Source organism: Bacillus sp. AFS029533, from assembly GCF_002585125.1.
GTDB classification, from domain to species: domain Bacteria; phylum Bacillota; class Bacilli; order Bacillales; family Bacillaceae_G; genus Gottfriedia; species Gottfriedia luciferensis_B.
Genome location: NZ_NUQC01000041.1, coordinates 1 through 57,671, shown reverse-complemented (window position 1 = coordinate 57,671; position 57,671 = coordinate 1). Strand labels below are relative to the sequence as shown.

The following is a 57,671-nucleotide window of genomic DNA, read 5'->3' as shown; positions in this document are numbered from 1 at the left end:
TAATTTCTATAAACAGTTTGGTGAAATGAGGGAATTATTTTCATCTACAAATGTTGATGCAATTTATAAGGCGATTGGTGATAACTTAGGTGTCTCATTTGCTCCTTATTTATCTGAAAATTACATCATTAGTGAAGATGTCAAGATTTTAGATATTGTAGGATACGAAGATCTACAAATTCAATATGTATGGTTTATGTCTAGTAAGAAAAGATATTCAAAATTGATAGATGACTATATAACGAAATTAAAAGATGAGTTAAATGTAAATGATTGATATAAAAAGTGGATGATCATTCATCTACTTTTTTATTTTAGTCGATATATTATAGACACCCAGCCTTTTAAAACCATTAATTAATGCTTACTTTATAAGATTGAAAAATTTAATAAAAATTAAGTAGAACATCTTGGAGGCAAAAGTAAAAAAATATTGACTTAGTGGGTTAAGACCATGGAAACTAGTTTGTCAAAGAGTTCCTAAAATCCTTTCTAATGTTAAATAATACACTGGAAATTACAGAAAACCACTGAAATACTTCAGTGGTTTTCTTGTTTATTTACCAATGTAAACGAAATTTCTGAAAGAGCTTATAGTTCCTCTTTTACAAGAAACTTTTCTCTCGCATGTTCTGCAGCTTCAACCATCACTTTTAGTGCTCCGACTGTTTCAGCAATACCCCGTGTTTTCAAACCGCAATCAGGATTAATCCAGAAGAGTTTTGGATTAATTATTTGAAGTGCACGATCAATATTTCTTGCGAGCTCTTTAACCTTTGGTACGCGTGGACTATGAATATCATAAACGCCAAGACCAATCCCTTTATCGTACGTATTTTCTTCAAAGGCATAAATTAACTCACCATGGCTTCTTGATGTTTCAATTGAAATAACATCAGCATCGAGAGCATTAATTGCATCAATGATATCTTCAAAATTCGAATAGCACATATGAGTATGAATTTGTGTATCATTTTGTACAGAAGCCGTCGCAAGTTTAAATGCATTAACAGCAACGTTCAGATAGCTTTCCCAGTTTTCGCGCTTTAATGGAAGTCCTTCACGAATTGCTGGCTCATCGACTTGAATCATTCGAATTCCGTTTTTCTCAAGCTCTTCAACTTCTGTTCTAATCGCAAGTGCAATTTGATTTGCAACATCGTAACGTGAAATATCATCCCGTACAAACGACCAGTTTAAAATTGTAATTGGACCTGTCAACATGCCTTTTACCGGTTTAGTTGTTAAAGATTGGGCGTATACAGATTCTTTAACAGTCATTGGTTCTTGAAACGACACATCTCCATAAATAAGTGGTGGTTTTACGCAACGAGATCCATATGACTGCACCCAACCAAATTTTGTGAATTGAAACCCAGCTAATTTTTCTCCAAAATACTCAACCATATCTGTTCGTTCAAATTCACCATGTACAAACACATCTAAGCCAAGTTCTTCTTGAATATCAATCCATTTTTTTATTTCTGCATAAATATACTCTTCATATTGAGTAGTAGTTATTTCGCCTTTACGCCATTTTAAACGCTGTCCTCTAACTTCCTGTGTTTGTGGAAAGCTACCAATTGTAGTAGTAGGAAGAAGTGGTAATTTGAAAAACTCTTCCTGAATAGATTGGCGAACTTTATAATCTGCCTCACGATTAACACTATATATGTGTAAATTTTGAATTGCTTGCTGAACTTGTTTGTTGTTTCGAACTGACGATTCATTTAAAGCTTGGATAGCTTTTGTGCTTTCATCGATTTCTGCTTGAATTGAAGTTTTTCCATCTTGCAAGCCTTTTGCAAGTATAACAATTTCTCGTAACTTTTCATCAGCAAATGATAGCGCACCTTTTAGAACTTCATCAAGCGTTTCTTCATTTTTCACTGTAACAGGTGTATGTAATAAGCTTGAGGAAGGTTGTACGATAACTTGCTCTTTTGAAACAAATTCCGTAATTTGTGTAAGAATAGAATGTTTATCATTAAGATTTGCACGCCATATATTACGACCGTCAATAACTCCAGCAGCAAGTATCTTATCCTTTGGGAAACCATACTTTTTGATTGAAGCTAGATTCTGACCGTTATCATGTACAAAATCAAGTCCAATACCATCAACTGGAAGTGAAATTACATCTTGGTAGTTGTCAATGCTCTCAAAGTAAGTTTGCAAAATCAGCTTTATGTTAGGTGCTGCTTCACGTAATGTTTGGTAAACATCGTTAAATAATGCAACTTCTTCTTTTGAAATAGACGTTGATAAGATAGGCTCATCTATTTGTACCCACTCTACTCCTTCTTTTTGTAGATCGTGTAAAATCTTAGCATAAAGAGGTACAAATTGATTAACGACCGATTTAAAATCATTTTCATTATAGCCTTTTGACAGTTTTACAAATGTTACCGGGCCTAAGATTACAGGCTTTCCTTCAATATTAAGTTTTTGTTTAGCCTCTTTATAAAATTCAAGAGGACGGTTTTCGACAAGAGTAGGTACTACTTCGCCCAACTCTGGAACAATATAGTGATAGTTTGTGTTAAACCATTTTGTCATTTCAGATGCAACGGCACCTTTCGTACCACGTGCGATCTCAAAATATGTTTCTAGCGATACTTTACCTCCACCATATTCAAAGCGCTTTGGCACTAGACCGAACATAACAGCCGTATCAAGAACATGGTCATACAAGCTAAAGTCTCCTACTGGAATCAAGTCAATTCCTTGATTCTTTTGCTTTTGAAGATGGTGTATACGAATTTCCTCTATTTGTTTTAAAAAATCTTCTTTTTCTAGTTTACCTGCCCAAAACTGTTCAAGTGCTCTTTTCCATTCACGCTTTTCACCAATTCTTGGATAACCTAAATTAGAACTTTTTACTTTTTTCATCATTTATACACTCCTTGTTTTTTGATGTCTGATTTTTACGTCTCAATAAAAAATCTCTCTTTTCAAAATAGAAAAGAGAGACTCATACGCATCGTTAACTTGAGTTGAGACCTTTTGGTTCCCAAAACACGTAATCCTCACTCCCCCCTATTCATCCGTAGGTATAAGCGCATACAACAGGCAGGTCTCCTGACTTAGATTCAACACTTCTTATCCCTTCCCATTTCAATTTTGAAACAGTGGTAAATTGATAAGTCGCTCCTCAATACAGTGGCGGGACCGTGTCGGATTTTAACCGAACTTCCCTTTTAAGCTGTGAAAAAGACTTTCACAACACCTGATGCATTTTTTATTCAATTTTATTAACAAAACTTCAAAACACTCATAATGACAAAAAGCCCTCTCTAATTGAAATAGAGAGGGCTACAAAATTTATGGAATCCTCTCTTATTTTCCAAAGCAAAATATGCTTTGCAGGAATTAGCACCTTTTCAACAATACTGCTGAATGGTTGCCGGGCTTCATCGGGCCAGTCCCTCCGCCTCTCTCAATAAGAGTTAAATAATTTATAATGTTTTGAATTTAATAGTCATATTATCACGATAAACACAGGCTGTCAAAATAAACTTTCATAAATTTAATAAAAAGTCGTAAGTAGGATTGATTGTTCACATTTTGGTAGTTTAATTAGGTATGGGAACAAAATTGGAGTTTAATTAAAAAGCTTCTGCTAAAAGGCCGGTTAAATTAAAACTAAAAAAGTAGGTGATACTTGGAAAGTAAACTTAGCTGATGAGTTTATTGATGGATTAAGGAATATATATGTTCGAAGTAACGATAAAGATTTGAAATTAAGAAGAATCGACTCTACCAATTAAAAAAAATGTAAAATATATAGATATTTTAATATAACTAATACGTTAGTTAGCTGTTTAAGAATAGAGATCAAAATTCGTTATAATAGAATTAAGTAGCGGGTTAGAAAATTAGTAGACATTACATTCATATTAGGAAAATTATGGATATTTTTTATGCTTTAATTAAATTCAATAATACTTTTCTCATAATCGGTTTTTATTTATATTTAAATAATTATTATTGAATTGTTAAGTAAAAACATTAAATTATAACAATTGTGAATTATCTAAACGTTTGTTATAATTTGTTTTACAATTTGATACGTGTAGAATCAGGTGTAGATTATGAGATTTGTAATCTACTTAAAAGGGAAGTTCGGTTAGAATCCGACGCTGTCCCGCAACTGTATTTAGGAGCGATTCGAAATATCCACTGTCTTTTCGTAAAATGAAGATGGGAAGGTTCGAAAAGTGATGATCATAAGCCAGGAGACCTGCCTGTTTCAGCACACATCATATACCTACGCGGATAGGGGGTGTTAAGTGCGAGCGAATGTGGCATGTTTTTTTAATTGATTAAAAACATGTTTATTAAACCATGAGTTCTGACTTAACAACTTCTTCTTAAAAGAAGTTGTTTTTTTATTGTCAATTTTCTATTTCAAATTATGAGGAGGATTTAGTTGTTTGGTACGGTTGAGTATTTTATCAATGATTTTAAAACATGCATCATGAATGGTTTTTGTATTGAACCGTCAATTAATTTGAGCTCCTATTATGAACAACAAACAGAAGGAATAAAAAAACGTTCAGGAAAAAGTGATGAAAAGGAGGTTCATTTAAACAATCTTGAAAAGGCTTACAAAATAATATGTGAAGAGCTATTTGGAGATGGGAGGAAGATATAAATGGAAGCTAAAGAAAAATTTTATCCGGGATTAGATGGTGTTGTTGTAGCAGAAACGAAGATTTCTTTTTTAGATACAGTGCAAAGCGAAATTGTAATTAAGGGTTATGACCTTATAAAACTAGCTGAATCAAAAGAGTATTTGGATATTGTCCATTTATTACTAGAAGAAAAATTACCTAATTCTATTGAAATAGCAGAAATGAAAAAGAATCTGAAGGGGGAATATGTAATACCTGAAGAACTTTTGGATATGTTCAAACATCTTCCTGAGAATACACACCCGATGGATGGTCTTCGTACGGGTATTTCGGCGCTTGCAGGATATGACAATAACCTTGATGAACGTTCATTGACTGCAAATAAAAAACGAGCATATCAATTGATTGGTAGAGTACCAAATATTGTAGCAAATAGTTATCGAATCATTCAAAAACTTGAGCCTATTCTTCCAGATGAAAATCTATCATATAGCGCAAATTTCTTTTATATGCTGACTGGTAGAATCCCGACTTCATTAGAGGAAAAAATATTTGACCAATCCTTAGTGTTATACAGTGAGCATGAAATGCCAAACTCTACGTTTACAGCAAGGGTAATTGCTTCAACTCAGTCTGATCTATATGGTGCATTAACTGGCGCGGTGGCATCTTTAAAAGGTAACTTGCATGGAGGAGCTAATGAGGCTGTTATGTATATGCTTAATGAAGCGGGGAGTGTGGAAAAATTTGAAGAATTACTAGAAACAAAACTGTTCAAAAAAGAAAAGATAATGGGATTCGGTCATCGAGTTTATATGAAAAAGATGGATCCTAGAGCTTTATTGATGAAGGAAGCATTAAAAGAGCTATGTGATATAAAAGGCGACGATACACTATATAAAATGTGTGAAGCTGGAGAAAGAATCATGGAGAGGGAGAAAGGTATTTATCCAAACCTGGATTATTATGCTGCTCCTGTCTATTGGATGCTAGGAATTCCAATTCCTTTATATACACCTATCTTTTTTAGTGCAAGGACAGTGGGGCTTTGTGCACATGTAATTGAACAGCATGCTAATAATCGATTATTCCGTCCACGAGTAAGTTATATAGGTGAGCGACATGTCTTTAATAAAACAACTGGGCAGTTGTAAGAATCGCTCACCAATTAAAAATGGATATTTTGGCGAATACCCATTTACATCATAATAGACTTTTAACGAAAAAGGAAGGTACGTATGTTAAAAACAAATGATAATACGAAAACAGATATTTTATTGGAAGAAATCGCAGATTACGTTTTAAATAAAGAGATTAAGAGTCCAGAAGCATTTAGCACGGCTCATTATATATTACTAGATACATTGGGGTGTGGAATTCTCGCTTTAAACTATCCGGAATGTACAAAATTGCTAGGGCCTGTAGTAGCAGGAACAGTTGTACCAAATGGAACTCGAGTACCTGGAACATCATACGTTCTTGATCCTGTAAAAGGGGCATTTAATATCGGATGTATGATTCGTTGGCTGGATTATAATGACACTTGGCTAGCTGCGGAATGGGGTCACCCTTCTGATAATCTGGGCGGTATTCTTGCAGTAGCTGATTATTTGAGCCAGGTTCGTATTTCTGAAGGGAAAGAGCCATTAAAAGTAAGAGAAGTACTAGAAGCAATGATTAAAGCACACGAAATTCAAGGAATTCTAGCATTAGAAAACAGCTTAAATCGTGTTGGGCTTGATCATGTTCATTTTGTAAAAATTGCTACAACAGCCGTAGTGACGAAAATGCTGGGAGGAACACGTCAGGAAATCATAAACGCACTTTCGAATGCATGGATTGATGGCGCTAGCTTAAGAACTTACAGACACGCACCTAATACAGGTTCACGTAAATCTTGGGCTGCAGGTGATGCGACAAGTAGAGGTGTGCATTTGGCAATGATGGCTTTAAAAGGCGAGATGGGCTATCCGACTGCACTTTCAGCTCCAGGATGGGGTTTTCAGGACGTCTTATTTAATAAAAAAGAGGTAGTACTTAGTCGACCACTTGATTCTTATGTAATGGAGAATATCCTATTTAAAGTATCGTATCCTGCAGAATTCCATGCTCAAACTGCAGCAGAATGCGCAGTTAAGCTTCATCCTCAAATTATAGACCGTTTAGAAGAAATTGATGAAATTAAAATCATGACGCATGAATCTGCGATACGAATAATTGATAAAACTGGACCGCTTAATAATCCAGCAGATCGCGACCATTGCTTACAATACATTACAGCTGTCGGATTACTTAAAGGTGATATTACAGCTGAAGATTACGAAAATGAAGCAGCTAAGGATTCAAGAATTGATACTTTACGAGAAAAAATGAATGTGGTAGAAAATAAAATCTACAGTGAAGATTACCTAGATGCTAGCAAGCGCTCAATCGCTAATAGTGTACAGATCTTTTTCAAAGACGGAACAGCTACTGAAAGCGTGGAAGTAGAGTATCCATTAGGTCATCGTTTCCGACGAGAGGAAGCAATTCCAAAAGTAAAAGAAAAATTTACTAACAATATCAATACACACTATTCAAGTAAACAACAGCATTTAATTGAAGAAGCCTGCTATGACCAAGAGAAATTGGCAAGCATGAATGTAAATGATTTTGTTAATTTGTTTATTTAAAAAGGAGGTGCACTAATATGGCATGGATTGTAGACAAACAATTAGCACAAACTGAACTAGCTTCTAGGTTTCAAGTGCTTATGTCTGAAGATAGCATTTTACAAATTCCAGGTGCACATGATGCAATGGCGGCACTTGTTGCTAAAGAAGCAGGTTTTTCAGCTCTTTATTTATCTGGTGCAGCTTATACAGCAAGCAGGGGACTTCCAGATCTTGGGATTATTACTTCGACTGAAGTTGCAGAGCGTGCAAGAGATTTAGTGCGTGCTACTAACTTGCCGGTGTTAGTAGATATTGATACTGGCTTTGGGGGGTACTTGAACGTAGCCCGAGCAGCGCGAGAAATGGTGGAAGCAAATGTAGCGGCTATTCAGTTAGAAGATCAGCAGTTGCCTAAAAAGTGTGGTCACCTTAATGGAAAACAGCTTGTAACAACTGAAGAAATGGTTCAAAAAATTAGGGTAATTAAAGAGGTTGCTCCTTCATTAATCATCATTGCTCGGACGGATGCTCGTAACAGTGAAGGATTAGATGGAGCGATCCAAAGAGCGACAGCCTATGTAGAAGCTGGAGCTGATGCAATTTTTCCAGAGGCACTTGAATCTGAAGAGGAATTTCGCATTTTTCGTAAAATGATTCGTGTACCTCTTCTTGCTAATATGACTGAGTTCGGAAAGACACCGTACTATACGGCAGAAGAATTTAGTGACATGGGATTTCAGATGGTTATTTATCCAGTGACATCTTTACGAGTGGCAGCAAAAGCGTATGAAAGAACGTTTCAATTGATAAAAAATGAAGGTACACAAAAAGAAGCAATTAAAGATATGCAAACAAGAAGTGAGCTATATGATGCGATTTCATACTATGACTTTGAAAATCTAGACAAAGAAATGGCAAAAACAGTCCTTACTGAAGAACATAAATCATAAAAACACACCATGAAAAGGCGATGATTCAAATCAAGAGAGGAAGATAGAATCATCGTCTTGTTTTTACGGTACATATTTTAAAACCGTAGAGGAGGATAAAGTTGATGGATGAATTAGATTCTCGTTGGAATGATCTTTTCGTATCGCGTTTTGGAACAGCTGATGTGTTTACACCAGAAGATTTTAGTGAGGAAGAGCAACTCATTTCAAAAACTACAGAATTATTTGTAAAAAACGAAGTAATGCCTCTAATCGAATTAATTGATCAGCAAGATCATGAAAAGGTAAAAAGGTTGTTTCAGGAAGCGGGAAGTTTAGGTTTATTAAGTATAGAAGTTCCAGAAGAGTACGGTGGATTATCACTTAACAAAAAGCTTTCAGGACTTGTAGCTGAAAAGATGGGGGCTGGAGGGTCATTTAGCGTTTCCTTTAATATTCACGCCGGTGTTGGAACATTACCATACGTATATTACGGTACAGAATTTCAAAAACAAAAATACCTGCCTAAGCTCGTATCAGGAGAATGGATTGGTGCATATGCACTTACGGAACCAAACGCAGGATCTGACGCATTAAATGCAAAAACGACTGCCTCTTTGAATGAGAGCGGTACTGCATGGATTTTAAATGGTGAAAAACAATGGATTACAAACGCACAAGTAGCTGATGTGTATGTAGTTTTTGCGAAAACAAATGAAGGAATGACTGCATTTATCGTAGAGCGATCATTCAAAGGTGTTTCGATAGGACCTGAAGAAAAGAAAATGGGGATAAAAGGCTCGTCAACAGCAACTGTAAACTTAGAAGATGTTAGCGTACCAATTGAGAATGTACTAGGCGATGTTGGCAAAGGTCACAATGTGGCGTTAAACATATTAAACATGGCTCGATTAAAACTAGCATTCTCAAATATTGGTACTTCGAAACAAGCATTGAAGATTGCTCTAACCTATGCTAAGCAGCGAAAACAGTTTGAAACGGCGATTATAACCTTTTCGATGATTCAAGAAAAGATTGCAGATATGGCGATTTCAATATATGGGGCAGAAAGCTCTGCTTATAGGACGGCTGATGATTTGGATCATGTCTTTGATTCATCAAATCCGTTAGGTACTAAGTTAAATGAGTTAAAAAACTATTCAACAGAGTGTGCAATTAATAAAGTAAACTGCTCCGAAGTCCTAGACCGAATTGTAGACGAGGCTGTACAGATTCATGGAGGCTATGGCTATATGCAGGAGTATGAAGTTGAGCGATTGTACAGGGATGCGAGAATTAGTAGGATTTTCGAAGGGACAAATGAAATAAACCGCTTAACAATTGCAAAAAATTTAATTAAAAATGCACAAAATAACAAAAAATATCCCGACGATCTGATCAATAATCAAGAAACTAGATACCGACAATTTATTAAACTATCTAAACATCTTCTTAATAGAACGTTGGAAGCGCTAACGAATTCAACTATTAACATAAATCAAGAGCAAGAATACTCACGCCTTCTTGCTGATATGAAGAAAGAAATTTATGTAATGGAATCTGCAGTCATTCGGACTGAAAAAGCATTACAAAAGAGCAAGCCAAATAAAGAGCAAATAAAAGAATTAATGACGAACGTGATTTGTGAAGAAGGATACCGAAAAATTGAAGGGTTAGTGGTGTCTGTTTTATCAGGAATCGAAGTAAATGAAGCAAAAAGAAAACAAATATTAGATGAGATTCGAAGTCTTCCAGCGCCACTTTTCAGTAATCTATTTACTCAAAAACGTGAAATTGCAGAAAGAATGGGCGTTTATGAAAAATATATTGTGTGAATGGAGTGATTTCTAATGAAAAATATCGGTTTTATAGGTCTGGGGAATATGGGTCTTCCAATGTCCAAAAACTTAGTTTTGTCAAACTTTACTGTATATGGTACGGATTTAAATAAAAAAGCCGAAATGTCATTTCATCAAGCTGGAGGTATAATTGGAGTTTCAATCCAAAAAATGGTTGAACTTTGTGATGTAATTCTTACAAGTCTACCTTCATCAAATGCAGTAGAAGAAGTTTTTCTAGGAGAAAAAGGACTTATTAACCTGGCTAAGTCTGGCATTGTATTAATTGATACTAGTACGGTTGCACCTGAACTAAATTTCCAAATTGAAGCGGCAGCAAGAAAAAAAGGCATTGAATTTTTAGCAGCACCTGTAAGTGGTGGCGTAATTGGAGCGATCAATAGGACTCTTACATTTATGGTAGGGGGTTCAAAGTCTACCTTCGATAAGGTGCTACCTGTTTTGAGCACGATGGGAGGGAATATTTTTCATGTGAACGAAAGGGTTGATAGCGGTACGAACACGAAATTGATAAATAACCTCTTAATTGGATTTTATACTGCTGGTGTGAGTGAAGCCCTACATCTTGCAAAGAATAGTAATTTAGATCTGGATAAATTGTTTGAAATGCTGAATGTAAGTTATGGTCAAAGCCGAATTTATGAACGCAATTATAAAAGTTTCATAGCCGATGAAAACTACGAACCAGGTTTTTCATTGAAGCTATTGAGAAAAGATCTGGGCTTTGCATTGGATTTAGCTGAAAAGAACAATGTCGAACTACCGATGAGCAAAATTCTCTTTAATCTATATGTAGAAGCTGATGAGAGTGGATTAGGTGAAAAAGATATGGCGGTTTTATACAAAAAAATTAGTGAACAGAAGTCTACTATTTTATAAGAGAGAGGGGATCAATTAAATGATTACGACTAATATAAAAAAACTAAGAAATAACATTAATGGGGAATGGGTTGATTCAACAGGTGTTGAAGTAGAGGAAGTAATAAATCCTGCAAACGGAAATTTAATTGCCTATGTACCTCTTTCAACAAAAGCAGATGTAGATTCTGCTGTTTTGGCAGCTCAAAATGCCTATCAGAGTTGGTCATTAGTACCTGTACCAAATCGAACAAGACTTTTATACAAATACTTACAGTTACTTCAAGAGAATAAAGAACAATTGGCTGATATTATTACGACAGAAAATGGAAAAACGTTAAAGGACGCTCAGGGCGAAGTTCAACGAGGAATTGAGGTAGTTGAACTAGCTACTGCGACACCTACTTTAATGATGGGAGAAGCATTACCGGGAATAGCAGATGGAATCGATGGTACAATTTGGCGCTATCCATTAGGTGTCGTTGCAGGAATTACACCATTCAATTTTCCGATGATGGTACCTTTATGGATGTTTCCTCTTGCAATCGCATGCGGAAACACATTTGTCTTAAAAGCTTCAGAACGTACACCTATTCTTGCAGAGAAGCTAGTAGCGTTATTCTATGAATCTGGTTTTCCTAAAGGTGTTTTAAATCTTGTACATGGTTCAAAGAATGTTGTTAATGGATTACTAGAGAATAATGACATTAAAGCGATTTCGTTCGTAGGGTCAGAACCAGTGGCAAAGTATGTGTATGAAAAGGGAACTGCAAATGGAAAACGTGTCCAAGCACTTGCTGGTGCAAAAAACCACGCCGTTGTCTTAGCAGATTGTAATCTTGAAAAATCGATTCAAGGGATCATTGGAGCAGCATTTGGAAGTAGCGGTGAACGATGTATGGCATGTTCTGTTGTAGCAGTGGTAGATGAAATTGCTGATGAATTCATGGAATTGCTTATTTATGAAACACGCAAGCTAAAAACTGGAGAAGGCAGATCAGAAGAAAACTTCGTCGGCCCATTGATTCGGGAAGTTCATAAAAAGCGTGTTCTTGATTATATTGATAGTGGTGTAAAACAAGGGGCTGTTCTATCTGTCGATGGAAGGGAACCAGGAATTAAAGAGGGGTATTATGTAGGAGCGACCATTTTTGACCAAGTAACACCTGACATGAAAATATGGCAAGATGAGATATTTGCTCCAGTATTAAGTGTTGTACGAGTTAAAGATTTAGAAGAAGGAATCGCTCTTGCTAACCAGTCCAAATTTGCTAATGGAGCTGTAATTTATACAGCAAGTGGTAAAAGTGTACAACAATTCCGTGACAAAATAGATGCTGGAATGATTGGTGTAAATGTAAACGTACCAGCTCCAATGGCATTTTTCTCCTTTGCAGGGAATAAAGCATCATTTTTTGGTGATCTTGGAACGAATGGAAAAGACGGTGTTCAATTCTATACACGTAAGAAAGTAGTAACAGAACGCTGGTATTAATACTTAATTTGGATCCCACTATAGGTAAAATACTTACCCATAGTGGGGGATTTATGTAAAACTGAAAAATCCAAAAGGAGGGATAATGTGAATAACTACAAGTATGTATCGTTAGAAAAAGAGAATTATATCACGACTGTTACGATAAATAATCCACCTGCAAATGTCCTATCTATTAACTGTATTGCCGAGTTACGCTCAATTTTTCATGAACTTTCAAATGATGATGAAACGAGAGTTATTATCATTACAGGTGAAGGGCGTTTCTTTATAGCAGGGGCAGATATAAAAGAATTTGTTTCTAGATTAGGTGATCAGGAACAAGGGTTGGCACTTGCTGAAGGTGGACAGGCACTCTGCGATGAAATTGAGTCAATGAATAAACCGGTTATTGCTGCTATAAATGGCCCAGCACTTGGGGGTGGGCTAGAACTTGTGATGAGCTGTCATTTAAGAATTATATCAGAGCGGGCTAGCGTAGGTCTTCCGGAATTAAAGTTAGGTTTGATTCCTACTTTCGGTGGTACACAGAGACTACGTAAAATAACCAATACAGCGACAGCGATGGAGCTGATTCTATCAAGTAGAACACTTCTAGCTAATGAAGCAGTCGAACTTAAAATTGCACAATTAGCCGTGAAAGAAGATGAACTTTTAAAGACAGCAAAGGCTATTGCAACGTCATTGGTTAAAGGAAAAAGTATGACCAGTGTAATGAGGGCTGTAGAATGTATTATACAAGGAAACAACGAGAGTATGGAACAAGGGCTAGAAAGAGAACGAAAAAGATTTGCCGAACTCTTCTTGACTGCTGACGCTAAAGAAGGAGTTCATGCTTTCGTTGAGAAACGTACACCGGACTTTAAACATTCATAAATAAAGGAGTAGATACCAATGTTCGATGAGGTTTTGTTTTCCGTTAATCAAAATGGTACTGCAACAATTATTTTGAACCGTCCAAAAGCCCTTAATTCACTTTCACACAGGATGGTTAAAGCGATAGGAGAAAAATTAATAGATTGGGAGACAAATCATAATGTGTCTGTCGTCATCATTAAAGGATCCGGAGAAAAAGGACTTTGCGCTGGGGGCGACATTAAGGCACTCTATGAAGCTAGTTCATCCGAAACTGCAATGAAAGAAGCAATGAGTTTTTTTGAAGATGAGTATGAGGTTGATCAAGCTATCTATCAATTTCCAAAGCCAATTATTGCATGTTTAGATGGTATTGTAATGGGTGGGGGAGTAGGTCTAACATATGGTGCTAGTCATCGAATTGTTACTGAAAAGACAAAATGGTCCATGCCTGAAATGAATATAGGTTTCTTTCCAGATGTAGGCGCGGCCTATTTCCTAAACAAAGCTCCAGGTCACTTAGGACGTTATCTGGCATTAACGGCTTCGGTGATACAGGCCACAGATGTATTATATGCAAATGGTGCAGATATCTACATGGAAAGTGAGGCTTTAGTAAGATTTATTGAAAAAGTCGAATTGACAAACTGGAACGAAGTAAAAGTTGAGCCAAAGCTTGATCAACTTGTAGATGAGTTTCGAACTAACCCCTTGGAAGAAAGCAAATTCGTATACTATCAAAAAGAAATTGACCAAAATTTTAGGTTTGAGACTGTTGAGGAGATCGTTCAATCACTTAGTAAGTATGGAAGTGAATTCAGTGATAATGCAAAAGGACTACTCCTATCTAAGTCTCCATTTTCGTTGAAAATAACATTGAAACAACTGATTGGCGGTAAATTTAAAACAATAAAAGAATGCTTTGCTACGGATTTGATGCTTGCAAAAAACTTTTTAAAACATAGAGATTTCTATGAAGGAGTAAGGTCAGTAGTGATTGATCGTGATTACTCACCAAACTATGAGTACCAACACATTTCAGATGTAACGGATGAGGTTATTGATAGTTTTTTTAAAGTTAACTCTGTTCAATAAGACTAGCTAAATTAGCTAGTTTTTTTGTATTTAATAATTTACCGAGAGTATGTCCTTCAAATAAAGTTTCAAATGAATCGGAAATTGTTGTTTTTTGGATCAGTGTAATTTTCGCTTTTTAACTTTTTTTCCAATTCATTAAATTTAGCTAATAAATTCAGTTGCAATTGAGTTTTACTTAAACCCGCTTGGGATATGTAATATTTTTCGCAGCAGTTGATATCGAACCTGTTTTTGCAATTTCGCATGCGTTAGTTGGAGAGCATGAGTTGCTATGGCAGCTGATTTTTTATTGAAATAAGCTTTGTTAATTTTATTTTGGAATTGCGAATTATGGATGTTTGTCAAACTGTAAGTACATACTAACTGTATTGTTAAATGTTAACAAATTAAGTTAGGAGTTACCAATTCATGGAAAGATTAGAGTCTTCCTTTACAAAGAATATACATAAAAATATTAAAATAGTTAAAGAACATTTATATAATTCTCCAGAATTATCGATACGAATTATAAAATTGAATACAAATCCTAAATATTATGGTGCCCTTTTATATATTGACGGAATTGTGAATACAGAGTTGATAAGAGAAAGTATTATTGAACCATTACTTAATATTAGGGAAATAGATGAAGAGACAATTATGAGCACTATAGCTTTACAACATATTCGTTCAGAGTCAATTGAGGAAGTTACTTCTATTTCATCTACAGTTGATGGAATTATTAGAGGAAAGACATTGGTCTTAGTAGACAGTAGCGAAAGTGGCATTCTTGTAGATACTGCTGAATGGCAACAACGTCCTATTGAGCAGAGTAACAGACAGCGTAATATAGAAGGACCGTTAATCGCATTTTCGGAACAACTTAAAGGTAACTTAAATTTACTACATAATATGATCCCATCTCCTACGCTTATGGTAGAGAAAAGAAGCATTGGAAGAATAACAAAAACCGACGTTGCAATTGTATTTCTTACTGAAAGAGTTGATCAAAATGCGTTGAAGGAAGTCCGAAATCGAATTGATTCATTACAGGTTGATTATGTACTTGAGTCAAGAGTAATCGAACAAGCAGTTTCAGGAAAACAACATACTTTATTTCCATTGAGTTTTAATACTGAACTACCTGATTCTATTGCCGCTGCTTTGTATGAGGGAAGGATTGCAATTTTAGTAAATGGAACACCGACAGCAACCATCGTTCCGAATCTATTTATTCAATATTTTCAACATCCAAGTGATTATTACTCAAAACTTATTAATGTAACTCGTTTACTCACATTTTTCTGTTTTTTTGTATCAATTCTTTTGCCGGGAATATATGTTGCAATCGCAAAATTTCATGAAAATTGGTTTTCAAAAAAAGTGATGAAACACTTCTTTTCTAATTCAGATACCTTTCTACCTTTTTGGCTTGAAATTTTCCTTCTACTGATATTATTACAAATATTAGCAGTAGGTTCCTATAGAGTGTCAAAAGAATTATTAATCCTTGTTTCTTTAATCGCAACAGTTACAATTGGCACAACAGCCGTTGATGCAAAACTAATACATCCACTGAGTCTAATTATAATAGGAACAACATATCTTGCAAATACATTGATCACATACACAGCAATGACCTTTACTATTAATGCTTTGAGATATATCTTTTTGTTTCTAGGGAGTTTATTTGGTATTTTGGGGATAGGTATTGGAATGTTGATTTTATTCATACATCTGGCTCGTCTGCGTTCAGTTGGAGTACCATATTTAGCACCTATTATTCCATTTAACTTAAATGAATTCAAAGATGTGTTTTTTAGAGGGGATTTACAAAAATTGATTAATAGCACTCATAAATATCCACATGATGAATCAGATAAAACATCACGATAAAAATCACATGTATTACAGTTAATGCCGCATCCAAGTTCAATGAATTTTCTTTTTATTTACGCTTTCTTCTTTCTTCAACTAGCGCATGAGTTAGCTGTCTACTTAATTATCACAAAACGGTCGCCTGATTTACTGGACATATTTGAAATGACCTATTCATAATTACTATCTAATACTCGTACTCTATATTTGACAGGGTGTGGTTCGCTGGTTCTATAACAGTTCGGATCATAAAGAAGAAAAAGCTCTTTTCTTAAACGGTTGAGCTTTTTCTTTGTCTTCATTTATTCCTCATGCACAAATTAGCACAGAAACTCCACGCTAATATTCGTCGGGCAGTATAATGATGTTTATTAACTTATATAGTATTCTAGTTCAGATTTAATAAACTTAATTAAGTGTTTCTCTATTTTTGAAGGAGTTCTATTCATTCCATGAATAATTCCAAGTGTAACATTTATAGGTTCATAGTTGATAAGGTCAATTTCAACAATCTTGTTTTCAATAACATAAGGGTTACTTTTAGTAGCAAAATCTGGTGCAAAACCAATTGCAAATCCTTCTGAGATTAATCGTGATAATTCCTCCGTTTGATTTGATGAAAAAAGAATATTCATTTTTCCAAATTTAAGTTGGAAATTATTAACAAACCAATTGATATAATCGCCATTGTATAATACCACCGTCTGCTGAAGTATTTCCTCGGGTGTTATTTTTTTCTTTTTAGCAAAAGGAGAATCACTACTTACATAAACCTTTAGTTTCCCCTCAAGAATCCTTTCGAAATTTAAAAGCTCTATGTTTTTCAAAATATTCTCATATATGCATATAAGTCCGATTTCAGCTTTATTTTGTTGAACCACTTCAACTGTACGCTCAGTTATATTTTCTAAAATTTCAATGTTTAAATTTGAATATAAATTTTTAAATTCAATTAATGGTTTTAATAAATAAGTAAAGAAAGCAGGGATAGTAGAAACTCTTAGATTTCCAGAATGTACTTCTAGAATAATTCTTGCCTCTTCAATCATTTCTTCATATTTTAACAATACCTCATTTGCTTTATTTACAATTTTGGTTCCTTCATGTGATAGAACAACCCCATAGCGAGAGCGATTGAAAATTTTTATTCCCAATTCATCTTCTATTTTTTTTATATCCTGACTAATACCAGATTGGGTTATATGAAGATTTTGACCAGCAATAGAAAAAGACCCAGTTTTAGCGACTTCAGAAAGAATTTTAAGTTTTTGAATGTGCATATGGTGACCACCCTTTTAAAAAGATTACTATATTAGAAAAAAGTTTGGATAATAGAAACCTCTAATTTTAGATATTAAAAAATATGATCAAGGTATTACAAATCGTAATTTTACTTAGTGAAAATGAAGTTATACAATTATTTCAGATAATTCTTAATTTTTAAATTAAGGCAAGTCCTTAATGTTATTTTCTAAAAATTTGTTGTGATTTGCAAGCGTTTTCTTTAAAAGGAGGTCAGATGTTACTAGAGTTCCTACTTAACTAATTAAATAACTATTTTAGGAGGTTTTTAAATGCAAACGACTCAAAAATTATTGGAATTTCCTCTTTATATTGATGGTCAATGGACATCTGCAAAAAGTGGTGAAACGTTTAGTGTGAAAAATCCAGCAACAGGGGAAGTTGTCGCTCAAGTAGCTAAAGCTGGAAGAGAAGATACCGAAGCAGCTATTACTTCTGCTCGTAATGCCTTTGATTCAGGAGTTTGGTCAAAGAAATCACCTAGAGAAAGAGCTCAAATCTTAATTAATTTTGGGAATAAAATTGTTGAACATTCTCATGAACTTGCATTCTTGGAATCTGTTAGTTCGGGAGCTACGGTAAGACGAATCTCAAATTTGGATATTCTATATTTAGTAGATCTACTTCAGCAAACAGCGAAATTTACAGTTGAGTATCCATTTGTTGAATCTTTGCCAGTACTACCTTTTCCAGGACCTAGTAACAATCAAGTATGGAGAGAAGGCGTTGGTGTTGTAGCTGCAATTACACCATGGAATCTACCGATGCTGTTAGCAATGTGGAAAATTGCACCTGCGCTTGCGATGGGGAATTCAATTATTGTTAAACCAGCGTCAAATACTCCTCTTTCCACTTTGAAACTAGCAGAATTAGCAACTGAAGCTGGAATCCCGCCAGGAGTTTTCAATGTTGTTTCAGGACCTGGAGCTACTGTTGGCGAAGTGCTAGCAACTCATCCACAAGTAGATAAAGTAGCATTTACGGGATCTACTGAAGTTGGAAGACGGATTATGGAGTTAGCATCTGGAACAGTTAAAAGAGTCACTCTAGAATTAGGAGGAAAATCACCATCGATCGTATTACCTGATGCTGATTTAGATATTGTTATTCCAGGTAGTTTATTCGGTTTCTGTCTTCACTCTGGACAACTATGTGAATCAGGTACGCGCCTTTTAGTACATGATTCGATCTATGATGAAGTAGTTGACCGTTTAGTGAATTTGGCTTCTTCAATTACGATTGGAAACCAGCTTGATATGACGACAGGAATGGGGCCAATGGCTTCAGAACAACAATTAGAAACTGTTTTATCTTATATTGATGCAGGAATCCAAGAAGGAGCTCGTTTAGTTTGTGGTGGCAAACGTTTAACGGGTAAGAGATATGATAATGGATATTTTGTTGAACCAACGATTTTCGCGGATGTACATAATAAAATGAAAATCGCTCAAGAAGAGATCTTTGGTCCTGTTCTTTGTGTCATTCGATATTCGACGATTGAAGAAGCGATTGACATTGCGAATGATACGATTTATGGCTTAGCTGCAGGTATTTGGTCTAAAGATGTAAATAAAGCACTTCAAATATCAAAAGAATTAAAGGCGGGAACAGTCTGGATCAATGACTGGCATATGTTAAGAAGCGACGCACCATTTGGAGGATATAAACAAAGTGGATTTGGTCGTGAGCTTGGTCGATATGCATTAGACGAGTACACGCAAGTAAAACATGTTCATTGCTCACTTACTCCTGAATTAAGTCAAAAACCATGGTATGGCATCTTATTATAAAAAATTTTTTTTAAAAAATAGATATCGTTTTATTTTAAAACGATTTAAAAAACTTTAATAGAAAAGAGAAGGTGATCTAATGATAACATCATTTTTTCAGTTTTCAGTTCGAACAGTTGTAAACAGTGGAGCTGGCGCACGCTCTTTGTTACCTGAAATGATTAAAGGCCTTGGTGGTAAAAGAGCTGTTCTTTATGTTGATAAAGGAATAACACAAGCAGGAATTACAGATAAAATTAAGGAGTTATTTGAGACAATACCTAGCGATGTACAGTTAGTAGGTGTTTTTGAGGATATAGAACAGGATGCTAAAGGTGAAATCATTAACCGCGGTGCTAAGTTCTATAAAGAATGTAATGGAGATGCATTAATTGCTGTTGGTGGTGGAAGTGTTTTAGATACAGTAAAAGCAATTAAATGGATGCTACATAATAAAGTTCATGACATTCGTGAAGAACTTCTTGTAGGAAATGTAATGGAATTTTGGCCAAAAGCTCAGTATATCCCGATTCCACACGTTGCAATTGCAACAACTGCTGGTACTGGAGCGGAGGTTTCACCAATCGCTGTAGTATTCAATGAAAAGGTCGGAATTAAAACGAATATCCTAAACACATTTATAAGCCCTGATATGGCGATATTAGATCCAGAACTTACAGTTGGTTTACCACCAAAAATTACTGCATTTACAGGATTTGATGCATTAACTCATGCAATTGAAGCTTATTTTTCACCTCAAGCGAATCCAATGACAGACGCATACGCACTTCAATCAATTCGAATGATTGTAGAAAATTTGTCTACAGCTGTTCATGATGGGGAAAATCTTGCATCGCGATCTAATATGTTAATGGCTAGTGCAATGGCAATTTCTGCTTTCAGTCTTTCTGTTAATGCGATTCCAGTTCACAATTTAGCACATGTATTTGGAGCAAAATTCGGAATTCCACATGGACTAGCAAATGCTGTGCTATTGCCAAATGTAATGGAATCACTTGCACCATATTATTTAAAACGAATTCATGGATTTGCGGAAGCGTTAGGTCTAAAGAATTTACCGGAAAGCCCAGAAGCATGTCTGGCGGAAGTTGTGTTATTCATTCGTAATCTCCGCGAAAAAGTTGGCCTGGCAAGTACGTTTGCTGACTTTGAGGTGAATGTGGAAAATATGGCGTATATTGTAGCACTAGTTCATAGTGATCCTTGTGGAATTTTCTTCAAAATACCACCTGAAATAATTGCGAAAATTTCAAATGAAGTTGTAGGCTCTGGTTTAGTGATTTCGTGATTTTAATCAAAGTTAACGGGCACCGTCAAAATTGATGATGGTGCCTCAACTATATTCATATTGATGGTACTACTTGAGTAATCAATTGCTCTTTTTGTTTCTCGACACTACATCCTACTATTTCAGGAGGCTTAGTAATGAGTTTGAATTTATATGAAAGTTTAAAAAAAAGTGCAGAGAAATTCCCAAATCATAATGCAATTACATTTAAAAATAAAAATATTAAGTATAGTGTATTACTTTCTCAAGTTGAATGCGTAGCATCTAAATTAATACATGATGGAGTAAAAAAAGGTGATAGAGTAGCCTTGATATTAGGGAATTGTCCGGAATTTGTCACTGCTTATTATGGGATTCTACGTGCAGGTGGCGTAGTTATTCCTATAAATCCAATCTTTACCAAAGACGAAATCCTATTTATATTATCGAACAGCGAAGCAAAGGCTGTCATTGCGGATTCTACTATGGATTCAATCATTGATACTCTTAAAGTAGAGATAAAACAGATTGAAATAATGTACTATGTGGAATCGAACAAAGCTGAGCTTAGTTGGTGGAAGTTGCTTGATACGAAGTCAAATGGTAATGAATATCCGCTAATTACAGAAGATGATCTTGCTGTCATTTTATATACGTCTGGGACAACCGGTAAACCAAAAGGCGCAATGTTGTCTCATCGCAATTTAGTTTCAAATGCCCGATCAATTGTTGAATTGGTGGAGTTTAACAAAAATGATCGTATTTTAGCTGTTCTTCCAATGTTCCATGTATTCTGTTTGTCAATCTGTATAAATGCACCAATCATTTGTGGGGCAAATATAGTAATTGTTCCAAGATTCAGTCCTAGTGAAGTCATGAATACAATCTTTAATGAGCAAGTGACATTATTTGCTGGTGTTCCAACGATGTATAACTTTTTATTGCAATTAAAAGAATATTCAGCTGAGTATTTCACATCGATCCGTGCATGTTTTTCAGGTGGAGCATCATTGCCTATTGAATTACTACAGAGGTTTGAAGAAAAATATAAGACGATTGTTATCGAAGGGTTTGGTCTTTCAGAAACAGCTCCTGTAACGGCATTTAATCCGTTAAAAGGGGAAAGGAAATTTGGTTCTGTTGGAGTAAATATTCCTGGAGTATTAAATAAGGTTGTTGATAAAAATGGATTTGAAGTTCCAAGAGGAGAAATAGGTGAACTAATTGTAAAAGGTCCGAATGTAATGATTGGGTATCTTGGTATGCCTGAAGAAACAGCTAAGGTCATTAAAAATGATTGGTTTTATACTGGTGACTTAGCAAAGATGGATAACGATGGTTATATCTATATTGTTGATCGAATAAAGGACATGATTATTGTTGGTGGTTATAATGTTTATCCAAGAGAAGTAGAGGAAGTAATTTATCAACATCCAGCGATTGTTGAAGTAGCAGTAATTGGAATTCCTGATAAGGATTACGGACAAATCGTAAAAGCTTTCGTTGTGTCTGAAGAAGAATCCATAACGATGGATGACATTTTGCATTTTTGCAAAGACAAACTAGCAAAGTACAAACTACCAAAACAAATCGAATTTATGAATAAATTACCAAAAAATAGTACAGGGAAAATAGTAAAGAGAGCTTTAAATGTAGAACAAATGGAAGTTTAATAGTTTAAAAGAAAAATTCTTGATAAGCCTTTTTATATTTAACAATTCATGGAGGTTCTTATGACAAATAAAGTACTAACACAATCAAAATCTGCAACTTCTATTACAAAAGATGCTAATTTAGCAGTTTATAATACTCTAAATTTTGATGATCGACAGGACTTCATTGATGCAAATAGAGGATTTATTGCACCACTAGACACAAAGATTATTAAAAATGATTCTGGTGAAGTTGTTTGGGACATAGAACAGCTGGACTATCTAAATGGCACTGCACCTGAGACTGTTAATCCGAGTTTATGGAGGAACGCGCAATTACAGGCTATATCTGGTTTGTTTGAAGTTGTAGAAGGAGTATATCAAGTCCGTGGACAATCGATGGTTACTAACTTTTTTATTGAAGGAAAAAATGGCGTGATTGTCGTTGATGCGTTAGGAAGTAATGAATCTGCTGAAGCTGCAATGGAATTGTATTATAAACATAGACCACAAAAGCCAGTAACAGCCATAATAATAAGCCAAAGTCATGCTGATCATTTTGGTGGTATTCAAGCAGTCCTAAAATATGCAGAAAGTCCAAATATCCCAATCGTTGTTCCTCAATATTTTACAAATGAAGCGTTAAGTGAAAATGTACTTTTAGGTACGATCATGACGCGTAGGGCAGAGTATCAGTTTGGTAAAAATTTATCAGATGGCGCACAAGGCTCTGTATCTGTAGGTATTGGGCCCACAATGACATCAGGTAAGACAAGTTTTGTGTTACCAAATGTTGAAATAGAAAACGAAATCCAATTAATGGAAATCGATGGTGTAACATTTAAATTTTTATTAACGCCAAACACTGAAGCACCAGCTGAAATGCATTTTTATATTAGAGATTACAAAGTATTATTCGTATCTGAGAACGCAAATAAATTGATGCATCAAATTTATACAGTACGAGGTGCAAAAACCCGAGATGCTTTACTTTGGGCGAATGCTCTCGATAAAACAATCGATCTATTTGAAACAGAAGATATCGATGCATTACTGATGATTCATGCTTGGCCAGTTTGGGAGAAAAATAATGTAATAGAACATTTAAAACTTCAACGTGATTTATATAAATATATGCACGATCAGACAGTGCGTTTAGCAAATCTCGGTTATACAATGGATGAAATAGCCGAGACGATTAAACTTCCAAAAGAATTAGATACATATTGGGGTAATCGTGGATATTATGGTACGTTAAAGCATAATTCAAAAGGTGTCTACAATTATTATTTAGGCTTTTATAGTGCTAATCCTTCCGATTTAGATCCATTGCCGCAAGTGGAAGCAGGTCGAAAATATGTAGAATATATGGGCGGAGCAGCAAATGTTTTGGGACAAGCTAAAGTTGACTTTGAAAATGGTGAATATCGCTGGGTAGCTCAAGTGTTAAAACACGTCGTAATGGCTGAACCAGAAAATTCAGAAGCTAAAAATCTATTAGCTGATACATTTGAACAATTAGGATATCAAGCAGAGTCAGCTAATTGGCGCAATATTTATCTTGTTGGCGCTTTTGAACTAAGAAATGGAATTTATAAAGATAATTCTCCATTAGATGTATCTGAAGTTATAAAAAATATGCCAGTAAATGAATTCTTAAAACTAGTAGCTGTTAAATTAAATGGTCCAAAAGCAGAAGGTAAAAAAATAACAATCAATATAACATTATCAAACACTAACAAAGAATATACGATTTGTTTAGAGAACTCTGTTTTGTTTTTTAAAGAAAATAAATTAGCTGTTAAAGCAGATGTTTCTTTAGTAATTGATCAAATGACATTTTACGGAATTGTTCTAGGTTTACTCTCAATAGAACAAGGAGTAGCTGTAGGTAAAATAAATATTTCAGGTAACCATACAAAAATGAATGAATTTTTATCACTTTTAGATGAATTCGATCGTTATATGAATATCGTCATTCCCTAAATAATAGTGAAAAATGAAAAATAAGCACCTGCTTAATTATGCTTAGCATAAAAAAGACTAGCAGGTGCTCTTTTCAAAAAGTCTGAATGTAATCCTTTTAATTGAAAAAAGCTTTGAATTTTACGAGAGGCAGGAACTTGGATGAAAAGTTGGGCGAAATGGTTTATTTTATCTGCACTTTTTCTAATGGCTATTATTAATTTTGCTGACAAATCAATCTTGGGTTTAGCTAATATACATATTACCGATGACTTGAACTTAACTACTACAGAGTTTGGTATCTTAGGTAGTAGTTTTTATTGGTTATTTTCAATATTTGGAATAGTAGGTGGCTCTTTTTCAGATCGCATAGGTACTGGAAAATCAATAGCTATTATGGCGATTGTATGGACAATCGCACAATCCATGGCTTTGTTTGCATCAAGCCTACCGGTTCTAATCTTAAGTAGAGTTTTATTAGGTGTGGGAGAAGGCGCATTTATGGCAACTGCCATTAGTCATCTTAGTAAATGGTTTAAACCTGAATCGCGTGGATTCGCAATATCGATCATTAGTTTTGGAAATGTTGTTGGGATAGCTGTATCAGCTCCTATTTTAGTTACTTTAATTTCAAATTATGGTTGGAGACAAGCATTTTTTATTTCTGGTATTTGTAGCTTTCTATGGTTTGTTTGTTGGTTATGGTTAGGAAGTATGAAACCATCAGTTTCTATTCAAGAAGAATTAAGTACGAATGATAACAATACAAAGAATAACAGGAAAGAGATATGGAAAGCTTTAAGCTCTCCTAAATTTATACTTACGACGTTAATTGCATTTATTGCCTATTCGTTCATTGTCTTTGGGCTTACTTTCAATCCATCTTACCTAATAAAAGTAAAAGGGTTATCTGAACAACAGTCTGCTTTAGTTATTGCTGTCTCTGGATTAATTGGGGCCATTTCAGCGATCGGACTATCAATATTCTCAGATCGTTTATATAAAAAGGCACAAAATATATGGAAATCTCGCATTTTATTTTCTATTATTAGTGTTTTAATGGCAGGAATATTGTATTCTTTATACCCACTTATGAATGGGGTAGTTTCAATAATTATCCTACTATCATTAGTAAATACAATGGTTGCTACAGTAAACACACTTTGCCCGGCTATTGTGGTTAGTATACTCCCACACCGCAGAGGGGTTATAGCAGGAACATATTTTGGAATAATGACTTCATCGGGTATAATTACCCCAATTATTTTTGGGAAGCTTATACAAAATATGGGAGCAAATACAGCAGGCGGTTATAGCATTGCAGTTTTTGGAATCTCAATTGCTATGGTAATTGCAGCATTTTTAGCATTCCTTTTTGGAAACCGAAAACAACAAGATTCAACTGAAAACGGAAACAAGCTGGTAAACCTTTAAGGATTAGGAAATAACTAAATCAGAGGTACGAATATGAATAATGCGCTAGAAAAAGATTTTGAAACAATTGATTCTAAATATATACAACAGCATTTAGCAAATGAAAGAACATATCTTGCATGGGTAAGAACAAGCATAACGATAATGGGAGTCGGCTTTTTAATCACTAATCTTCATTTTTCAACGATGGCTTCTAATGGAAAAATGGGAGATATTTTATCAAAGATTATTGGGTTATCTTCGATTATTGTTGGAATATTTGCCTTGATCATTTCAACAATAAGTTATTTTATAAAAGGAAATGATATTAATAAACAAACTTTTAGATTTTCTAGAATTTTGGTTGTTTATCTATCAATCGCCTTAATTCTCATTTTTCTTATATTTGGTGCTTATTATTTAGATGTTTGGGGATCGTTTTACTAGTAGAAGGTCTGTTAAAACGGGCCTTCTTTTAGTCGAAAAAAAAATTCACTTTTTTTGTTAACGACTTGATACTTTCACTACTTAGTGTTACTATGTATTGGTACTAAGTAATACTGAATATATGTGATACTTAATAGTTGAAAATGTTTATAAAATTTTTTTATAAAACGGTTCACATTTTCGCTACTTAGTAATACAATATACTATTACTAAGTAACACTGAATATCAGTCATGCTAAATAGCTGGAAAGAGTTCATGTAAAAGTTATCATAAGAAAAACTTGATCCATAGGCTATTTAGATATTTTTTTACCAAGTACTAAGTGATACTGAATATCTGTATTACTAAATAGCTGAGAGGTGGTATCCATATCAATATTTTTTGCTCCGCTATTTATCGTTACAGCTTACCTCTAATAATTGACCAAAATTATTTTAACCAATGTTAAAGGAGGTGTATACCATGGAAAATTTAACAGAAATGCTCAAAGGTTCATTAGAAGGTTGTGTACTTGAAATCATTAGTCGAGGTGATACTTATGGCTATGAGATTACTCGTCTCCTTAATGATTTAGGTTTTACAGAGGTTGTCGAAGGTACAGTCTACACGATTCTGATCAGGCTGGAAAAGAAAGAGTTAGTAAATATTGAGAAAAAACGTTCTGAAATGGGCCCACCTCGAAAGTTTTATTCATTAACCGAAGCTGGGCATGAGGAATTACACCAATTTTGGAAAAAATGGGATTTTGTTTCATCAAAAATAAATAGCTTAAAAGGGGAGAAGTAATATGAAGAAATTTATAGAGCTAATCATTGGCGATTTAGAAAGCAAGAAGGAATACAAAGCATTTATGAAAAAAGTAAATTCCCTACCGAAAGATTACGCTTTTGTGTTCAAAAAGATTCAAAAGTACATGTGGAATTTCGGATATGGATTTGGTGAAGAAATTATCAATTTGTATGAACTGTTTGAAGCTAGTTCAGCAGAAGGTATGCATGTGTTAGATGTTACTGGTGAAGACGTTGCGGCATTTGCTGACGAATTAATGGCTGCATCAAAACTAGGTGAAGAACCGGCGAGTATATTAGGTGGGCAAGTAGATATGAAAAAAGACATCGAGAGTAGAGTTGAACAGCAAGTAAAAATATGGACGAATAAAAAATAAAGTAGGGGGATAAAGATCATGATAAATTTTATCAAAAAGATACTTGATGACAAAAAAGAATACAAAGAAATGATGGCGCGTGTTGAAGCTTTGCCAGGAGACTACCCAGAGGTATATAAAAAGATCTGCAATTATATGTGGAGTTTCGCCTCCGGAAGTGGCATGGAGATGTTAAGAATCCAGTACGATCTAATTGATTTGTTTGAAGAAGGTGCGGCAGAGGGAAAAGACGTCTTGGAAGTGACAGGTGAAGACTTGACTGCATTTGCTAATGGACTTACTGACCAAGCGAAAAGATGGGATGATAAGTTACGCAATAATTTGAACAAAAGCGTTCTAGATCGTGTGGGTAAGAAAAAATAGCTTGATTTTTACAAAAACAGTTGCAGGCGCTACCAGCAGTGACACGCGCCTTCAACTTTATATATGGGAGGGAAAATGATTATGAGCAATACAGCAATTTCAGTGAAAGGGCTTGAAAAATCATACAAAAATGTCCCAGTATTAAAAGGCGTGGAATTTGAAGTAAAGAAAGGCAGTGTCTTCGCTTTACTCGGGTCTAATGGTGCTGGTAAAACAACTATTATTAAAATTCTAACTACTTTACTGCAGGCAGATAAAGGGGAAATAGAAGTCTGTAATGCCAACCTTCAAACGAACCCACAACAAGTACGTGAGAAAATCAGTCTAACCGGACAAAACGTTGCAGTAGATGATATTTTGACAGGGCGCGAAAATCTTGATCTAGTAGCAAAACTTCGCCACTTGCCTAATCGGAACGAAGCTGTGGAAGAAAGTCTACACCGTTTTGATTTAGTTGAAGCTGGTAATCAAGCTCTTGCTACTTATTCAGGCGGTATGAAACGACGATTGGATTTAGCAATGACAGTACTCGGGTCACCTGAACTTGTTTTTCTTGATGAGCCTTCTGTTGGACTTGACCCGGAAGCTCGGTTAGCTTTGTGGGAAGTGATTCGTGATATGGCGAAAGCAGGTATTACCGTTTTTCTCACTACCCAGTATTTAGAAGAAGCCGAACAACTAGCTGACCGCATTGCAATTTTACATGAAGGAAAGATACTCATTCAAGGTACATTGAATGAATTAAAAGCAATTCTTCCACCTAAAAAAGTGGAATACGTAGAAAAACAGCCGAACCTTGAGGAAATTTTCCTCGCTGTTACCGGAAAGAAAGGAGAATCATAATGAGTGGAAACCATTTTTTTAGTGATACTATTACAATGAGTAGTCGGGTAATGAAGCATTCACTTAGAAGTATTGATACAATTATCACAACGATTCTTATGCCGATTATGCTTATGCTTGCTTTTGTTTATATTTTCGGTAGTGCCATGACGATGGATAAAGTAGATTATGTGAATTTTATCGTTCCAGGTGTGTTGCTTATGTGTATTGGAATGGGGATTTCCTATACAGCAGTTCGAGTGAATACTGACATGACTAGAGGAATCTTTGATCGATTCCATTCCATGCCAATCGCCAAATCATCCATATTGGGAGGGCATGTCATCTCAACATTATTATTAAACTTATTATCAGTTGCTGCGGTGATTCTCATTTCTTTTATCATGGGATTCCGTCCTCATGCTAACTTTGTGGAATGGTTATTAGCTGTTGGTATGATCCTGCTTACCGTTTTTTCTTTCACTTGGATTGCAGTAGCATGTGGTTTAATGTCAAAATCGTATGAAGGTGCGAGCGTGTTCTCTTATCTACTTATGGGCTTAATGTTTGTAAGTTCTGCCTTTGTTCCAACAAATAATATGGGTAGCAAACTTCGAGCTTTTGCAGAAAATCAGCCAATGACACCAATTGCCGAAAGTGTACGTTCCCTTTTAGCTGGGCAGCCGGACTATGGTGCGATTTTAACAGCAGTGTTCTGGTTAGTGGGAATTGGGATTTTGTTTTATCTGATTTCGATGAAGGTATATAAAAAACGAATGAAATAAAATGACGAGTACAGGGTGGGGAATTCTTTCAGTCTGTACTTTTTTTGGATATACATTAGTAAGATAGAAAATAAATAAGAGAAACTTAAGTTTCTCTTACTAATTTTTTTAAGACCTTTATAATACAGTAATTATTTTTTAATTTTTTCGTCTTGTATATCAGGAGTCAATTCTTCTGATGCCTCGGTTTGATAACGTAAATTTCCAGTTGATACATTCTCTCGATGCTCTGTATTTTTAATAACATTATGATAAACATATTTATGAAAAAAGATTTCAAACAAAGCTATGCCAATTGCGGAAATTAAAGCTGGAGTTACCATACTACCACCATATGTTAACTTTGATCCCATATACCAAATAATTAAGTATGCTAGTCCTGCATCCGCTATTGTTGCTATCGTATTATTTGTTTTGGGTAAGATCAATAGATCACCAACGATATATGCGATTACTCCTAAGACTAACGATATCAGAAATACATTTCTAAATGCCATATCGTACCCAAGACCCAAAATTATATATAATAATGCAAGACAAGCAATAAATTTAATGATAAATGCTTTTATATGCTTCATAAAAATCCCTCCTGAACTTATTATGAGAAATTTATTTCACATATATTCTTTTTTATTTTATATGGTCGAGTAAAAAAATATATATACTGCCGATAAGTCAAATTCATAAAATCGTCATAATATTTTAAACATCCTTTATCGCTTTTATGGTTTGATAATTATGAGAAGACGTTTGTGATTGTATTCAATAGGAAAGTATGCTCAAAGAATAGGAAGAACAAAAAACTCTTAGAAATTGGGATAAGTCAGATAAGATTTAAACCGCACCAAGTTTCCGTTGGTCGTACACGGTATTCTTCACAAGAACAACTTAATCTATTACGCTCCACTGTCAATAAAAATTGACAAAAAAAGAGCAACTCATAATGAATTGCTCTTTTAGCGACAATACGTATTATACCATTTTTATCCAAATTAGATTTATCAAATATGCTAATGTAATAAACCATTTTAGGAGTAGTTTAGCTATCATTTTTGATTTGCACTTTTAAACAGCTACTTCTGAATAGTTGGTAAGCTACTAATTTGTTGGAAATAATATTTATTTCCGTTGATAGTAACCGTGAATCCATCTTGCTTAAAAGTGATCTCTGTTTCTTTAAAATTAGTATTTTTTATTACATAGTTTGAATTTGATTTTTTTGAGTAATTCCCTTTATCTACTCTTTGATTTTCCGGTAAATCATGGTCATAATAGTAAAATTTATTGTCATCTTCTTGATCAAATACCATCGTAATTCGAGGTAAATCCTTACTTACATATGTTCCTCTTAAGCTATGATTTTGATCATTTGAGTTACAACCACTAACTAAAATTAATAAAACAAAGATAGTCATAAAACATTTTTATTTTAATAAATTTTTTCATTATAAAACTCCTTATCTTAGATTTTTTTACAAAGGTATTAAACTAAGTTAAGCTTTAGGCATATTATTTAAAAGAAAGGTGTAATATGAAAAACATTTTAAAATTTATTTTAAGTGCTATTCTTACTTTGCTTATTTTTTCTTTAAGTTCTATAAGTTTAAATATTTATATAAAAATTACATATTTTTTTATCATAATTATTTTAATTCTATATTTAACACACCGTATTGATCAATATTATAAAAAATAAAGTCTCCTTTAGGGACTTCAGATTGTCGACAAAAGGAGCTCGGAATGCTCTTATTCCGAACCTCTTTTGTCATTTTTTTTATATTTTGAATGAGAATAGACTCCTCTATCTTCTTATTTATGCTGTTTTTGGGCCACTCCATGCGTGAAAAGAGTAGGCAAATTGCTTCACTTCTTCAATTGTTTTTTGCATAGAGCAAATGCCAAAAGTATACTGGATTAAAGTTAGCTTAATTAAAATAACTGGATCAATGCTTGGGCGTTCAACAGGAGAATACATGTCTTTCAATAAATCATAAATAAAAGATAAATCAATTGATGGTTCTATTTTACGGGACTAAGTGATTATCGAGTACAAGTTGGTCGAGCGCGATCATTTCCAATTGATCTCTTTGAATTGAATGATGTTTTGAAAGCATGTATCTCACCTCAAGAAAATTTTACTAATTCTATTTTAAAACAAAAAAGACTGTAGGCAAACTCGATTTTCATCGAGTTCGACTACAGTCTGAAGTCTACTTTAGGAGACTTTATTTTACCTTGCTGATTTAGTTATTATAGTTTTTGTAGATTCTAACTTAGTTCGCCCTTTATCTTTATAAGTATATACAACTAACTTGTAATAATTATTTACTGCATCATAATCAGTGTACAAAACAGATTTAAAATAATAGAGCTTAGGACTAGCGTATAGACCTATATAAGCTGATAATCCTCCAGCAAAAGCTTGTTGAGGCTTTGTTGGTAAGTATGGTGTTCCAAATGCTAATAAAGCTTGTATAGGTCCCTTAATTGTATGTTCTAAATATGTATCTGAATATTTCGTGTTCACATATTTCCAATTATAACCACCAGTATTAATTACAGCTCTAGAAGTTTTAATATTTTCTTTCAATTCCGGTTGAACTTCCACACGATAGCTTCCTTTTACAGTTCCGTCTTCATTATACACAATTGTCTCTGTTGACATTAAATCAACACCCTCACCAATCTCAATAGGTTGAGTATATATTGTTTTACTTTCTTCAATATCATTTTCTAAAGAAAAATTAATTTCACTTTGAATTTCGTCAAAGATAGTTGTCGTTGCTTTTTCCTCTTTAACAAGATCATTTGAATTTTCTTCAGCGTTTGCTGCAAAAGGCATTGTTCCAATAAATAAAATTGTTATTATTGCAATTAATTTTTTCTTCATACACTACTCTCCTTTGTATTGTTTTAAAGAGACTTTTCCACAATAAGCAGCCTTAACAATAGAATGTAGACCAAAACTAGAAAGAAAGAATGCAGACAAAGTACCAATACCAACTAACTTTTTCAAAAAAATCCTCTTTTAATTTAGATTACAGACTTATTGACTTAACCAATAAGTTAATTTAATAGTAACCTAAAACAATTGTTAAATTATTCTAAAATAAGAAAGTTTTGTGAAGTTTAAACAAAATCCAAATAAGGTCTTTGATTTGTTGGAATTATATTAGGATGGATTTTTTCGAAAATATATAAGTCGTACAAAAAAGGTTGTGTAGGTACATGTGTATGGAACAACTGTGCATGCTACTCAGTCTATCTCTTAGCTAGAAAATAAAAAAAGTCCACCTAATTAATGATAGGTGGACAATTTTTTTAATGTTGTTGTTGCTTTGTTTCAAGGTGAAGAGGTGGTGGAACTAACCAGCCTTTTGTTTTCATGATTTGTAGTAGTGCTGCACCATCTTTCGCTTTTTTAGCACCAAAACTTGCAAACATAGTACCAATATCTTCGCGAATTGATTGACTCATTAATGCAGCGTTAGATGTAACTCCAGCAGCTATTTCAGCAGCAACCATGTAAGCGATTTGAGCATCTTGAAATCTAGCTCCAGCTGGAATTTGTTCCAAATCGGCATCTGGTCGTTCTGATGGAGTAGGAGGTACTGCAATATCATTATGTAGAAGTACTTCTTCAACTTCTTTAATTGCAGGTTTCATTGAATTTTCAATTACTTGTTTTAAAAATGCTTTTAACTCTTCATCACCAGTATGGTTAATATAAACTTGGTAAGTATCTACACCAGCTTTAGTAGCTGATAGGTGACTCCATAGACCATAAACTTCTCCATAATGTAAAGGTTCATTTTGTGGATTTCCACTTAATACTCCCATTATAAATTTACTTCCCTTCTCAAATAAATTCATACTAAACTCCTTTTAAAGAGATAGGTACGAAAATTATTATTGAACCATTCGAGGATTTTATACTCATAATTTATAGGAGTTATGGGCTTGCACTCAAAGGAATGACAGTGTGTTCTTTGAAAATGATGGGAATATCAATCCTTTTAATCGACATATAAAGGGGCAATTGAAGCAGGAGTTCGTACTGCTAATGAAATTAATAATTTATAAGTATTGTAAAAACCCAACGATTCGTTGGGTTTTTTTTTGAAATATGCTTCTTTCATACACTAAGGGTTGATGAGTAAGTAAAAGAGCAAGAATCCGAAATATAGTTCCTCATAAAGGGTTCATGAGTAAGTAAAGGAGCTGGAATACGAAATATAGTTCCTCATAAAGGGTTCATGAGTAAGTTAAGGAGCTGGAATACGAAATATAGTCACTCATAAAGGGTTCATGAGTCAGTAAAAGAGCAGGAATCCATAATTTAGTTCCTCATAGAGGGTTCATGAGTAAGTAAAAGAGCAGGAATCCGAAAAATAGTTCCTCATAGAAGGTTCATGAGTAAGTAAAAGAGCAGGAATCCGAAATATAGTTCCTCATAAAGGGTTCATGAGTAAGTAAAAGAGCAAGAATCCGAAATATGAATCCGAAATATAGTTCCTCATAAAGGGTTGATGAGTAAGTAAAAGAGCAGGAATCCGAAATATAGTTCCTCATAGAGGGTTCATGAGCAAGTAAAAATCAAGAATCTGAAATTAACATACTCATAAGGTCTAAGTCAGTAAGCCAAAAGAAAAATAGCTATTTTTGATCTGTCAAAGAAAGAGAAAAAAAGGAATTTGCATAGAATGGATAAGCTTTAATTTGACATACTAAAAAAATATGAAAAGAAATAGAAGGAGGGTAGCATAAGTTGAGAAGTCAATTGGCAGTAATAAATGCTCTTAAGCAAGAATTTGAGGGAGCAAAAGATTTAATTATCCATTCATTTGAATATTATGAACAACAAATTTGTTTGATCTATCTTCAAGATCTATGTGACGCGGATAAAATTAAAACTGATATCATCCAACCACTTATGCTTTGTGATAAAGAAAGTAAATTTCTGTTACACATACTCTCCCTATCTAATTGTGAGTCGATTCAAAACAAAAGGTATTTAGGGGAATATATAATTTCTGGTAACGTGTTAATTTTCATATCAAATGGGATATATGCTTTTAATGCAATGCGTGCTATGAATACTGAATCTGTAGAATCTGCAGTAGAAACATCAGTTCAAGGACCACAAAAAGCTTTTTCACATGACCTCAGTACAAATATAGCGATAATTCGTAAAAGATATCCTTCCAATAAATTAAGCATTGAGTATCAAACAGTTGGAACAATCTCAAAAACAAATATAGCAATACTTTATGATTCTAATTATGCAGATAAAAAGGTAATTGATGAATTAAAAAGTCGTCTTAAGAGGGTAAAGATGGATGTAATACAAGCAGCTGGTCAATTAGAAAGGATACTTTCTGATAAAAAGATTCATTTATTTCCTACCATGATGATAACAGAAAGACCTGATCGAACTGTTTCAAATCTTGCCCAAGGTAAGGTTATTGTTGCTATGGATGGAACGCCATTTACTTTGATTACGCCTTCTGTATTTTTTGATTTTATAGCTTCAATGGATGACTTATATCATTCTTTCTGGATAAAAAAACTTTTGCAATCAATAAGATATATTGCCCTTATTATAACATTGGTGTTACCTGCTTTTTATATTGCAATTACCTCGTATAACCCGGAAATATTAAGGTCCCAACTTACTTTGACGATTGCAGGTAGTAGGGCAGGAGTTCCTTATCCATCATTTTTTGAAGTGCTTTTTATGATGTTAGCTGTTGAAATGTTAATTGAAGCTAGTATTAGACTACCACGAGTAATTGGCCCAACTGCTACGACTGTTGGTGGACTTATACTTGGTCAAGCTGCACAACAAGCACAACTTGTAAGTTCCATCATGATTATTATTACTGCATTTGTTGCCATTTCTAATTTTACGATCCCAATCAGTGCAATGAGTTTCTCAATTCGATGTATTAGATACCCACTGATTATATTAGCAACTCTATTTGGGTTAGTCGGATTAGTTGGAGGTATGCTTGTACTTATCTGTTATTTTGCTAATAAGCGAAGCTTTGGGACTCCTTTTTTAGCGATTGAATGGGGATCTTCCGATAAAATTGAAACGATAACTGAGAACCCAAAGGGGGGGCAAAGCTAGTTGACCCGTCACTTTTACTATACTGTACTGCTAACAATGATGTTGAATATTATTATCAATGTACCAATGATTTTAATTGGCGAGCGTTTTAATGGGTCTCTTATATCTATGGTGTTAAGTGTTTTGATTGGTGGAATATTTATTTATTTGTTTACGATCGGAATAAGTAAATTTCCTAATAAAGGATTGCCCGAAATTTTTAACAATAGACTACCTAAACTTGTTAAAAACATTTACTTAGCATTTTTAGGCGTAATGTGGTTGGCTGCAGGGGCATTTGTTTTAATTTCTTTCACATATATTACTGTACTGTATTTAAATACTGAGTTAAATATGGGATATGTTTTAGCTTTTTTTTTAGTTATTGTTATTTATGGAGCAAATTGTTATACAAAATCAATCCTCAACGTTATTGAAATAATGGTACTTGTAGCTACTCCAGTTGTTTTTTTTATCGTTTATAAAGCCATGGCAAGCAAATATTTTTATTTCGTCCATATTAAAAGAATACTCCATTATTTTTGGCAAATGCCTAACTATAGTTCTATTTCAGCTGCTACTTATTTTTTTACAGGCTATATAAATCTAGCTATCATTAATCGTTATCTTGAAACGAAAAAGGTTGTTAAATTTCTGTGGATTTTACCTTTAATCGGATTCGTTGTAATTAGTTTTACATTTTTCGTCCCAATTGCTTTTTTAGGTGTTAAAGGGATTAATGATGTAGTGTTTCCTTGGGTCTTCATAACGGATTCTCTAAGAATGGAATACGGGTTTATCGAAAGAGTGCTATATTTGATGCTTTATATATTCCTTTTGATGTCACTATTATTTAGCATATTAACATGGCATGTTGGTTTAAAACTATTTGAAGGAATGTTTTTTAATTATAATTTGAAACCTGCTAAAAAAAGGAAATTTTATGGATATATGATCTTTCTATTTTTTGGAGCCGTTACGATGACACTGCAGACATTTACGAACGAAAGAGAATTATTTGATCTGATTAAAATATGGCAAAATATCCGTTTTCCTGCTGAAGGCATATTAGTAGTGTTAATTTTTTTCTTATCACGGAGGCAAAGAGCATGAACCGTATTTTAACGTTGTTGTTAATTATGGAATTAAGTTGTATGTCTGGTTGCCAATTACTCGATGTTGATAAACGTTTTTTTGTCGTAGCGATAGGAATCGATCATACAGATGAAAATGGCGTCTACCTTGTGTCAGTGAAATTAGCCATCCCATCAGCACAAATTGGAGCGGGAAGGTCTAATTTTCAAATTATTTCTCAAAAATCAACTTCAGTTTCTGAGGCCATTAGAATAATCCAATCTTTAGTAGATAAAAAATTAGATTTTGCTCAATGTAGGGTAATCGTTATCGATAAAGAGCTACTAGGTGAAAACCAAATTGATTTGATGAAGTGGTTTATTAAACGGCCAGATATTCAAGGTGTTGCTTATGTAGCTGTAGGAGAACCTTCTGCAAAAGAAGCTTTATCATGGAGGGTTAAATCAGAGAGATTAGCGGGTAACGCTGTTGTGTTAGCTTTTAATGAAGAAACAAATAGGTCACCATATGTAATGTCAGAGATACTTAATGATTATTATATGCGATTGATAGAAAACGGTATAGATCCATATTTACCTATTATTGAACCGTTCGATAGTTCCTTTAAAATTAATACTTCCTCAGTTTTTAAAGGAACAAAATTTAAAGCAGTATTAAATCGTGATGAAACAAGGATGCTTAATGAGCTCTTAAATCCCAAAGTAACAACATTAATTAATGTTGGAAAAGGAAAAAATCAATTTTACATAAGTGCTGAAAATATGAAAACTGACATGAAAATTGTTATGCCTAAAAATAAAAAGCCATATCTAGACGTTCATATAAAGGTAAAAGGATTTATTGAGGAATCTAATAAGACACTACATCAAGATATAGAATTGAAAGAGTATGAGAAAAAAGCATCAATCATTATGAGCTCAAGAACAAAAAAATTTCTAGAACGTCTACAGGAATTAAATGTTGATCCACTTGGACTTGGGTTAAACTATCAAGCAAAATACGGAGTGACAAAAAAAGTAATAGATAAGTGGGAAGAAATTTATCCAAAACTTGAACTTCGAGTAAAATCAGAAGTGATACTAAAGGGAACTGGTACTATGTATTAACTTCGGTTTAATGGCAATAAAAAATTATAAAATTTTATTTTTTCTAATAAAAATGAAAGCGCTATCTCAAAAAAATGTTTAAATTCCCTTATTGACAATCTGTTTACTAGGATTTATGATTCAGTTAAAGAAATTACATAATTCAAACTTATCGAGAGTGACCGAGGGATCAGGCCCTATGACGTCCGGCAACCTCCTTATTTAGGAACGGTGCCACTTCCTGCAGAATGAAAACATTCTGATAGATAAGTCGAAAACAATTGTTTCCGATGCCTCTTTCTGAATGAAAGAGGCTTTTTTATTTTTTATTTATTTACGCGGAAGGTTAAACAAAACTGAATTCCACTATATATAAATCCAACTTAACTGATGCGAAAACTAGATAATTTTGAGGATAAAGGAGAGAATAGAAATGAAATATGGTTTTTGGTTACCGATTTTTGGAGGATGGTTACGTAATGTGGATGACGAAAGCATGCCACCAACATTTGAATATGCTAAAGAGGTCATTCAATCAGCTGAAAGATGGGGATATTCGACTACTTTAATTGCTGAATTATATTTAAACGATATTAAAGGTCCAGAACATGATTCCCTTGAAGCTTGGTCTACAGCAGCGGCACTTGCTGCAGTAACGGAAAAAATCGAAATTATGACCGCGATTCGTCCAGGTTTTCATAATCCTGCAGTAACAGCAAAAATGGCTGCTAATATCGATCAAATCAGTAACGGCCGTTTTACGCTAAACGTCGTTTCTGCATGGTGGGCAGAAGAAGCTCGTCAATATGGCGGTATTTTTACAGAACATGATGAACGCTATGCCCGTACAGAGGAGTTTATTGATGTCCTAAAAGGCTTATGGACAGAAGAAACGTTCAATTATTCAGGAAAATTTTACGACTTAAAAGATACGAAACTTGCTCCAAAACCTGTGCAAAGACCAAACCCGATTCTTTATGCAGGTGGTGAAAGTGAAAAAGGTAAGCAAACAATTGTTGAAAAATGTGACGCTTATGTGATGCACGGTGGAACAGTTGAAGAAATTAATCAGAAAGTAACAGATATGAAAGTACGTCGTGAACAAACTGGCAATGCACCTTTAAGTTCTTTCGGTATGGCTGCTTATGTTATTTGTAGAGATACAGAAGAAGAGGCTTTAGCTGAGTTAGAAAAAATTACGACTGTGAAAGATTCTAGCGGTTATGCGGGCTATAAAGACTTCACGACTAAATCACAATTAGAGCAACAAATACAATTACAAGATTACTCAGTTTCAAATCGTGGTCTTAGAGCAAATCTAGTAGGGACACCAGAGCAAATTGCAGATCGAATTTTACAATATGAAGAAGCTGGCTTAGACTTATTATTATTACAATTTTCACCTCAATTAGAGGAAATGGAACGCTTTTCAAAGCAAGTTATGCCATTAGTAGAAAAAAAACGTAGTTTAATAAAAAACTAGAATGGGGACATAAAAATGAGCAAAGTATATGTAATACATGAAAATAGTGAATGGACAATCCATTTAACAAAAAGATTAGAGGAGCTTGGTGTTCCATTTGAAGAATGGCATTTAGACGAAGGTACTGTTGATTTATCAACCGTACCACCAGAAGGGATTTTCTATAGTCGAATGAGTGCTTCTTCTCATACACGTGATCATCGTTTTGCAGCAGAATTTACTGGGCAAGTCTTAGCTTGGCTTGAAGCACATGGCCGTACGGTTTTAAATGGTACGAATGCCCTAAAGCTAGAAGTTAGTAAGGTTTTACAATACTTAGAGCTAGAAAAGTATGGTGTTAAGACTCCAAAAACGATTGCAGCGGTTGGAAAAGAAAACATTATTAAGGCAGCTAATAGCTTTGATGGACAGTCATTTATTACAAAACATAATCGTGCAGGTAAAGGCTTAGGTGTTCAGCTTTTCCATAGTATTGAAGCTTTAAAAGCTTATGTAGAAGGGCCTACATTCGAAGAACCAGTCGATGGCATTACCCTTATTCAAGAATACATCCAATCACCTGAAAGCTACATCACTCGTTGTGAATTTGTAGGAGGAAACTTTGTATATGCTGTTAAAGTTGATACTTCGGAAGGCTTTGAACTTTGCCCAGCTGATGCATGCCAAATTGGTGATTTATTCTGCCCAGTAGGAGAAGAAGTAGAAGAGAAGCCTAAGTTCCAAATCATTGAAGGCTTTGAGGACGAAATAATAAATAAATATAAAGAAGTTCTAGTTAAAAATAATGTTCAAGTTGCCGGAATCGAATTTATTAGAAATGCTGAAGGCACAATTTTTACTTACGATATCAATACAAATACGAACTATAACTCAGATGCAGAAGAAAAAGCTGGAAAATTCGGAATGCTTGAATTAGCATCATTTTTAAAGAAGTCTTTGGAAGAAAAATACACTACTACAGCAAAATAATCTATTTAGAAAAGCTCAAGCCTATATGTAACAAAGGTTTGGGCTTTTTTTGTGGTCAGTTTGTTAAAATTTTTCTAGAACTAAGAGTAATAGGCAATTATTTGAGAGGAATATGCTAACGATTAAAAATAATATATTGATAATATAAGATTGTAAGTTGTTATTAAATTTTGAGGCAAAAAAGGTCTAATGACTCGTACCACTTGATTTTTAAAATAGGCTTTTAAGATTCAAAAGGGGGATACAAATGAAAAAGACTTTTTATTTAATGAGACATGGACAAACATTATTTAATAAAAGAAGGAAAATTCAAGGTTGGTGTGATTCACCTTTAACTGAATTTGGAATTAAACAAGCAGAGGCTGCTGCAAAGTACTTTAGAGAACAAAAAGTTATTTTTGATCATGCCTATTGTTCCACATCAGAAAGAGCTAGTGATACGTTGGAAATCGTGACGGAATTGCCGTATACAAGATTAAAAGGATTAAAAGAATGGAATTTCGGAACTTTTGAAGGTGAAAGTGAAGATTTAAATCCAGCGCTACCTTATGGTGATTTCTTTGTTAAGTTTGGTGGAGAAGATCAAAAAGAACTGCAACAAAGAATAGCTACTACATGCCAAAAAATAATGGAAGAAGACAATGAAGTGGTATTAGCTATATCCCATGGAGCAGCTTTAAGAAATTTCATGCGGGTTTGGGAGCATAGAAGTTCGATTGTACAACAAGATCGAATTGGAAATTGTTGCATCCTTAAGTTTGAATATGAGAACAGGGAATTTAAATTAGTAGAGATTATCAATCACAATTTTAGTGATGTAGTCCAGGTATAGTTTTTAAAGATTAATAGATTACATATTTCCGAAAGTGAGGATAAAACAATGGAATACACAAAACTTGGGAATACAGGATTAGAAATATCTAGAGTTTGCCTTGGTTGTATGGGATTTGGAGATGCAAAACGTTGGATTCATCCATGGGTAATCGATGAGGAAAGTAGCCGTACAATCATTAAAAAAGCACTAGACTTAGGGATCAATTTTTTCGATACGGCGAATGTCTATTCAGATGGAACTAGTGAAGAATATGTTGGTAGAGCTTTAAAAGATTATGCCAATCGAGATGAAATTGTTCTTGCTACGAAGGTTTATTTCCCTATGCACAAAGGTCCGAACGGTTTAGGACTTTCCCGAAAGCATATTATGAGTGAAATTGATAAAAGTCTTAAACGACTAGGAACAGATTATGTGGATTTATACCAAATCCATCGTTGGGATTATAACACTCCAATCGAAGAAACAATGGAGGCACTTCATGATCTAGTAAAAGCTGGAAAAGTAAGATATATCGGTGCTTCCGCTATGTATGCATGGCAGTTTTTGAAGGCATTACATGTTGCAGAGAAAAATGGATGGACCAAATTTGTCTCGATGCAAAACCATCTGAACCTCATATACCGTGAAGAGGAAAGGGAGATGCTGCCTCTTTGTAAAGAAGAAAAAATCGGCGTAATTCCATATAGTCCACTTGCGTCAGGAAGATTGACACGTGATTGGTCAAATACGACACTTAGATCTGAAACTGATGAAACTCAAAAATCTAAATACGGTGCAACTGAAAATACGGATCGTCATGTTGTGGAACGTGTTGCAGAGATTGCTGAAAAACATGGAGTAACAAAATCAAACATTGCTCTTGCTTGGTTACTGCAGAAAGAACCAGTATCAGCACCAATTATTGGAGCTACTAAAATTTCACATTTAGAAGATTCTGTTGGTGCATTGTCGGTTAATTTAACCGCGGAAGAAGTTGCATATTTGGAAGAGCCTTATGTTCCACATCCGGTAGTTGGTGCTTTAGGCCCTAATTAATGTCAATTTTAGTATAATGAATTTATCCCCTATTTTCCTTAAGTGTGAAAAGGGGTTTTTTTAGGTGATTTCACTATCAATAGCTCTAGTTTATAAAGTATGAGTTAGTATATATATCGTTTATATTGCTTTTCTAAGCCTTACTTTTAGAAAGAATTCATAAATCAAATGTTCAAGCTGTAAATTTTAAATGCATTTGTAAGAGCGCTATTTTCAACAATATTGAAGTAGGAAATCATCACTTGTTTTTTTGTATCACAGTGATATATGTTGCAATATGCCGAAAAATCCTTCATATTTGTTAAAAAGGAGGTCCGATATGCGAAGTGATATACAACCGAATGAACGAGCTTTTTCTTCCAAGGAAGTAGCAGAAGAACTGGGTATTGCAACACCTACTGTTCGAAAGTATGGTCAAATCTTAGAGCGCAATGGATATGAGTTCTTGAAAGATGGCGATCGGCGAATATTTGTTCAATCTGATATTAGAGTGCTTATAGCGTTACGCGATTCAGAAAAGCCCCTAGAAGATACTGCAAAAGACCTCGTGTTTCAACAAAAAGAAAGATTAGAAGGTTACGATGAAACTCAAATTGCGATATCCGATACATATAAAAATTTACCACATGACCCAAATCAATTAAATGAGTTTTTAAGATTTTTAGTCAGTGAACTTGCAGCTGCACGTGAAATGAATGTACAACTGAAAAATGATATGACAGAACTTAAAACGGCGGTTTCCAGGCTTCAACAAGATCATCATGATATAAGTGCAAATATTGGGAATTCATCTAATAAAACTTATACCAAAATTGAAAAATTAGCTGAACAACAAAAAATTCAATACGAGACAATACTTGAACAAGAAAAACAAACAATTGATTTTTTACAAGAAGAAATACAAAACATAAGAGAAGAACAGAGAAAAGAATGGCGATCACAAGATGATTTTAATAAACGTTTAGAAATTGTGATACAAAAGCCTAGAGATAAATGGGGCTGGCTTTTCTCTTTATTTAGAAAATAAAGGACCTATTAAAATCTTTTTCTGCTAATCTTGTACAAATCTGTTTAAAAATTTTAATAAGTACTTTTAGGTCGATACTTCCATAAGGATGTATCGGCTTTTTATTTCCTAATCGTAAAAATTCGTATGCGATACAAAAAAGTAACATAAAACGAACCATTGTATCACTATGCGATATTCGATCGTTATTAGATTTTTTCATCTAAGCCACCAGTAGAATAAAAAATCAACTGATATCAGTTAATTTCAGTTAATTTCAGTTTAAAATAATACTTTTTGAATAGTAGATTTTATTTTATATCATATCAAAATCTTACAAATTCCCGGGAAATATCTACAAATTTCTTAGTGATAAGAAATTATTCTACTTGTGACACTATGTCCGTAATAACTAGTAGTGATATATTAGAAAAACCTCTCCATAAAAATTTAATATATTACTTTTCGACGAAGTTTATTTAGTGTTCGAACTTTTTTAATATTGATTACATTATATTGCATTACATTGAAAAGCCCCCGAATAGTACAGGGGGCTTTTGTAGTTTCCAAGTTGGGTTTTATACTGAGTTCTAATGTCCTGTTTTTTCAAGGAGAGTTTTAAAAGCAAATACTAAGTCTTTCCTAATAAGGATAAGATTTCCTTCTCATTCCAACGTTATTAATTTGAACGTCGACACTTACTGTAACTTTTGCTTTTTTAAATGTATCATTCCAATTACCCTCATATTTTTTATAAATTTTTGGATTAACCATGTATAATTTTTCACCAAAACCAAATGCATCTCCACCGAATTTTTTTACTTCAGAAATCCCTTTTTCCATTGATTGTTTTATAACATTTTCAGCTGACTTTTCATATTTATTGAGTGTTTTAGCTTTATCAAAATTGGCATTACAAAATACCTCGTCAATATGGCCAATTGATTTTATTTTTATATTTATAATTGGAATATTATCCTTGATTTTAATTTCCGTCTTAGATTTTACCCGAGTAAGCTCCATCGAATCAAATTCTTTTTTATTACATGGTATTTGGACATTCGTTTCTTTGATCAGATTATCAATAATTTGTATTGATTTTGCCGGTGATCCATCTAACCATCCAACTAATTTTCCATCTCTGAAAATCCCTGTGCCATTTATCTTATCATAACTAGAAGTGACTTTATTAGCATTTTCAAGTGTTTCTGATGATTCACTTTCATTTTCTATGCTCACGCCATTTATTACTGGTTCCCTGCCACTACTAGAGATTGCAGAAATTGCCTGACGCATTAATGTTTCTTGATTTTCACCTAAAAGGGCTGATGTATTTTTAATTTTACCTACAATTGATTTAGCAGATATTTTATCTAGTGATGCTATGTTATTCATTATTTCACCGACGCTTTTATTTCTTGCAATAATAACTGGGATATTGACACGAACTTTGGAATCTCTTTCAAATACATCGAAAATATAATTCAATGATCTTTCTTTTGCTAATGTTTCACCAATTACGATAAGAGCAACATGAGAATATATATTTTGTCGCGATCCTTTCTTAGACACATTTCGTACAGCTTCTAAAATGGTCCTACCTTTTTCATCTAACGCAATTACTGGAACACTTTGAGAACCTGACTGTGTAGTAGTCGCAATTGCACTAGGATTAAAAATTTGAGTGATTACATGATATTTTTTTTCTTTTGGGAGGTAATCAATCCCTATTGCAACCACAATCGATACTTGATTTAATTCTTTATAGTTAGAGCAACCACCTAAAAGCATACTTACAATAAGAAATGAATTAAAAAATTTCTTTTTCACATTTTTTCTCCAATATCTTGGCTTCTTTGAATTTATAACTTAAATAGCAATATTCCTCAAAGAGTTCTGTTTCATATTATATTTTTCCATTTTTTGTAATTCAATGTACCATTTTCCAAAATCAGAAGCATTAAATTTTCTCGTAACTAAATTTTTAAAAAAGTATTCTGCAATCCTGCTGTACTAATTGGAAAGAATGTAAGATTGATTATTTTAGTAAATAGAATGATCTTAATGATAAAAGTCTCTTTTTAAAAAAAGTAATTGAGTCTAAAATAAATGAATTGAGTAGATTTTAAAATAAACTAGTTGTTTTTAGATTTAAGGAATGGCTTATAAGTTGGTTTATCCGCGTTTTTTTGTTGGCATGAATTTTGCTTAATGAATACTAAGAAGAGGAAGTAGTTACTTCCGATTTTAGTTTGGCAGAAATAGGAGGTGTTTAATTTCTTATTCATTTTTACTTTATAGGTGTAGGCACAACTAGTTACTATGTTCGGTTTCTGCGGTGATTTTTTTGAGATTATCAGAAATTGTAAATGTTTAAAAAAAGCAAAATTTATTAGCTTTATCTTATTCTATTATTTCGCTTTATTTTTTCTGAATATTCTAAAATAAAGGTGGGGCATTTATGGATTCTACTAATGAAAAAGGTCAGTTACAACGTTCCATGAAAAGTCGGCATTTGTTTATGATTTCACTCGGAGGAGTAATCGGTACAGGTTTATTTTTAGGTTCAGGTCTAACGATTAATCAAGCTGGTCCAGGGGGAGCGGTTGTTGCGTATTTATTCGGTGGATTGGTGATGTACCTTGTGATGGTTTGTTTAGGTGAACTGTCAATTACAATGCCAGTTACAGGTTCGTTTAAGACGTATGCTACCAAATACATTGGTCCTGGTACCGGATTTACGATTGGCTGGATGTATTGGCTTAGTTGGGCAACAACGGTTGGATTAGAATTCACTGCAGCTGGAATATTGATGCAAAGGTGGTTTCCACATGTACCAGTTTGGATCTGGTGTCTTGTGTTTATTGTTCTTTTGTTGGGTTTAAACATACTTAGTGTAAAAGGTTACGCAGAGGCAGAGTTTTGGTTTGCGGGAATTAAAGTATTTGCAGTTATAGCTTTTATACTGATTGGAGCAGCAATCATATTTGGGTTTGGTCATAAAGGCAGTTCGGCACCTTTGTTTACTAATTTTACAAAAGATGGTGGACTTTTCCCTCATGGGTTCTCAGCTATATTTTCAACTATGATGGCGGTAGTATTTGCATTTCAGGGTGCAGAAGTTGTTGGAATTGCAGCTGGTGAAAGTGAAGCACCAGAAAAGACTCTTCCTAAAGCAATTCGAAGTATCATTTTTCGTGTCCTAATTTTTTATGTGTTAGCAATTTTAGTATTAGCGGCTTTGATTCCATGGAGGCATGCAGGAGTGGTAGAAAGTCCATTTGTTGCAGTATTTGATAGTGTAGGTATTCCATATGCAGCTGATATTATGAATCTAGTTATTTTAACGGCGTTGCTATCTGTAGGTAATTCAGGATTATATGTATGTTCTCGTATGCTTTGGTCACTTTCTAAAAGTGGTATGGCACCCGCAGCTTTAGGTAAAGTAAATTCTCGTGGTGTTCCGTTTAATGCAGTATCGTTTAGTCTTCTTTTTGCACTAGTATCATTACTTACAAGTGTAGTATCTGCAGAAACAGTTTTTGTCGTTCTACTTTCTGTAACTGGACTAGCTGGAACATTCAGTTGGATGGCAATTGCCTTGTCGCAATACAATTTTAGAAGACAATTTATTAAAAATGGTGGAAATGTTAAGGATTTAAAGTACAAAGTTCCGCTGTTCCCATTAATACCTATTCTATGTCTTGTATTATGTGGAATTTCCATAGTATTTATGGCTTTTGATCCTACTCAACGTTCTTCCTTAATAGGTGGTTTAGGCTTCATGGGTGTAAGCTATCTTTATTACTTTTTACGCCATGGAAAAAATAAAGGAAAGATCGGTATTAAGAAGGATCATGGAGATGTACCAACTCATCAGAGTATTTGACCATTTTACATACAGCTTAAGATTCTTACACAAGTAATCAATTGCAAAAGATCATCTGAAAAGGAGGCTATTTAGTATGAAAAAACCTTACCTAGTTGTAGAGTGGAATGATAGTGAAACAGATGCAAAAGGGTGGTTAGTAGTATATAACTTTGTCAAAGGGTATGCTGGTGGAGGGACAAGAATGCATCCAACAGTGACAAGGGAAGAAGTTGAACGTTTGGCAGAGGCAATGGCTTACAAATATATGGCTTCAGAAAGTATCACTACAGGTGGGTGTAAAGCTGGTATTGCTTATGATTATAAAGCTCCAGATGCGTATGATGTATTAAGAAGATTTTTGATTGCGATGATGCCATATGTAGAAGCCGGAGTATCTTTAGGAAGTGATTTAGGTACTAAGTATGAGGATGTATTAAGAGTATTTGATGAATTTAATGTAGGAATCCCTTTAACAAAATCGATGAAGGAAGATGTAAGTGTAAAAAATGGTATAAAGGATTTTAATAATCTGCTAGCTTCTAAAATAGATTGTTTCCTTCTAAATGATGCTGTAACAGGCTACGGTGTTGCTTTTTGTGCAGATGAAGCATGGAAATTTAAAGGTGAAAATAAAGTAGCGAAAGTAGTTATTCAAGGATTTGGTTGTGTAGGAGCAAGTTGTGCGTTGAAATTATCACAGTTAGGTTATAAAATTGTCGGCATTTCTGATGCAAATCTATTAGTGACATGTGAAGAGGGGTTAGATGTACAGAAGTTAATCGACCACAAAAATTCACATGGAGAAATGAATCAGGAGTTTTTTGCATCGAACTATGTGGTAAGAAGCAATACTGAATGGCTTGATGTAGACTGTGACATCTTGATTCCGGCAGCTTTAGAGGATGTAATTAATGTATCAAACGCTAATAAAGTAAAGGCGAGTTTAATTGTAGAGGCTGCAAATATTCCAATCTCGGCTGAAGGGGATCAGATCATCAAACAAAGAGGTATCGATGTGGTGAATGATTTTGTAGCGAACTTAGGCGCAATTAGATTTTATGACGCCGTTATTTTTGGATTAGTGAAACCTGAACCTCAGACAGTTATCGATGATATTGAAAGATTAAGTAGAAAGAATACCTTTAACTTATTTACAGAAGCTAAAAAGCAAAAACGATATCAAAGAGATATTGCTTGCGAACTTTTTGAGCCAACAGTTAGAGATTTGATTGAGTGTTAAAATAAGTTGAAAAACGAAAGCCCACAAAGAAAACAAATTTCTTTGTGGGTTTTCATCATTTATAGGCAATTTCAATAGCCTTTTTATTATGAACTAGGTGAATAGATTCACAAATAGCAAACTTTTTGAATGAGTTAAAAATGACGGTTTTGAGTGGATTTTAATTTCATTTTTCACGAATTAGATCCGTAAATACAGCCTAGATTTAATAATAATAGGAAATACGGAGTTGGCATGGGTTTTGCATAATGTAATGTATAACGAAAATGGAAGGCTAATTTACCTTAAATTTTCTATATACATGCAATAAAAAAATACATTAGTAACCATTTTAATTGCCCAGTGGAAGTTAGAAAATACCAAGAAAATTAATGAAGAGGTGATCATATTGCCGGGGGCATTACATGGTATCAAAATTATTGATTTAACTAGAGTACTAGCGGGTCCCTTTTGTACGATGATCCTTGGGGATCTTGGGGCTGAGGTAATCAAAATTGAAAGTATTAGTGGTGGTGATGAAACACGGGGATGGGGGCCTCCTTTTGTTGAAGGAGAAAGTGCTTATTATTTATGTGCTAATCGAAACAAGCAAGGGATTACTTTAAATTTAAAGGATGATAAGGGGAAAGAGGTTTTAAAAAAACTTATTTCTGAAGCTGATGTTGTCGTCCAAAACTTTAAACCTGGAACTTTAACAAAACTAGGTTTTTCCTATGAAGAAATGAAAGCGATGAAAGAAGATATTATTCTTGCATCAATTAGTGGATTTGGTAGTAGAGGAACTAACGCTTCACTTCCTGGATATGATTATATCATTCAGGCGATGTCTGGTTTAATGAGCATTACCGGTGAGAAGGAAGGCGAGCCAACAAAAGTGGGATTTGCCATTTCAGACGTATTAACAGGGTTATTTACATGTATTGGAATTCTTGCTTCATTACAGCATCGAGATCGTACAGGGGAAGGACAAGAACTTGACATTTCACTATTTGACTCGCAATTGGCTGCATTAGTAAATGTGGCAAGTAATTATTTATGTAGTGGCGTTATACCTGAGCGATTAGGAAATTATCATCCTAATATTGTTCCATATCAAGTTTTTTCAGCAAGTGATGGTGAGATGGTGATCGCAGTTGGTAATGATCAGCAATTTAATCGATTTGCTTTACTAATTGAAGAACCGATTTTATTAGATGAATTATATAGGACTAATGCTGGTCGGTTGCAGTATCGAAAACAAATTGAGGAAATAATCTCAAATAAAATAAAAACAAAAAGTAAAAATGAGTGGAAAGTTCTCTTAGATAAAATTGGTATTCCAAATGGACCGATTTATAACGTAAGTGAAGCCCTGCAGTCTGAACAAGCTAGTTCAAGGGATATGCTACTAGAAGTAAACCATCCATTCATAGATGATCTAAAGTTAGTTGGTTCACCATTAAAATTATCAAAAACACCTGTTGAAGTAGTAAGACATCCTCCATTGCATGGAGAACATACTGAAGAAGTGATGAGTAAACTTGGTTATTCACAATCTGATATAGAGGAAATGAAACGAAATAATACAATTTGAGGAGGAAATAAAATGAATTTTTCATTAACTGAAGAGCAAAAAAGTGTAAGAAAGGTAGTTAGATCGTTTGTAGATCGTGAAATTATACCATTTATAAAGGAATGGGATGAAAAAGGACATTTTGAAGTAAATATTCTAAAACGACTTTCTGAATTGGAACTAATGGGTGTATGTATCCCAGAACAATATGGTGGAGTTGGAATGGACTATAATACTTTAGCAATCGTATGCGAGGAACTAGAGCGCGGGGATACTGCTTTCCGTACGGCTGTTTCAGTACATACGGGATTAAATAGCATGACATTATTACAGTGGGGAACAAAAGAGCAAAAGAAAAAGTATCTAGTTCCTCAAGCGCGAGGGAAGAAAATTGGCGCATTTGGGTTAACAGAGCCAAATGCAGGATCTGATGTAGTAGCAATGGCGACAACAGCAGTAAAAGATGGTGATAGCTATATCTTAAACGGATCAAAAACATGGATCTCTTTATGTGATGTAGCTGATCATTTCTTAATCTTTGCAAAAACAAATCATGATTTAAAGCATCACGGAATTTCTTGTTTTATCGTAGAACGTACTTTTGAAGGGGTTACTACAAAACCAATTAAGGGGAAAATGGGAATTAGAGCTGGAAACACTGGAGAAGTATTTTTAGATGATGTCAGAGTACCAGCTGAGAACCTATTAGGATTCGAAGGTGAAGGATTTAAAATTGCAATGTCAGCGCTTGATAATGGGAGATTTACAGTTGCAGCTGGTGCTTGTGGATTGATTCAAGCATCACTTGAAGCTAGCGTAAAATATTGTCATGAGCGAAAAACTTTTGGTAAAGAAATCGGAAAACATCAATTAGTACAACAAATGATCGCTAAAATGTCTTCAAATCTTGAAATCTCCCGTCTACTAGTCTATAAAGCTGGTTGGTTAAAAAATAGTGGTAAACGTAACACTAGAGAAACATCACTAGCAAAATGGATTTCTTGTAATGCAGCGAATGAGGCAGCTAATGATGCTGTACAAATTCATGGTGCATATGGATTTTCAAATGAGTTCCCAGTAGAGCGTTATTTAAGAAATTCAAAAGCACCAGTCATTTATGAAGGAACAAGAGAGGTTCATACAATTATGCAGGCTGAATATGACCTAGGTTATAGGGAAGATAAAATTTTAAGAAAAATGCTTCCAGCTTGGCCATTCGAAGAGGTTAAAGTAGAAGCTGTTAAATCTTAATAAAAAACTTGAGTATAAAATAAATTGATCGTTAGTGTTCCAATGTAATTGCATAGGAGAAGGGAGTGTTTCGTAATGAAAATTAGCGGTGGAAAAGCAGTAGTCAATGTTATGGCCAAGGAAGGGGTAAATAAAGTTTTTTGTGTACCTGGTGAGAGTTATCTAGGTGTTATGGATGCGTTATATGAACATCCAGAAATTAGTTTGATTTCAGCTCGACATGAAGGTGGAGCTTCGTTTATGGCGGAAGGGTATGCAAAAGCATCCGGTGAAGTGGGTGTCTGTATGGCAACACGTGGAGTTGGAGCTTCAAACTTGGCGATTGGAATTCATACTGCCAGCCAAGATTCCACTCCTTTAGTTGCGCTAATTGGACAAGTTGAGCGTCCTTTTAAAGAAAAGGAAGCATTTCAAGAGGTCAATCTTGTAGGGATGTTTAGCCATTTGTGCAAATGGACAGTGGAGATTGATCGAGTAGAACGAATTCCAGAGCTTTTACATCGTGCATTTCATATTGCTAGGTCAGGGCGTCCTGGACCAGTGTTAGTTGCATTACCTCATGACATGCTAGAAGATACAGCCGAAATGGTCGAAATCCCAGTCTATCAGTCACAGCCGGCTCGTCCACATAAAGAGAGCGTTCAGCAAGTAGTAGAAATGATTCAAAATGCCAAACGGCCGATTCTTATAGCTGGTGGGGGAGTCATTCGTTCACAGGCTGTCCCTTTATTAGTTAAATTTGCTGAAACAGTTCAAATGCCTGTCGTTACTGCATTCCGTCGTTTCGATGCGTTTCCAAATTCGCATCCTTGTTATGCTGGCTGGCTCGGCTTTGGAACACCAAAGTATTTACTTGAAGCGATTGACAATGCAGACTTAGTGATTGCACTAGGTACAAGATTTTCCCAAGTAGGAACGCAAGATTATTCATTGCTTTCAGGAAAAGGAAAACTGATTCACATTGATATTTCAGAGGATGTATTCGGAAAAGTTTATGCTCCTTCTTTGGCAGTTACAGCTGATGCAAAAGCTTTTTTAGTAGAAGCATTAACAATTGCTTTATCTACGCCTTTAAATTCAAATGAAATGCGAGTAGAAAAGCTTCATAACGAATACATGAACTTTTCAAAGGCGAAGGAAGATTACACGGACGAATTTGTAGATCTGGATGGTTTTATGTATGATATCGTCTCGCATCTTCCAAAAGATACGATTATTACGAATGATGCAGGGAACTTCTTTGGCTGGCTATCTAGATATTATCGCTTTGAGCATGAAAATACATATGTCGGACCAACATCCGGAGCGATGGGGTATGGATTGCCGGCTGCTATTGGTGCAAAACTTGCTCAACCGCATAAAACAGTTGTTTCCTTCTCAGGAGATGGGGGCTTCATGATGACGCTGCAGGAAATTGAAACAGCCGTACGTTACAACATACCTGTCATTTCGATTGTGATAAACAACAATATGTATGGAACAATTCGAACACATCAAGAAAAGCATTTTCCAGATCGAGTAATCGGAACAGAGCTGTCTAATCCGAACTTTGCTGAGCTTGCGAGTTTATTTGGAGCATATGGTCAGAAGGTCGAAAAAAATACTGATTTTGCGCCGGCACTTAAGAAGGCATTATCATCAGGACGGCCAGCTGTTATCGAAGTTGTAACTAATCCGAAGATTTTATCTGCTGGTCAAGATAAGTCAAAAATGAATTTATCTTATAGTAAATAATGGGCTTTTTATTTAATTGAAAAAAATCTTATTGGGGGAAACGATATGCGTTATGCAAACTATATTAATGGTCAATGGAAACAACCTACGTTAGGTGAATATCGGGAAAATTACAGTCCTCATAATGGAGATTCATTAGGGGAGTTTCCTTCAAGTACACAAGAGGATGCACGACAAGCTATTCTTGCTGCGAAAACCGCCTTTTTATCATGGAAGAGACTTTCATACCAACAACGAGCTTCATACCTCCAAAAAGCAGCAGATCTATTAAAGGCAAAAGTCCATGAAGTAGGCCGTGATTTAACACTAGAAGAAGGAAAAACACTTGCTGAGGGTATTGGAGAAACACAGCGCGCAATAAGTATCCTTGAATATTTTGCAGGTGAAGCGAGGCAGCCAGTCGGAGAAGTAATTCCTTCAGGTAATCCAAATACCTTTTTATATACAACTCGAACGCCAATTGGGCCAATTGGATTGATTACTCCATGGAATTTTCCAATTGCAATTCCCGTATGGAAAATGGCTCCTGCACTTGTTTACGGAAATACCGTAGTTATTAAACCGGCGGATTTGACTCCAAAATCTGTTTACCATGTTATAAAAGCGCTTGATGAGGCTGGTATTCCAGCAGGGGTTGTAAACTGTGTATTTGGTAGAGGTTCTATCGTTGGTACAGAATTAGTAGAACATCCTTATATAAAAGCAATCTCATTTACAGGATCTAATCAGGTTGGAAATCAGATTCAGCAGAAGGCTACAACAAAAGGAAAGAAAGTACAAATGGAATTAGGTGGGAAGAATCCACTGATCGTACTTGCTGATGCAGATATAGAAAAAGCAATTGAAATTGCCGTGAGCGGTGCTTTTAGATCTACTGGTCAAAAGTGTACAGCAACGAGTAGGGTGATTGTGGAAGAAGCTATTTATGAAAAATTCCGTGACAGGCTTGTAGAACGTACAAAAACATTAAAAGTTGGAAATCCACTTCATGAAGATACTTTTGTCGGTCCAGCTGTTTCCAGGTCACAACTTGACGGTGTACTTGCTATGATTGAAGCTGGAAAGGACGAGGCAACCCTATTATGCGGTGGAGAAGTTCCTGCGGATGAAGAACTAAAAAATGGTTTCTATGTACAGCCCACAATCTTTGAAAATGTCTCCCCGGATGCTCGTATTGCCCGAGAAGAAATATTCGGACCTGTTATAGCACTCTTTAAAGTGAAAAACTATGAGGAAGCAGTAGGAATGGCTAATGATACTGAATATGGTTTAAGCGCAGCAATTTGTACAAATAATTTCACATTAGCACAGCGCTTTGTTGAAGACATTGAAGTTGGTCTTGTACATGTAAATAATGAAACAGCAGGTTCAGAGCCACAAGTACCATTTGGCGGCTGCAAAAATTCAAGCACTGGGTCCCGCGAACAAGGAAAGACGGCAATAGACTTTTATACACAAGTCAAAACGGTTTATATGGACCAATTGTAATCAGTTAGGTTGAAAATAAAAGAGGCTGCCTCATAAGTCAGGTTTAACTGACACAAAAGGCGCCTCTTTTTTAATTGCAAAAATAACAATGTTGATCAACATATTTATTGGTATCTCAGCTACAGTTTTTTTTTTGTAGTGTTTAAGTTAGCTTTTTTATAGATAATTAGAGTAGAATTTTACAAAAGTTATTCGATTTAGTTAGAATTTGGGCATATTCGCAAGTTTTCCTTTTGAAAGTATGTACTAATGTACAGTATTAATGTCGAAATACCCTAACTGGTATGGGTAATTTTTAATTTTAATTGCGATTCTTCTAGATTTAATTGCAGTTTTGCTGATTTTATTTGCGGTTAACTGATTTTAATTGCAGTTTTGGCCATTTTAATTGTGATTTACAGATTTTATTTGCAGTCTATTGTTTAATGTTTAATTGCACCACGGCATCATTTATTTGCACAGTTGACCTACTTATTTGCATTAAAACCCTCTTCTTACCCTTTATAAACATTTATTTGTAAAAATCTAATTCACTACAGTACTTACGCACTAATCTAGCTGCTTTTGACTGGCTGATTTCTAAATCATCAGCTACTTTTCTTGTATTCCTAAATTTTGTATAAGAATTTATTACTATGTTTTTCTCAACTTCTTCTAGGGAAGCTAAAAGCGAGCAATTACTTACTACTTCATTGACCGGACTCTCTTTTTTATTTTCAATTAATAAATCAGTCAAGTCTTGCACTTTTATTATGCCATCACTTGTGACGACGAGGCTTTCAAGCATATTTTCTAACTGTCGTATATTTCCAGGCCATGAATAGTTATAAAAAGTATTCAAAGCTTCTTCAGAAATGATTGTATTCATTTGGTGTTTTCTATTAAACTCTGAAAGAAAATGGTAGGTTAGTGGAATGATATCTTCTTTTCTTTCTCGCAATGGTGGAATTTTTAAATTTACTACATGAAGGCGATAATATAAATCTTCTCTAAATTCTTTATTCTGTACCATTTCATATAAGTTTCGATTAGTAGCAGAAAGGATGCGAATATTTACTTTTTTGGGTTGTTTGCCACCAACAGGCATAAATTCAAATTCTTGAATAACTTTTAAAAGCTTTGCTTGAACCTTAGGTGATATATCTCCAATCTCATCTAAAAATACGGTTCCTCCGTCTGCAAGTTCTAAAAGTCCTTGTTTGCCACCTTTTGTTGCACCAGTAAATGCGCCATCTTTGTATCCGAAAAGTTCTGATTCTAGTAGTTCTTCCGGGATTGTTGCACAGTTTAAAGATAAAAAAGGAGCTTTATTTCGGTTGCTCTTCTGATGGATGTATTTTGCGATTACTCCTTTTCCCGTACCTGATTCTCCTTGAATTAATACTGTTGCATCTACTTTAGCAACCTTTTCACAAATCTTAACGATATTACTCATTTCCTTGTTATTTGTAATGATATTATTTTTATAAATTTCAGCTTGAGCAGCTTCATTTATTTCTTGCTCATCTGGTATGTATAAGTCTTTATAGCTTGCATCTTGTGATGTGGTGATAATCAGCTCAATTTCCTGCTGATCATTTAGTAAAGGAATGGCTGTTGTGATGATTTCTTTTCCAACATAACTTATTTGTTTCATAATGACCGTCTTCTTTTCTTTAAATAAACGTGGGAGAATAAGAGGCTTCCAGTATTCTTTTGAAAGTAATTCATCGTTTGATTTTCCAACGACATCTTTTAGTTTGATACCATAATGTCTTTCACAAGCCTTGTTTATATACACGATACGGGCATCTTTATCAAGTACATAAAATTCATTAGGAGAATTGTCCAATATTTTTTGAAGGATCTCATTACTGAACTCAAGTTTTAACTTGTCATTCGTTGTATTTGGCAAAACGTAACCTCCTCTAAAAACATCTAATCTCACAAAATAGTAAGTTGAGTTAAAATTGACTGAATTGAGTAAATTATAAGATAATTACCTCGATTTGGAAATAGATAAATAGTGGTATCTCATAATGGTAAAGCAAAATATAAAATTGGCATAAATCTTGCTTAAGATAATGAATAAAGGATGGAATTTCGTTTCAAATGAAATCCCAAAAAAGGAGGAGTCATTATTATGTCTACAAAGGGAACAGCACATACTTTACAAACTTCATTGCCGTATAAAACATATGTAAGCCAAGAGGTATTCGATACAGAAAGAAAAAAGATTTTTAGTAAAAATTGGATCTTCGTAGGTCATACAAGTCAAGTTAAAAACGTCGGTGATTTTTTTACTTTTGAGGTTGCTGGTGAATCTATATTAGTTACGCATGCTAATGATGGCAAAATACGCGCGTTTTATAATATTTGCCCACATCGTGGTACAAAAGTGGAGCAAAGTGAAACAGGTAATAAAAAGATCTTACAATGTATTTATCATGGCTGGACCTTTAATTTAGATGGGCATGTAAATCGAGCACCAAACTTTAAAAATATTGACTTAGGAGAATATAACTGCTTAAAATCGGTCCAATTAGAAATTCAGCGCTCTATGATTTTTGTAAACTTGGATCGGAAAGCCAATGCTTTTTCTGTTGAATATGAAGAGTTAATAAATGAACTAAACCGTTACCCTTTCATGGATTCATTACAACTAGTTAAAGAAAACCGCCGTTTGATTAAAGCAAATTGGAAAGCAGTAGTTGATAATTTCTTAGAGTGTGACCATTGTCCATTGGCACATCCTTCATTCGCTAAAACGTTTGATTTATCGAATTACAGCATCGTTCCTTGTGATAAATTCTCCTACCAGTGTTCAAATGTTAAGAACCAAGATGACAGCTTAACTCGTTTTTACTGGATTTGGCCAAACATGATGATGAGTGTATATCCTGGAAGTGGAAATATGACGACTACACAATTGATCCCAATTGATGCCAACAAAACGTTGGCAGTCTATCGCTATTTCTTTTTGAATGAAGAAATTTCGAAAGAAGAAGAAGAAATGATTAAATTTGTTGATCAAGTCCGAGAAGAGGATTTTGATTTAGTAGAATTATTGCAAACAGGTTTACATTCTAAAGCATTTGATAATGGTATCTTTTCTCCGACTGAGAACGCGATGCAACACTTCCATGAAATGATTAAAGAAGCGATCGACTTATAATCTAGTTAATTGAGAATGGTAATTCGAGACATGTATTTAAAAAAGCTAAGTATTTGAATTCATAATGAAGAATTTAGAAGGATCATACTCAGCTTTTCTTTTTTATTTTTTGAAAACGCTTAATTTTTTCTATTAATCTATTCGTAAAAAAGGGGAGGTTAACCACTGTTAATTTTAATTTATAAAAGTTTTTAAAAATATCACAATTTGTTCTAAATGCAAATCACTCATTGTGTTTATATAGAATACATGAGGTGAATAATTTGAAAGTTGATTCGATCGGTGGAACTGAACAAATTCTTAATAATATGAATAAAACATTGATACTTGCAAAAAGAGTAAGATTAAGACCAACTAAAGAACAAGAAACACAATTATGGAAATCAGTGGGAACTGCCAGATGGGCTTATAACTGGGCATTGGCTAAGCAAGAAGAAAGTTATAAAAACAAAGGGAAGTTTATTTCTGATGGCCTGTTAAGAAAAGAATTGACTGGTTTAAAACAAATTGATGAATTTTCTTGGTTGTATGAAGTATCGAATAATAT

Annotated in this window: 47 protein-coding genes, 1 pseudogene and 4 riboswitches (1 of these 52 running past the window's edge); of the genes and pseudogenes, 38 read left to right on the top strand and 10 right to left on the bottom strand. The window is 34.4% G+C overall.

The features are described from left to right. A protein-coding gene (locus COE53_RS19805; protein WP_069033553.1) for a LysR family transcriptional regulator crosses the window boundary here: on the top strand, window positions 1-277 show its final stretch. 656 nt of this gene lie to the left of the window's left edge; only the last 277 of its 933 coding nucleotides appear in the window; its start codon lies beyond the left edge, outside the window; it ends in the stop codon at window positions 275-277. 314 nt (window positions 278-591) lie between these two features. On the opposite strand, the gene metE is transcribed toward COE53_RS19805, so the two are convergent. Beyond that, entirely contained in the window at window positions 592-2,892 is a 2,301-nt protein-coding gene (gene metE / locus COE53_RS19800) for a 5-methyltetrahydropteroyltriglutamate--homocysteine S-methyltransferase (protein WP_069033587.1), read from the bottom strand. A 162-nt stretch (window positions 2,893-3,054) separates the two neighbouring features. Continuing rightward, window positions 3,055-3,248: riboswitch (cobalamin riboswitch) on the bottom strand. 88 nt (window positions 3,249-3,336) lie between these two features. Then, window positions 3,337-3,449: riboswitch (SAM riboswitch) on the bottom strand. Window positions 3,450-4,066: 617 nt separating this feature from the next. After that, window positions 4,067-4,265, top strand: a riboswitch (cobalamin riboswitch). 167 nt (window positions 4,266-4,432) lie between these two features. On the opposite strand from metE, the gene COE53_RS19795 reads away from it, so the two are divergent. From COE53_RS19795 to COE53_RS19750, 10 genes are all read left to right on the top strand, one after another. Continuing rightward, a complete protein-coding gene (locus COE53_RS19795; protein ID WP_069033554.1) occupies window positions 4,433-4,657 on the top strand; it encodes a hypothetical protein in 225 nt (74 codons plus the stop codon). Continuing rightward, on the top strand, window positions 4,658-5,791 hold the full coding sequence (gene mmgD, locus COE53_RS19790; RefSeq protein WP_069033555.1) for a citrate synthase: 1,134 nt from the start codon (window positions 4,658-4,660) through the stop codon (window positions 5,789-5,791). A gap of 84 nt (window positions 5,792-5,875) precedes the next feature. Beyond that, window positions 5,876-7,309, top strand: coding sequence for a 2-methylcitrate dehydratase (gene prpD, locus COE53_RS19785; protein ID WP_069033556.1), 1,434 nt, complete (start codon window positions 5,876-5,878; stop codon window positions 7,307-7,309). A 17-nt stretch (window positions 7,310-7,326) separates the two neighbouring features. After that, window positions 7,327-8,241, top strand: a complete 915-nt coding sequence (gene prpB / locus COE53_RS19780) for a methylisocitrate lyase (RefSeq protein WP_069033557.1) — start codon at window positions 7,327-7,329, stop codon at window positions 8,239-8,241. A 104-nt stretch (window positions 8,242-8,345) separates the two neighbouring features. Next, entirely contained in the window at window positions 8,346-10,055 is a 1,710-nt protein-coding gene (locus COE53_RS19775) for an acyl-CoA dehydrogenase family protein (RefSeq protein WP_069033558.1), read from the top strand. 15 nt (window positions 10,056-10,070) lie between these two features. After that, window positions 10,071-10,958: an NAD(P)-dependent oxidoreductase gene (locus tag COE53_RS19770; RefSeq protein WP_069033559.1), complete on the top strand. Its 888-nt coding sequence runs from the start codon at window positions 10,071-10,073 to the stop codon at window positions 10,956-10,958. Between the two features lie 19 nt (window positions 10,959-10,977). Further along, window positions 10,978-12,432 carry a CoA-acylating methylmalonate-semialdehyde dehydrogenase gene (locus COE53_RS19765; protein WP_098948591.1) on the top strand — a complete coding sequence of 485 codons (1,455 nt, stop codon included), beginning with the start codon at window positions 10,978-10,980 and terminating at the stop codon, window positions 12,430-12,432. Window positions 12,433-12,519: 87 nt separating this feature from the next. Then, window positions 12,520-13,308: an enoyl-CoA hydratase-related protein gene (locus tag COE53_RS19760; protein WP_091021766.1), complete on the top strand. Its 789-nt coding sequence runs from the start codon at window positions 12,520-12,522 to the stop codon at window positions 13,306-13,308. A gap of 18 nt (window positions 13,309-13,326) precedes the next feature. Continuing rightward, window positions 13,327-14,382, top strand: a complete 1,056-nt coding sequence (locus COE53_RS19755; RefSeq protein WP_091021768.1) for an enoyl-CoA hydratase/isomerase family protein — start codon at window positions 13,327-13,329, stop codon at window positions 14,380-14,382. A 411-nt stretch (window positions 14,383-14,793) separates the two neighbouring features. Then, the gene (locus tag COE53_RS19750) at window positions 14,794-16,260 is read left to right on the top strand and encodes a spore germination protein (RefSeq protein WP_069033563.1); all 1,467 of its coding nucleotides are present in this window, start codon (window positions 14,794-14,796) and stop codon (window positions 16,258-16,260) included. 353 nt (window positions 16,261-16,613) lie between these two features. On the opposite strand, the gene COE53_RS19745 is transcribed toward COE53_RS19750, so the two are convergent. Further along, the gene (locus COE53_RS19745; RefSeq protein WP_069033564.1) at window positions 16,614-17,522 is read right to left on the bottom strand and encodes a LysR family transcriptional regulator; all 909 of its coding nucleotides are present in this window, start codon (window positions 17,520-17,522) and stop codon (window positions 16,614-16,616) included. Between the two features lie 294 nt (window positions 17,523-17,816). On the opposite strand from COE53_RS19745, the gene COE53_RS19740 reads away from it, so the two are divergent. The 11 genes from COE53_RS19740 (at window position 17,817) to COE53_RS19690 (ending at window position 29,214) form a co-directional block, all read left to right on the top strand. Beyond that, on the top strand, window positions 17,817-19,334 hold the full coding sequence (locus COE53_RS19740; RefSeq protein WP_069033565.1) for an aldehyde dehydrogenase family protein: 1,518 nt from the start codon (window positions 17,817-17,819) through the stop codon (window positions 19,332-19,334). A 79-nt stretch (window positions 19,335-19,413) separates the two neighbouring features. Continuing rightward, on the top strand, window positions 19,414-20,622 hold the full coding sequence (locus COE53_RS19735) for an iron-containing alcohol dehydrogenase (RefSeq protein WP_091021775.1): 1,209 nt from the start codon (window positions 19,414-19,416) through the stop codon (window positions 20,620-20,622). A gap of 137 nt (window positions 20,623-20,759) precedes the next feature. Then, on the top strand, window positions 20,760-22,274 hold the full coding sequence (locus COE53_RS19730; protein WP_069033567.1) for a long-chain-fatty-acid--CoA ligase: 1,515 nt from the start codon (window positions 20,760-20,762) through the stop codon (window positions 22,272-22,274). Window positions 22,275-22,334: 60 nt separating this feature from the next. Then, entirely contained in the window at window positions 22,335-24,239 is a 1,905-nt protein-coding gene (locus COE53_RS19725) for an alkyl/aryl-sulfatase (RefSeq protein WP_180242459.1), read from the top strand. A gap of 141 nt (window positions 24,240-24,380) precedes the next feature. Continuing rightward, the gene (locus COE53_RS19720) at window positions 24,381-25,652 is read left to right on the top strand and encodes an MFS transporter (protein ID WP_098948589.1); all 1,272 of its coding nucleotides are present in this window, start codon (window positions 24,381-24,383) and stop codon (window positions 25,650-25,652) included. 33 nt (window positions 25,653-25,685) lie between these two features. Further along, entirely contained in the window at window positions 25,686-26,078 is a 393-nt protein-coding gene (locus tag COE53_RS19715) for a YidH family protein (protein WP_098948588.1), read from the top strand. Between the two features lie 463 nt (window positions 26,079-26,541). Next, entirely contained in the window at window positions 26,542-26,865 is a 324-nt protein-coding gene (locus COE53_RS19710) for a PadR family transcriptional regulator (RefSeq protein WP_098948587.1), read from the top strand. A 1-nt stretch (window position 26,866) separates the two neighbouring features. Next, window positions 26,867-27,244 carry a DUF1048 domain-containing protein gene (locus COE53_RS19705; RefSeq protein ID WP_069033573.1) on the top strand — a complete coding sequence of 126 codons (378 nt, stop codon included), beginning with the start codon at window positions 26,867-26,869 and terminating at the stop codon, window positions 27,242-27,244. An 18-nt stretch (window positions 27,245-27,262) separates the two neighbouring features. Further along, window positions 27,263-27,607 carry a DUF1048 domain-containing protein gene (locus COE53_RS19700; protein WP_098948586.1) on the top strand — a complete coding sequence of 115 codons (345 nt, stop codon included), beginning with the start codon at window positions 27,263-27,265 and terminating at the stop codon, window positions 27,605-27,607. 81 nt (window positions 27,608-27,688) lie between these two features. After that, a complete protein-coding gene (locus COE53_RS19695) occupies window positions 27,689-28,450 on the top strand; it encodes an ABC transporter ATP-binding protein (protein ID WP_098948585.1) in 762 nt (253 codons plus the stop codon). Next, a complete protein-coding gene (locus tag COE53_RS19690) occupies window positions 28,450-29,214 on the top strand; it encodes an ABC transporter permease (protein ID WP_025568759.1) in 765 nt (254 codons plus the stop codon). The genes COE53_RS19695 and COE53_RS19690 overlap by 1 nt, the downstream gene beginning before the upstream one ends. Window positions 29,215-29,345: 131 nt before the next feature. Here COE53_RS19690 and COE53_RS19685 read toward each other — a convergent pair whose 3' ends face one another. From COE53_RS19685 to COE53_RS19665, 5 genes and pseudogenes are all read right to left on the bottom strand, one after another. Further along, window positions 29,346-29,792 (bottom strand): YndM family protein, encoded by a 447-nt coding sequence (locus COE53_RS19685; protein WP_025568758.1) that lies wholly within the window; start codon window positions 29,790-29,792, stop codon window positions 29,346-29,348. A 495-nt stretch (window positions 29,793-30,287) separates the two neighbouring features. Then, window positions 30,288-30,629, bottom strand: coding sequence for a hypothetical protein (locus COE53_RS19680; RefSeq protein ID WP_025568757.1), 342 nt, complete (start codon window positions 30,627-30,629; stop codon window positions 30,288-30,290). 446 nt (window positions 30,630-31,075) lie between these two features. Continuing rightward, a pseudogene (locus COE53_RS19675) lies at window positions 31,076-31,328 on the bottom strand (transposase); the annotation flags it as partial. Between the two features lie 116 nt (window positions 31,329-31,444). Continuing rightward, window positions 31,445-32,104 carry a hypothetical protein gene (locus COE53_RS19670; RefSeq protein WP_025568756.1) on the bottom strand — a complete coding sequence of 220 codons (660 nt, stop codon included), beginning with the start codon at window positions 32,102-32,104 and terminating at the stop codon, window positions 31,445-31,447. Window positions 32,105-32,535: 431 nt separating this feature from the next. Next, the gene (locus COE53_RS19665; protein ID WP_025568755.1) at window positions 32,536-33,087 is read right to left on the bottom strand and encodes a DUF3231 family protein; all 552 of its coding nucleotides are present in this window, start codon (window positions 33,085-33,087) and stop codon (window positions 32,536-32,538) included. Between the two features lie 895 nt (window positions 33,088-33,982). Here COE53_RS19665 and COE53_RS19660 point away from each other — a divergent pair. From COE53_RS19660 to COE53_RS19625, 8 genes are all read left to right on the top strand, one after another. Next, window positions 33,983-35,347 carry a spore germination protein gene (locus tag COE53_RS19660; protein WP_098948584.1) on the top strand — a complete coding sequence of 455 codons (1,365 nt, stop codon included), beginning with the start codon at window positions 33,983-33,985 and terminating at the stop codon, window positions 35,345-35,347. Then, window positions 35,348-36,439 (top strand): GerAB/ArcD/ProY family transporter, encoded by a 1,092-nt coding sequence (locus tag COE53_RS19655; RefSeq protein WP_098948583.1) that lies wholly within the window; start codon window positions 35,348-35,350, stop codon window positions 36,437-36,439. Next, entirely contained in the window at window positions 36,436-37,527 is a 1,092-nt protein-coding gene (locus COE53_RS19650) for a Ger(x)C family spore germination protein (protein WP_098948582.1), read from the top strand. Before COE53_RS19655 ends, COE53_RS19650 begins: the two co-directional genes overlap by 4 nt. Window positions 37,528-37,672: 145 nt before the next feature. Beyond that, a riboswitch (SAM riboswitch) is annotated at window positions 37,673-37,779 on the top strand. A 160-nt stretch (window positions 37,780-37,939) separates the two neighbouring features. Next, window positions 37,940-38,989, top strand: a complete 1,050-nt coding sequence (locus COE53_RS19645; RefSeq protein WP_098948581.1) for an LLM class flavin-dependent oxidoreductase — start codon at window positions 37,940-37,942, stop codon at window positions 38,987-38,989. 15 nt (window positions 38,990-39,004) lie between these two features. Next, the gene (locus COE53_RS19640) at window positions 39,005-39,958 is read left to right on the top strand and encodes an ATP-grasp domain-containing protein (protein WP_025568750.1); all 954 of its coding nucleotides are present in this window, start codon (window positions 39,005-39,007) and stop codon (window positions 39,956-39,958) included. Window positions 39,959-40,205: 247 nt separating this feature from the next. Beyond that, complete coding sequence (locus COE53_RS19635; RefSeq protein WP_098948580.1) at window positions 40,206-40,790, top strand: histidine phosphatase family protein; 585 nt, start codon at window positions 40,206-40,208, stop codon at window positions 40,788-40,790. 48 nt (window positions 40,791-40,838) lie between these two features. Beyond that, on the top strand, window positions 40,839-41,828 hold the full coding sequence (locus COE53_RS19630; RefSeq protein WP_025568747.1) for an aldo/keto reductase: 990 nt from the start codon (window positions 40,839-40,841) through the stop codon (window positions 41,826-41,828). Between the two features lie 319 nt (window positions 41,829-42,147). Further along, window positions 42,148-42,855, top strand: a complete 708-nt coding sequence (locus COE53_RS19625) for a hypothetical protein (protein WP_098948579.1) — start codon at window positions 42,148-42,150, stop codon at window positions 42,853-42,855. Here COE53_RS19625 and COE53_RS19620 read toward each other — a convergent pair. Further along, window positions 42,845-43,057 (bottom strand): hypothetical protein, encoded by a 213-nt coding sequence (locus COE53_RS19620; RefSeq protein WP_098948578.1) that lies wholly within the window; start codon window positions 43,055-43,057, stop codon window positions 42,845-42,847. The genes COE53_RS19625 and COE53_RS19620 overlap by 11 nt on opposite strands. Before the next feature lie 419 nt (window positions 43,058-43,476). Continuing rightward, window positions 43,477-44,664: a Ger(x)C family spore germination protein gene (locus tag COE53_RS19615; RefSeq protein ID WP_098948577.1), complete on the bottom strand. Its 1,188-nt coding sequence runs from the start codon at window positions 44,662-44,664 to the stop codon at window positions 43,477-43,479. 631 nt (window positions 44,665-45,295) lie between these two features. Between COE53_RS19615 and COE53_RS19610 the strand changes: the two genes are divergently transcribed. From COE53_RS19610 to COE53_RS19585, 6 genes are all read left to right on the top strand, one after another. Continuing rightward, complete coding sequence (locus COE53_RS19610; protein WP_098948576.1) at window positions 45,296-46,723, top strand: amino acid permease; 1,428 nt, start codon at window positions 45,296-45,298, stop codon at window positions 46,721-46,723. A 76-nt stretch (window positions 46,724-46,799) separates the two neighbouring features. Beyond that, window positions 46,800-47,945, top strand: a complete 1,146-nt coding sequence (locus COE53_RS19605) for a Glu/Leu/Phe/Val family dehydrogenase (RefSeq protein ID WP_091021797.1) — start codon at window positions 46,800-46,802, stop codon at window positions 47,943-47,945. Window positions 47,946-48,333: 388 nt separating this feature from the next. Continuing rightward, window positions 48,334-49,518: a CaiB/BaiF CoA transferase family protein gene (locus COE53_RS19600; RefSeq protein ID WP_098948575.1), complete on the top strand. Its 1,185-nt coding sequence runs from the start codon at window positions 48,334-48,336 to the stop codon at window positions 49,516-49,518. 12 nt (window positions 49,519-49,530) lie between these two features. After that, complete coding sequence (locus tag COE53_RS19595) at window positions 49,531-50,748, top strand: acyl-CoA dehydrogenase family protein (RefSeq protein ID WP_091021800.1); 1,218 nt, start codon at window positions 49,531-49,533, stop codon at window positions 50,746-50,748. A 75-nt stretch (window positions 50,749-50,823) separates the two neighbouring features. Next, on the top strand, window positions 50,824-52,482 hold the full coding sequence (locus COE53_RS19590) for a thiamine pyrophosphate-dependent enzyme (protein WP_091021803.1): 1,659 nt from the start codon (window positions 50,824-50,826) through the stop codon (window positions 52,480-52,482). 45 nt (window positions 52,483-52,527) lie between these two features. After that, complete coding sequence (locus COE53_RS19585) at window positions 52,528-53,970, top strand: aldehyde dehydrogenase family protein (protein WP_098948574.1); 1,443 nt, start codon at window positions 52,528-52,530, stop codon at window positions 53,968-53,970. 511 nt (window positions 53,971-54,481) lie between these two features. Here the strand turns inward: COE53_RS19585 and COE53_RS19580 are convergent. After that, the gene (locus COE53_RS19580; protein ID WP_098948573.1) at window positions 54,482-55,864 is read right to left on the bottom strand and encodes a sigma-54 interaction domain-containing protein; all 1,383 of its coding nucleotides are present in this window, start codon (window positions 55,862-55,864) and stop codon (window positions 54,482-54,484) included. Between the two features lie 228 nt (window positions 55,865-56,092). Here COE53_RS19580 and COE53_RS19575 point away from each other — a divergent pair, with 228 nt between their 5' ends. After that, window positions 56,093-57,124, top strand: a complete 1,032-nt coding sequence (locus tag COE53_RS19575; protein WP_098948572.1) for an aromatic ring-hydroxylating oxygenase subunit alpha — start codon at window positions 56,093-56,095, stop codon at window positions 57,122-57,124. 320 nt (window positions 57,125-57,444) lie between these two features. Next, window positions 57,445-57,671 (top strand): helix-turn-helix domain-containing protein (locus COE53_RS19570; protein ID WP_180242461.1); only part of this gene is annotated, 227 nt, incomplete at its 3' end.

Coding starts and splice junctions, on each gene's coding strand:
- prpB (WP_069033557.1), top strand. CDS start 7,327: ATGGCATGGATTGTAGACAAACAATTAGCACAAACTGAACTAGCTTCT.
- COE53_RS19640 (WP_025568750.1), top strand. CDS start 39,005: ATGAGCAAAGTATATGTAATACATGAAAATAGTGAATGGACAATCCAT.
- COE53_RS19650 (WP_098948582.1), top strand. CDS start 36,436: ATGAACCGTATTTTAACGTTGTTGTTAATTATGGAATTAAGTTGTATG.
- COE53_RS19770 (WP_069033559.1), top strand. CDS start 10,071: ATGAAAAATATCGGTTTTATAGGTCTGGGGAATATGGGTCTTCCAATG.
- COE53_RS19685 (WP_025568758.1), bottom strand. CDS start 29,792: ATGAAGCATATAAAAGCATTTATCATTAAATTTATTGCTTGTCTTGCA.
- COE53_RS19765 (WP_098948591.1), top strand. CDS start 10,978: ATGATTACGACTAATATAAAAAAACTAAGAAATAACATTAATGGGGAA.
- COE53_RS19720 (WP_098948589.1), top strand. CDS start 24,381: ATGAAAAGTTGGGCGAAATGGTTTATTTTATCTGCACTTTTTCTAATG.
- COE53_RS19665 (WP_025568755.1), bottom strand. CDS start 33,087: ATGAATTTATTTGAGAAGGGAAGTAAATTTATAATGGGAGTATTAAGT.
- COE53_RS19620 (WP_098948578.1), bottom strand. CDS start 43,057: ATGAAAAAATCTAATAACGATCGAATATCGCATAGTGATACAATGGTT.
- COE53_RS19630 (WP_025568747.1), top strand. CDS start 40,839: ATGGAATACACAAAACTTGGGAATACAGGATTAGAAATATCTAGAGTT.
- COE53_RS19595 (WP_091021800.1), top strand. CDS start 49,531: ATGAATTTTTCATTAACTGAAGAGCAAAAAAGTGTAAGAAAGGTAGTT.
- COE53_RS19635 (WP_098948580.1), top strand. CDS start 40,206: ATGAAAAAGACTTTTTATTTAATGAGACATGGACAAACATTATTTAAT.
- COE53_RS19750 (WP_069033563.1), top strand. CDS start 14,794: ATGGAAAGATTAGAGTCTTCCTTTACAAAGAATATACATAAAAATATT.
- metE (WP_069033587.1), bottom strand. CDS start 2,892: ATGAAAAAAGTAAAAAGTTCTAATTTAGGTTATCCAAGAATTGGTGAA.
- COE53_RS19585 (WP_098948574.1), top strand. CDS start 52,528: ATGCGTTATGCAAACTATATTAATGGTCAATGGAAACAACCTACGTTA.
- COE53_RS19735 (WP_091021775.1), top strand. CDS start 19,414: ATGATAACATCATTTTTTCAGTTTTCAGTTCGAACAGTTGTAAACAGT.
- COE53_RS19610 (WP_098948576.1), top strand. CDS start 45,296: ATGGATTCTACTAATGAAAAAGGTCAGTTACAACGTTCCATGAAAAGT.
- COE53_RS19695 (WP_098948585.1), top strand. CDS start 27,689: ATGAGCAATACAGCAATTTCAGTGAAAGGGCTTGAAAAATCATACAAA.
- COE53_RS19670 (WP_025568756.1), bottom strand. CDS start 32,104: ATGAAGAAAAAATTAATTGCAATAATAACAATTTTATTTATTGGAACA.
- COE53_RS19625 (WP_098948579.1), top strand. CDS start 42,148: ATGCGAAGTGATATACAACCGAATGAACGAGCTTTTTCTTCCAAGGAA.
- mmgD (WP_069033555.1), top strand. CDS start 4,658: ATGGAAGCTAAAGAAAAATTTTATCCGGGATTAGATGGTGTTGTTGTA.
- COE53_RS19575 (WP_098948572.1), top strand. CDS start 56,093: ATGTCTACAAAGGGAACAGCACATACTTTACAAACTTCATTGCCGTAT.
- COE53_RS19680 (WP_025568757.1), bottom strand. CDS start 30,629: ATGACTATCTTTGTTTTATTAATTTTAGTTAGTGGTTGTAACTCAAAT.
- COE53_RS19590 (WP_091021803.1), top strand. CDS start 50,824: ATGAAAATTAGCGGTGGAAAAGCAGTAGTCAATGTTATGGCCAAGGAA.
- COE53_RS19710 (WP_098948587.1), top strand. CDS start 26,542: ATGGAAAATTTAACAGAAATGCTCAAAGGTTCATTAGAAGGTTGTGTA.
- COE53_RS19745 (WP_069033564.1), bottom strand. CDS start 17,522: ATGCACATTCAAAAACTTAAAATTCTTTCTGAAGTCGCTAAAACTGGG.
- prpD (WP_069033556.1), top strand. CDS start 5,876: ATGTTAAAAACAAATGATAATACGAAAACAGATATTTTATTGGAAGAA.
- COE53_RS19755 (WP_091021768.1), top strand. CDS start 13,327: ATGTTCGATGAGGTTTTGTTTTCCGTTAATCAAAATGGTACTGCAACA.
- COE53_RS19705 (WP_069033573.1), top strand. CDS start 26,867: ATGAAGAAATTTATAGAGCTAATCATTGGCGATTTAGAAAGCAAGAAG.
- COE53_RS19605 (WP_091021797.1), top strand. CDS start 46,800: ATGAAAAAACCTTACCTAGTTGTAGAGTGGAATGATAGTGAAACAGAT.
- COE53_RS19725 (WP_180242459.1), top strand. CDS start 22,335: ATGACAAATAAAGTACTAACACAATCAAAATCTGCAACTTCTATTACA.
- COE53_RS19690 (WP_025568759.1), top strand. CDS start 28,450: ATGAGTGGAAACCATTTTTTTAGTGATACTATTACAATGAGTAGTCGG.
- COE53_RS19700 (WP_098948586.1), top strand. CDS start 27,263: ATGATAAATTTTATCAAAAAGATACTTGATGACAAAAAAGAATACAAA.
- COE53_RS19715 (WP_098948588.1), top strand. CDS start 25,686: ATGAATAATGCGCTAGAAAAAGATTTTGAAACAATTGATTCTAAATAT.
- COE53_RS19730 (WP_069033567.1), top strand. CDS start 20,760: ATGAGTTTGAATTTATATGAAAGTTTAAAAAAAAGTGCAGAGAAATTC.
- COE53_RS19740 (WP_069033565.1), top strand. CDS start 17,817: ATGCAAACGACTCAAAAATTATTGGAATTTCCTCTTTATATTGATGGT.
- COE53_RS19645 (WP_098948581.1), top strand. CDS start 37,940: ATGAAATATGGTTTTTGGTTACCGATTTTTGGAGGATGGTTACGTAAT.
- COE53_RS19775 (WP_069033558.1), top strand. CDS start 8,346: ATGGATGAATTAGATTCTCGTTGGAATGATCTTTTCGTATCGCGTTTT.